Source organism: Brevundimonas sp., assembly GCF_051860745.1.
Classification (GTDB): Bacteria; Pseudomonadota; Alphaproteobacteria; order Caulobacterales; family Caulobacteraceae; genus Brevundimonas.
Genome location: NZ_JBHYDN010000014.1, coordinates 1 through 55,831 on the forward strand (window position 1 = coordinate 1; position 55,831 = coordinate 55,831).

Below are 55,831 nucleotides of genomic sequence, written 5' to 3' on the forward strand. Positions count from 1 at the left end.
CAACTACCTCGTCAACTCCGGATACGGTTCCGTGTGAACGAGTCCCGCTCTAGCCGCCTTTCGGGATCGATTTCGTCGCTTCCAAGAGGATAGGCCATGCCCGACAACAAGCTTTTCTGAGACGGCGATCAAGGAGCTCCTGCTTTACCAAATTGCCCCTTTCGGACAGCTTGCTTGTTGGAGGCGCCCATGCCCGAACCCGCTTCCAACAAGCAAGCTCAATTCGCAAGCGCCCCGAAACCATCGCCGCGGCCCTTGCCTTCACCTGCCTTATAATCGGCCTAGGCTATGCCGCCTTCGGCCTGTGGACCTCGCTGATCTTCTCATCCGGGTTTCTGGGCGGCTTCCTGCTCTGGCTCACGGTCGGCGGCACCGTGAACTACCGATCGATCCGCGCGCCCTACTGGCTGACGCTGGCGCTGTTCGCGGTGCACGGGTCGATGAAAAGGTCAGCGGCTTCTTCGCAGCGCTTTCCGGCATCACGGGCGTCCAAACGCCCGCCATCGCCTCATGGCCAGTTGTCGGTCTGATCCTGACATCGGTCGGCGCCTGGCTGCTGGTCCTGCCTCTAGTGAAGCGGGGCTACGCGTTGGGCGACTATCTCGCGTGGACCTTCTTCGCCGCCATGGGGATCACCGAACTGTTCCACTTCGTGTTCCCGTTCCTCGATGGCGGCGGCTTCAGCTACTTCCCGGGGATGGCGAGCGCCGCGGTGCTCGCCGCCGCGGCCTGGTGGGGGATGGCGCGGCTGGTTCGGCCGGGGCGCCGGCCCACCAGCGGTGGAGCCGCTTCACCCTGGCCTGCGCGAGGGCGGAGCCCTTAGTTCTCAAGCGGGGTTCAACATCGTCGCGGCGGTTGGGGCGCTGCGGCGTTCCCTCGTGCTACGCTTCGCTCATGCTTCATTTGCTTATCGACACCTGTGTCTGGCTCGACCTGGCCAAGGATCACCGGCAGCAGGCGACCTTGGCCTGCCTGGAGGCGCTCATGGAACAGGGCCAGGTCGCCCTCATCCTGCCGGAGACGGTTGTCGAGGAGTTCGGACGCAACAAGGAGCGGGTCATCCGCGAGAGCGGCCAGAGCCTTTCGAGCCTCTTCCGTCGGGTGAAGGACACCGTGGAACGGTTCGGCGAAGAAGGCACCAGGATGGACGTCGTGCGTCGGCTCGACGAGATCGATCACCGGGTCGCGACGCTGGGCGAGGCCGCCGTCGGCGCCGTCAATCGCATCGAAGCATTGTTTGCCGCCAGTACGCCGATCCCGGCCGGCGAGGGCGTCAAGGTGCGGGTCGCGGATCGAGCGATCCGGGGACAGGCGCCTTTTCATCGCCAGAAAAACTCGGCCAACGATGCCATTCTGATTGAGCACTATCGAGACGCGATCGACGAGCTTGTGCTTCCGGATCGGGCCGCGTTCGTGACGCACAATATCAAGGACTTCAGCGAGCCGTCGGGCGACAGCCGACGTCCCCATCCGGATCTCGCGGACCTGTTCGGCGAGGATTCCGTCTATTCGATCAGCCTCAGCGAAATGCTCGGCGCGTTCGCTCCGGAGCTGCTGGAAGAGGTGCGCTTCGAGACTGAGTGGTCGTTAGACTATCGCAGACTGTCGGAGATCATCGAGGCGATGGACGATCTCACCGACAAGGTCTGGTACAATCGGCACTGGGGCCTTCGTAACCAGGTCGCAAGCGGCGAGATCAGTGTCGTCGAAGACAGGGACTATCCGGTCGGTCGCTACCCGCAGGACCTCATGTCACGCCAGACTTGGGAGGGCGCCCTCGCCGCGGCCAAGAAGGTCGAAGCGCGCCGACCTAATGACCTAGGCCCCTGGACTGACTTCGAATGGGGCATGATCAACGGCAAGCTGAGCGCCTTGCGATGGATGTTGGGCGATGACTGGGACATGCTCGATACCTGATCTGTAGGCAGTGGCTCGCGTTTCACGCCCGTCGGGCGATTCCGCCATGCCGCGACACTCCGCCGGTCGCCAAAGCCTTCAGCGCCATTCATGGTGCCGACACGCTTCACTGACCGAGTCCCTGACGTGATCCAAACCCACCCCGCCTGTTCCCGCCGCGCCTTGCTGATCGCCCTTCCCGCCATCGCCATCGCCGGCCCGGTCCTCGCCGCACCCGACAAGCGCCTCACCGCCTACAAAACCCCCTGGTGCGGCTGCTGCGGCGGCTGGATCGCGCACATGCGCCAGGCCGGCTGGAGCGTCGAGGTCGTCGAGCGCGAGGACTTGGCGCCGATCCGGGCCCAGCATGGAATTCCGGACCGGCTGGCCTCCTGCCACACGGCGGTCGTCGGCGCCTACGCCATCGAGGGTCATGTGCCGGCCAGCGACGTCGATCGGCTGCTCCGGGAACGCCCGGCCGCCAAGGCGTTGAGCGCGCCCGGAATGCCGGCTGGCTCCCCGGGCATGGAGGCCGCGGGACGCGAACCCTATACGACCGTGCTGATCCTCAACGACGGCTCAACCCGGGTGTTCGGCCGGCACAACGGCGCCTGACGCCCTTGGCGTGGCCGGCGTCGCCGCCTGATCCCCGACCGTCCGCGTGGAGGGGAAGGATTGAGCCAGGTCTGGACGGGGCGGTCGAACCCGTAGCGGAACACGGCGGCGCCGACGAAGGCGCCGACGAAGCCGACGGTCCACAGCGCCCAGCGGGCGCTGGACGACAGGGCGTCATGACCCAGGGCGTCGAGCAGGCCGAACCAGACGATGCGGCTGACCTCGTTGGTCGGGAACATCGAGAACGACATCAGGGCCAGATGTTCGATCAGGCGCGACGGCCTGAGCACCGGAACGGAGCCGGGTCTCGGCCTGCAAGGTGATCGAGGTGCTGCACGATCATGATCTGTGCGCGGCGGAGGATCACCGGGCGTCCATCTGGCCGGCGAGGACCTCGACCAGGTCCCGGAAGTCCGGGGTATCGTGCAGGAAGACGGTCACGACCTCACGCGGCCTCCAGCGCCTGGCTGAGAAGCCGCTCGGCGCGCACGGATCCGAAATCCCGCGCCGCCTTGAACAGGCGCGCGGGATTCATGCGCCGGGCGCGATCCAGGGCGCGCGGTAGGACCTCGGCGCGGGTCTCCGCGAGCCGGTCGAGGTTCTGCAACAGATCGACGAGGAGGACCTCCTCGGTCAGCTTGGCCGGGACCGAAGACTTCTTGCGGAAGTCATAGACGCGACCACCCAGATCGAAGCGGCCGTGGCGTTTGAGATTATAGACCACCGGCTCGTTGTAGAGCTGGGTCGTGCCCACCCCGAGGCCATTGAAGGCGTTGGGCGAGACCATCAGGAAGCGGTCGTCCTTGAGAAAGCTCTCGACGAGTTTCTCCGGCTTGGCCGGGGCTTTTCCGAACCGCGTCTTTCGCGGCGCCAGATAGAGACCGCCCGAGACCTTCTCGAGACGTCCCTCCTCCACGAGCTGGCGCAGATGCCGATCCACGGCATTGGACCATTTCTCGAAATCCTGGCGACGGTAGACCTGACCGGGCCGCAGTCGCCTTTTCACGTCGTTGAGCGCGGACATCATCAAATTCCTTCGCGACCGACGTAGGAAGCGATCCGGCATCATGCAACGATTTTGATTTAAATTCCATGCAAATTGAACGGACCCGACTTCAACGGCGACATCGGCCGTCAAAGCCCTTCGGATACCAGAACCGACGCGGTAACGTCATGGAACTCGGCTAGGCGCATCCCTCCCGCAACAAGCGTCGAAGGAAATCCCATGGTCCGCATCATCGGTCGACTGATCGCCGTCCTCGTTACTGGCTCGCTTCTGATCCCGACCTCGGCCCTGGCCTGGGGGGCGCGGGACACCGGCTGATCGGCGGCCTCGCCTATGCGGAGCTAACGCCGCGGGGCCGGGCCTTCGTGGACCGGCTGATCGCCACGGCGGACCAACAGGAGGGCGCCGGCGTCTGCCCGGTCGCCTCCCTCGCCGACGCCTCGGTCTGGGCGGATTGCGTCCGCGGCGGCGGTCTCGCCAGCTTCGGCTATATGCGCGCGCTCCACTATGTGAACACGCCGATCCATGAGGCCGCGCCGACTGGACTGTTCTGTGCCGACGGGAACTGCGTGACCGGCGCCATCCGCAAGGCCGAGGCCGTTCTCGCCAACCCGGCCGCCTCGGACCTGACTCGCCTGCTGGCGCTCAAGCAGCTCGCCCATTTCGTCGAGGACGTGCACCAGCCGCTCCATGTCGGCGAGAACAGCGACAAGGGCGGCAACGACGTCCAGATCACGACCTTCCCGGGCGGACGTGCCCGCAATCTGCATTCACTGTGGGACGGCGACCTGGTCGCTGCAGCGGTCGGACCGAACCGGGAGCGGATCGCTGAGGTGCGGGACCTGATGCGCGCCCATGCCGCCGCCTGGCGGGGACAATCGATCGAACACTGGGCCCTGGAGAGCTTCCAGATCAGCAAGACCTACGCCTATCCGGACCTCGCCTCCCCGCCGACCGCCAACCAGGGCGCGGCGAACGGAGGCCAGATCAGTCCGGCCTATGTCGAGGGCGCCGAACCCATCGTCCGCGAACAACTCGCCAAAGCCGCCGTTCGGTTGGCCGAAGCCATCAACCGCGCGGCATCCCAGGCGTAGCGGCGGCGGACGGCGAGCGCTCAGGCGCCCGGCGCTCGCTCCACAGGTCGAGATCGGCTTCACGACCGATCAGGGCCAGGCCCGAGGCGATGGATTCGAACTCGCCGCCGGTCTCGATCTTCGCCGGGTCAAAGCGGCGATGGAAGATGTTCCGCACCGCCGGAACGAAGGAGGTGCCCCCGGTCAGGAAGATGCGGTCGATCTGCTCCGGCCGTAGCCCGGCCTGATCGATCGCCTGGTCGACCGCGCCCTCAATGGCGGCCAGTTCCGGCGCGATCCACGCCTCGAACTCCGACCGCGCGACCGGCCGTTCGATCCGGACCGAGCCGGCGACGAAGGAGAAGTCCGCGGTCTCGTCGCGCGACAGATCCAGCTTCAGCCGGGAGACCGCCTGATAGAGGGCGTAGCCGTGGTTGTCGTCGAGCACCTCGACGAGCCGGTTGATCTTGTCCGGCTCCAGGGCGCTCCTGGCCAGGGCGCGGATGTCGCGCATGTCCCGGGACGCCCGCAGTAGAGCCAGCTGATCCCAGCGCGCGAAGGCGGCGTAGTAGCGCTGGGGGATGGGCAGGACCTTGTCGAAGGTCCGATAGTCCCCGCCCTTGCCCAGTTCCGGAGACACCACCTGATCGATGATCCGGTAGTCGAAGGCGTCGCCCGCCACGCCGACGCCTGACCGGGCCAGCGGCGTGGAGCGAAGGCCTTGGGGCGTCGGCTCGAAGCGGACGATGGAGAAGTCGCTGGTGCCGCCGCCGAAATCGGCGACCAGGACGACAGCCGCACTGGTCAGTTTGCGGGCGAAGAAGAAGGCGGCGCCGACCGGCTCATAGGCATAGCGGATGTCGCTGAAGCCCAGCCGGGCGAAGGCGGTCTCGTATCGCTCGAGCGCGAGCGCGGCGTCGGGCGCGCCGCCGGCGAAGGTGACCGGCCGGCCGACGATGACCCGCGGGGGCATGGCCTGCATGCCGGGACCGGCGTGGTGGCGAAGCCCCAGCAGGAAGGCCGACAGCAGATCCTCGAACCGGTAGCGCCGGTTGTCGATCACCGTTTCCGTAAAGGCCGCGCTGGCGGCGAACGTCTTGAACGACTGGATGAACCGGGTGTCGAGCGGGTCCTCGACATAGGCGTCGATCGCCCACGGCCCCGCCGCGACCACGCGCTCCGGCGGCTGGCCGCCGACTCCGGGATGCAGCTGGAAGCTCAGCGTGGAGCGGAAGGCGGTGAGGTCGCCGCCGGGCGCGGCGAGACGCAGGACGGATACCTCGCCGTCCGGTCCCGTCACGGCGACCACGGTGTTGGTCGTGCCGAAGTCGATGCCGATCGTGGCGGCGGGATTGGAGGTCATGGGAGGAGTCCGCTTCGCGTGGGGCGGGGCTTCTAGCCGAGAATCCCGGTGAATGCCTCTTCATTGTGCGGCGGTTCTGGAAGCGCACCTAGAACCGAAGGCCGTTCTCGCCTGAGACTGAGCCGCCTCCCCCGACCGAACTGAGCACGCGCTTAGAGCCCAAAGGCCTGCGATGCGCCAAATGCGGAAGTTGGCGGCCCTGCATGAAACAGACCTCGAAAGGACCGAAGATCCGAAGGCTTTGGAAGTTGCATAACTTACTCATATTGCCTAATTTGCCCATGGAGAATCAACATGAGCGCCGCAAACCCGTCTCGGACTGACCGCACCGCGTTGGCAAAAGCGATCGAGAGTAAGGTCGAGAGGATGCCTATGGCCGATCTCTTGGCGCTCGCTTCGACCCTCAATGTGCGCGTTCCCGTCGCCAGGCAAACCAAGCGGCGGAGCGAGCCCGCCAAGGCTGAGCGCCGCGCGGTGCCAGAGGAACGTGTCCTACGCGGCGGCGGCGTCGGGCCCGTGGTGTCAGCGGCCGAGGGCGGCCGGCTTCTCGACGCAATCGCGGTTGATGTCGCGTCGAAGGATTGGATCGAAAGCGACGTCCTTGGTGCCGGCGCTCTGGTGGCTTGGCTGAGCATTTCACGCGGCACACTCGACAACTGGCGCAAGGCCCGAAAGGTTCTCGCGCTGCGGAAGGGGCTCCGGAACTTCGTCTATCCGACACGTCAGTTTTACCGGTCGCGGCCGCTGGAGGGACTCGATCTCGTCGCGGAGCATTTCGCCACCCCAGAGGACGCCTGGGAGTGGTTGGTGGCGCCAAATCGGATGACGGGTGGGAAGCCGCCGATCGAGGCCTTGCGCGATGGCGAAGCGCCAGCGATCGCGCGAGCGGCGGCCGGCGCCTATGACTACGCGTGAAGATCCCCGAGGCGAAACTTCGCGAGCGGCTCTACGCCGCCCGACTGGATGATTGGGTGCGTATCCTTCCCAGTCGGCATCGCGCGAGCCCGGTCGGCGCCGGCTTTGGCTCTAGCCGCTTCTCGAGCCCGTCGGACGCTTTCAAGGTGCTGTACGCGGGGGACAACTTCGCCACCGCCTTCGCCGAGGCGGTGGTCCGCGACCGCTTTGAGGGCAAGTCCCGGCGCTTCCTTTACAGGCCGCACCTCGACCAGCACTGTGTGGCCGCCATCGGTTCGAGCCGGGAACTCGTGATGCTCGACCTCAGAGGCCCGGCCGCATATGAGCTCGGCGTGGATACGGACGTCAGCCGCGCCCGCGACCACACCGCGGGACAGGCCCTGTCCGAAGCGGTGCATGCAGCCATGCCCGACGTGGACGCGATCCTGTTCGATTCCCGACTGACCAGCGGCACCTGCGTGGCAATCTATGAGCGCGCCTTGCCGACGCTGTCGGCCAACCCACCGATCGGTCTGTTGCAGGGCGCCCTGCTACCCGCGGAGCTCACCCGGCTTGAGATCACCGTCCGTCGCCAGCGCGGGTACGCGCCATGACGGTACCTTCGCCCGAGCCGGTGGCCGAGGTCGCCCCGCTGCAAATCCTGTCGCCGAAGCGCAACAAGCGCCTGCAGACCGGGTGGGAAGGTTTCTTCCCCTACTATGCGGGCTATCCAGAACTCTTCGCGCGCGAACTGCTGCAGAGCGCGAACCTGCCGCGCCACGCGGTCGTCCTCGACCCTTGGAATGGCAGCGGCACGACCACCTATACCGCCAGCACTTTGGGGCTGAGCTCGATCGGCATCGACCTCAACCCGGTGATGATCGTGGTGGCGCGGGCGCGCCTCTTGCCCCCGAGCGAGGCCGACCACCTACGGCCCCTGGCGGCGACGATCCTCTCCCACGCGCGCGCCCAGCCTCCCACTCTGGCGCCGGACGATCCGCTGCTGGGGTGGTTCGACCTCGCCACCGCCAGCTTCATCCGAGGCATCGAGCAGAACATCCGCCGTAGCCTGGTCGGCAGCATGACCAAGTCGCCGGACGGGGTTCACCTCGACCGCATCTCCGGCACCGCCGCGACCCTCTATGTCGCCCTCTTCGCGGCCTGTCGCCGGCTTGTCGCGCCGTTCAAGTCGTCGAACCCCACCTGGCTTAGGGTCCCGAAGGCAGCGGAAGCCCGCATCACCGCCTCGCCAGCGGCGGTCGCGCGCCTCTTCGGCGGCAATGTCCGCGGCATGGCCGACGCGCTGGGCGCGAAGCGGGACGCCGACCAGCTCGTCGACGACCTGCCGCGGCTCGGCGACTGCCGAATCAACCTGTCGAATACGACCACGATGGAGCTCGCGCCAGCGAGCGTGGATTTCGTGCTGACCTCCCCGCCTTACTGCACGCGGATCGACTACACCGCAGCGACCCGGATCGAACTCGCGGTGCTGGGCCCGTTGCTCAGCAGCAGCGCCCGGGCGCTCGGCCGCCAGATGATCGGCTCGACCTTGGCGCCCCAGGCGCCGATAGACGTCGATGAAGCTTGGGGCGCGACCTGCCTTCAGTTCCTCGGCGCACTGCAGGCGCATCCCTCGAAGGCGTCGCGCGGCTATTACTACCGGACCCACCTCGACTATTTCGACAAGATGTCTCGCTCGATGGCGCACCTCTCGCAGGCGTTGAAGCCGGGCGGGCGGGCGGTGCTGGTCGTCCAAGATTCCTACTACAAGGACATCCACAATGATTTGCCGAAGATGATCGAGGAAATCGGCGTCCACCATGGTCTGGAGCTGACGCAGACGAGCGCCTTCCACCTCAAATCCATGTCCGACATCAACCCCGGTCGCCGGTCCTACACGCGACCGTCGGGCGCCACCGAATCGGTGCTCTGCTTCTCGAAATAGCGGTCGCCGCGCCGCGCCTCGAACCGCCCGGCGCACCTGAAGGCGTGGCGCTGCATGCCGCTAGACCACGCGGACAAGCATGGTATTGCGTGGAAGAGCGTGGAAGCCTATATTGAAATCATGTCTCGCCCGCTTTCCATCTCCGACCAGCTTGCGCGCAACGCGAAGCGCCAGCAGGACGCCTACGCGGCCCTGACCAAGGCGCTGGCGACCAGCGACCCTGCCGGCCGGGAGCGGGCCCAGGCGAAAATCGCCGAACTCACGGCGGACTATCAGCGCCTATCCGACGCCCTGCGCTTCAGCGAGCTGGAGGCGCGCGAGATCGCCACGCCGCGCGCACGCAAGCCCGGGAAGCCCTTGCGCGAACTGGCGCTCGACGCCTTGGACGACCTGGGCGCGCCCGCGTCGCCGGCATTGATCGCCGACTTTACCGACGCCTTAACCGGCACGCGCCCTTCGCCATCTCGGTTCGCCAGCCTGCGCCGAGACGAGGAGAATGCGGCGCGCCGCAATCCCGCCGCTCGGCCCGCCTGGGTCGTGCCCGCCATCAGCGCTCAGCAGTTAACGGCCATTCCGCGCCTGCTGACGAGTTCGACCTGGGACTTGGAGCGGCGCATCATCGGCTCGCGCAGCATCCGCGCGGACAGCCTGCGGATCGCCATCAGCCTGACTGGACGCCTCGCCCACCTGCGCGAGGCCGGCGCCGGCGAGGCCAAGAACATCGAGCGGCTGCTGTTCCCGTTCGCCCGGTCGATCCCCGGGGCGATCGAGCACGCCCAGCCTATGGAGCCGGACCGCATCATCGAGGCCGCGCGCGGTGAGCTGAGCTTGATCGAAGATGCCGACCTCGAAGAACGGCGGGCGGCGGCGGCGAAGCTGTCATCCAGCGGCCTGCACGTGAAGCTCTGGGGCCGCCCGGTGCTCCTCGACACGACCGTCGCGGAGCGCGCGATCAGATGACGCCGGCCAATGCCCGCCTTTCCCGTCTCCGGGGCGGCCTCGACGCGGTCGAGGTCGGCGCGCGCGGCATTGAGAGCGTGGCCCGCAACGCCGGCTGCACGCGCCTGCGCGCGATCATCGTGGCCGGGCTGACGCCGAGCGCAGTGATCAAGATCGTCTTCCAGGGCGACGCCGACGCCATGTCGCCGTTCGCCATGGTCGTCAGCCAGAACTATGAGCGGCGCCTGCTGGGAAGCAGCGGCGCGTCCTTGCTCACCGCTTACCGCGAGAAGGGGATCTTGGCCCAGGGCGAGGTAAAAATCGCCGATGTCACCCAAGTCGCCGACGGCGATTCCCCGGCGGCCCGGGCGCGGCGAGTTCTTGAGACCCGGCGGTTGCTCGATCTGAAGCTGAGCGGCGACGCCCGGGCGCCGAACCTCATCTTGAACCCGCGCCTGCCTCTGGAGCTCGTCGGCGTCACCCACGCGGTCGAGCTCGCCTATCTAGTCGCCAGCGACGCCGACCCCTTCTACCGGGTGGGAGTGATCAAGTCGTACGCCGACCGGGGCGGCAAGACCGACACCACGGACATCCGCGCCGCCTGCCGGGAGGCGGCGGTTGGCACGCTCTGCCTGCAACAGCACATCGCCAGCCGCGGGGGCGACGCGGCCCTGGCCGGCGACCGGATCGATATGGTACTGCGCGCGCCCGGGTCGTTCCAGCCGCGCCTGTTCCCAGCGATGCGGGCGCAGTCCGAACTTGCGTCCCTAGTGCGGGCGCTTTCCACCGCGCCGGCCGACCTAGACGAGATCGAACGGATCCTGCCGGTGGGGGCGACCCTCGCCGACGCGGGGATGATCGAGCGGCTGCCCAACAACTATCGCTCGGCCTGCAAGGAACACTGCGCCTTGTGGGAGCGCTGCCGCGCCCAAGCGCTCGCCGCCGGCCAGCCGATCATCCTGGGCGATCTCGCCGCGGAGCAACTGGCGGCCGCAGGCTCCATCTCGCGCGCGATCGATCTGCTCGATGGGCGCGGCCGGCCGCCGGCCAACGAAGCCGAGGCCACGCTGTCCGCCGATCTGCGGGCTGCGGCGCAGCTGCTCGATCGGATCGCCAATGGCTGACCTCATCCACGTCGCGGCCCGGCTGCGGGCCCTGCAGAACGGTCGCGCCGTGCCGATCGTCTCGCAGCGGCAGGTGGTGATCCAGCCGCACGCCCGCATCCTGACCCTGCTGTCGATGGCCGGAGAGGACACCTCGGTCCACGCCGCCGCGTTCGGCGGCTTCGGCGAGCCGGCGCAGATCCATGTCATCGCCGACCCCCGGAGCCGCGACGACCAGTACGCCCTGCTGCGCTGGCTGCTGCCGTTCTTCGAGACCTACTACGCCCAATGCCGCGCGGACGGGACGTTCCCGCAGATTTGGGTGTCGTCGGCCGGCGCGCTCGGCCACCTCGATACCCTGGCAGACCGCCTGCGGTTCACCGACGAGCCCGACATCCAGCGCCTCGGCGAGCTCTGGACCTATGCCGGCGAGCGCTCCCCCATCGCCGGCCAGCAGGCCTTAATGAGCGCCAGCGGCGCGCTGCGGCTGCACTACGCCACCGGTCAACAGGAGGCCGAGGACGAACACCTCGCCGCCCTGTTGACGTGGATCGAGCCACCCTCGGGCCGGGACATCTTCGCCGCCGTCGCGGCGGCGGAGGGCCTGCCCATGAGCGTGAAGACCGATCCCCGCTTCGACCGCAACCAGCTGCAGCCGGCCGTCTCCGACTTCCACGGCGCGGCGACGCCGGAGGCGGCCGTGCGCCACCACGGCCGGATTCAGCAGATGCTTGAAGGCGTCATCCGGCCGATCTACACGGCCACACAGCGGGCCATCGCCCTGCTCAGCGCGCCGCGCTGGCAGGCAAACCCAATTCTCGATGAACTCGCCGACCAGGAGGCGCGTGAATTCGCGCGGTTCATGCTGGCGCGCGACGACGGCCATCGGTTGCCCTATCGGGACTCCGCCAAGGCCGGCGCCATCAAGATCGCTGCGCGGGAGCGGGCGGTGAACAACGTCGAGGCCGGCATGCTGCGCTATGATCACGCCGCGCGGGAGAAGGGGGTGAGCACGGGCACGGTGCTGCGCGCCCAGCTTGCCGACGTCATTGTGACCCATCCGAGATCGCGGGTGTACGAGTATGATCTCGTGCTTACCAGCCACCAGGACGGCCTGCACCTTCGCCTTGGCGATGTGCTCTGCACTCTGGATGGTGCCGCGCTATCCCTGCGGATCGACGAGATCGAGCGGCGCGGGCCCTTTACGTGGGTCACGGGTCGCGTCGCGCCGGGCAAAAGCCCCGGCAAAAACGCCGCCAAACGCCTGTCGCGGGGCGAGGTCTTGGATTTCGGACCCGGCGCGCCGAACTGGCACGATCTGGGCAATGTCTTGGCGCAGATGAGCACCCGGATGGCGAGCACGCCTTGGACGCACGGCGAGGCGCCGCCCCCGCCTGCGCGCGCGCCGCAAGCCGCGCCCGGCAACCTTCGCGCCGCGGTGGAGGGGTTGATATGAGTGAGGCCTTCGATCCCGCCCAGGCGGCGGACACGGCGCTTGATCGTGTGCTGCGCAGCCAGTGGGATGGCGAACTGGCGGTCGTCTTGCGCTCGCCGCCGGGTGCCGGCAAGACCGGCGTCGCCCAGCGGGTCGCCCTGCAGAGCGCGCTGCTGTTGAGCCAGCGCTGCATGGTGGTCACTCAGACCAATGAGCAGGCCTTCGACCTGACGCGCCGTCTGCTGAGCAACGCCCGGGGTCTGCCGATTCACATGTTCGCGAAGAACGACCTGAACCTGCCGGGCGACCTTGTCGGGGCCGGCAACTTGGTGATCGTCAACAAGCTGGAAGATCTGCCCTCCGAGGCCTCGATCACAATCGGCAACGCCGCCAAATGGTCGTGGATTCGCACGGGCGAGACCTGCTTCGACGTCCAGATCGTCGACGAGGCTTTCCAGCTTCCCGACTACAAGTTCCACCAGATATCCAACCTGGCCCCCCACCATGTGCTTATCGGCGACCCCGGTCAGATCGACCCGTTCGTCAATTGCGAGATCGAGCGGTGGCGTTGCGACCTGGCCGGACCCCAAGTGTCCTGCCCCGCTGCGCTCGTCCAGCGCCACCCCGGTGTGCTGCAGTTGAGCCTGCCGGTCTCGCGGCGGCTAAATGCCGACACCGTGCAGCTGATCCAGCCGGCCTTCTATCCGGACATGCCCTTCTCGGCGATGAGCCGCGATCGGTCGATCCAATTCCCGGTGGCGGGAGTGATGCCGTTCGATGCGGCGCTGGACGCCGTGGCCCAGGGGGCGTCCATCGTTCATGTCGAGCTGCCGCCACAGATCACCGGCGAAGCCGACGCGGAGCTGGCGCAGGAACTGGTCGCGTCGATCGAACGCCTGCTGCTGCGTCGTGCGCGGATGAGCGACGACGGCCACATCTCAGAGGTGCGGCCCGAGGACATCGGCGTGGTCTGCGCTCATGTCAGCCAGGTCAACGCCGTGCGCGAGCGCTTGGGCCCGTCCCTGTCCCGCGTATTCGTCGAGACGGCCAACCGGTTCCAAGGCATCGAGCGCCCCTTCATGTTCGTGCATCACCCCTTGTCGGGTCGGGCGGACGCCACGGCCTTCCACTTGGACGCCGGACGCCTGTGCGTCATGCTCTCGCGCCATCGCATCGGCTGCTGGATTTTTGGCCGCCAGGGCGTCACGGACCAGCTGACGCGCTTTGCGCCGGCCGGCAATCGCGCGCTTGGGATTGACGATGATCCGGAGTATCGCGGCTGGCGCGCCCACTTGACGCTGATGGCGTCCCTAGCGCGCGCCGGCCGTGTCTTCCCCGCCGTCCACGGCTTGGCTGCGTCTCACGCCGCGTGAGCCGCATGCCTTCCGGGCGGAATAGTTCGGACGCTAGATCAGCGTTTCCGAGAGACGCACCCGCCCGGCTTCGCTGCCCGCGGACCGGGCTTCTAGTACTTTTCGAGGCTGTCTGTCGCCTTGATCTCCTCGCCGTGCGGGAGTGGTGCCGCTCGCCTGAAAGCAGACTCCCCGATTGGCGCTTCGAGTCAGGAGCGGCTGTCAGCAAACCGCCGGCTGCGCCGCGAGGGCGCATCCAACAACACGCCCGGCAGGTCGTGCACCGCCATCCGGGTCGCCTGCACCTCCAGCTTGCGCAACGCTGATCGCGGCCCGACCCGCAGCCGCGCCGTGTCGGGGTGCTCATCAAGCAGTTCCTGCAGCATCATCCGGCTGGTGCTGTTGAGCCAGCGGCTCAGTTCCGGGCTCGGCCGCCTCCCCCGCCCGACCGCCGACCCGAGGATGAACTGCGACAACTTCTCCTGCTGCGCCCGCAGATGGCCGCGCATCAGCTTGGACCGGGTGATGTAGCCGGCGTTCACCCCGGGCAGCGAGTGGTTCATCAACAGGTGCATATCCACCTCCGAGACCTCGGCGGGCTGGCCGATCGTCCGGTAGGTCTGGCGCAGATCGTTGCCGTAGTGGCTGAGAGCCTCCCGCTTTTCCTTGTGCTCAGTCATGTGGCCGCAGGCCGCGTCGCTGGGGAACAGCCATTCCCGGCCGCTTTCCGGATAGATGACCGGCCCCAGGCGCCGCAGGCGGAAGATGGATTCCAGCATCGCGCGCGACAGCGGGACGTCGAAGGCCTTGTCGGCGCCGCCCTTGGGCAGGCGGATGTGCATGATGCGGTTGCGCAGATCGAGGTCCTCGACGCGCACGTTCTTCAGCGCCTCGGGCCGGGAGCCGGACAACAGGGTCAGCAACTGGAACTCCCGACGGACCGGATTGGGGATCAAGGCGGCCTGTTCGAACCAGGCCGGCAGGTCAGCGACCCCCATGGCGGTGTTCTTGCGCCGGTCCGGGTTCCAGTCGACCCCTACAGCGGGGTTCTCGGCGGGAAGCTGGCGGCAGGTCTTGCGGGCGTGGTTGTAGACGGCGCGGAAACTGCGCACGGCGCCGTTGGCGATGGCCGGTCCGTGGTTCTTGGTGAGGTAGTCGTGCCGGTCGGCCAGCAGCCGCGGTTTGTCCCCGATCTCTGACAGCGGCTGGTCGAGCCAGTCCGCGAACAGCCGTTCCATATGGTCGGTGTAGTTGCGGAAGGTGCCGCTCGCCCGACCTTTTCGCTCCAGATGGGAGGCGCGGAACCGGGTCCAGGCCTCACGCAGCGTCGGCACGCCGGCGTCCTCAAGCACCGGGATCGGCTTCTCGCGCGGCGGCCGGGGATCTTCGCCGCCGGCGATGCGGGCCAGCAGCCCCTTGGCCTTGATGCGGGCTTCCCGAGCGGTCCCGTCGCCGACATCGGCGACCTTCATGCGGATGGTCGTGCGCGCCTTTCCGACGCGCAGGTCGGCCTGGATCATGAAGCTCTTGGTGCGGCTTCCGATGAGCACGAAGAAGCCCGCCGTCTCCGTGTCGCGCACCCGGTACTGGCCCTCGCGGGCATAGGCGAGATTCAGGATGTTGCGGTCGGTGAGGTGGAGTTTTGGATCGCTCATTTGCTGACTTTTGGGTGGGTTAGAACGGCGCTTTTGGGGCTGTTTAGAACGGTATTAGAACGGTGAAATTCGCCCCTGGAGTCATCTCGGGGCGCCTTCGCCGGACTGCGAAACCGTGCGAGATAACCGAATATTTGTCAACATGATCAATTGCTTGCATCGCGCTCTTGGCGGCGATCGGCGGCAATCGGAAAGTGGGAAATCAGGAGCTGTTAATCAGCGGGTCGTAGGTTCGAATCCTACCCGCGGAGCCACTCTCGGGAGTTTATCCCCTATAATACAGCAACTTGCTTCTACTTTTGTAGGGCGGACCCCACCGTAGACCCCACCCGGGCACGCCAGCTTCTTTCACCTTAAAGCGAGATTGATCGCTGCTGAAAATTTGGTGGATCGTTCTAAGAACATAGCTAATCGGATAGCTTGGTGTCCGCTTCCCGGCGCGATCTCCCTGACCGCTTCCGACCCCGAACCGACCTCGGCGAAGTCTGCTTCCGGCGCGCTGCTCTAATGTGCGGTATCCGGCAGGATGCAAATGACGGGACCCGACCCGTTGCGGACCTTCCGGTTGCATGTAACCGTGCGGCGAACGGGGACGCTACCATGAGCGCATTTGAGTTTGCTTTTACCGTGTTCGGACTGGTGCTGGGCTTGGCAGACCGGTGACAAGGGGCAATCAGGTGCCGTATCTTCAGCGATGGTTGTTTGGCGTCCTAACGTTCTCACTCATGACTGCAGCAGCCGCTTCTGCGACTGCGGAACCGCATATTCCCGACCCTGTCGTTACCGAGATCGAGGAAGTCCTGGTTACCGCGCAAAGGCGGCCCGAACACATCCAGGATGTTCCGCTGTCGATCATTGCGGTCTCGGCACAGACAATCGAAGCGCGCGGTGCGCACGACATCACCGGGCTGGAGCGCCTGGTGCCCAGCCTCCGCCTGGATACGAATTCGCAATCCGCAGGCCTGTCCCTGCGAATCCGTGGTTTTGGAGCGTTTTCCAATGCGGCGATCGATCCGAGCGTCGCGCCTTACATGGACGGCGTCTTCGTGCCTCGCCCGGGTGCGCTGCTCGCAAGATTTCTCGACGTCCAGAGTGTGGAGGTGTTGCGCGGGCCGCAGGGCACCCTGTTCGGGCGCAATGCAACGGCCGGCGCTCTTTCTATTCGAACCCATGATCCATCGGTGGACAGGGCAACCGGCAGCCTGTCGGTCCGACGTAGTTCATTCGAGGGCCAGGAGGTCCAAGGCGTCTACAACCTGCCCCTGTCTGAGACCTTCGCCCTGCGCTTCGCGGCCATCGGGGCATCAGATGGCGGCTTCGTTCAAAACCGGCTCGACGGTCAGACCTATGGCGGGTCTTCGACCATAGCCGGGCGCGTTTCGGCGAAATGGCTCCTCTCCAACGACCTGACCTGGATCCTGCGCGCCGACCATGCCGAGTTGACCGGAGACGGTGTCGTAGCGAGCGTTGTGGACGTTTCGACAGCCTCGCCCGGCCAACTCGCCAGCTACACGGCTCGTCTTGGCGGCAACACGCCCGTCCTGACCTTTCCGCCGACAACGACGCTAAACCAGCTGATCAAAAAATCGCGCCTGTCTGACAGGCAGAACGGCATCACCAGCGACCTCACCTGGCAGCCTGGCGGCGGTTATACCTTCCGTCTGATCGCCTCAGCGCGTGATTGGGCCAATGCGCAAAGCGATGGCGACGTCGTGTTCACCCCAAAGGACCTGCTCACGCGAGACTCGACGTTCGATAGCAGCAGCCAGAGCGTAGAGCTGCAGGTTATCTCACCCGAAGGCGCCCTGCTTGACGGACGGCTCGATTTCGTGGCCGGCCTCTATTTCTTCAAGGAAGACTACCGGATCAGTGAAGACCTAAACCTAGGATCGGAGTTCTGTGGCTTTGTTGTCGCGGTCGCCGCGCCGCCTCTTGTCGGACCCTGCAACGCCCGGCCGCGGATCAACGCAGCCACCAACGTCTTCGAGCAGGCCACCACCAGCAGGGCAGCCTATCTCCAGGCCACGTTCGCCGTCTCTCCAACGCTCGATCTCACTATTGGCGCGAGGCAGACAGAGGATGAAAAGTCGGGCCGCTTTGACCAGGCAATCATCAACCCGGCCGCCGTCATTATGCGGGCCCCCGAAAACGCCAATCTCGCCTTCTCAGACAGCCAGCCATCCTGGCGCGCAAACCTCAGCTGGCGCGCCGGCGCGAGGGTCATGGCCTTCGTCGGCTACTCGACCGGCTACAAGTCTGGCGGGCTGAACTCCGCCGGCGGCGCTGCTGCGCTGGGCGCGCGCCGGGTCTTCAATTCGGAAATGGCTCAAGACTGGTCGACGGGGATCAAGTCGCTCCTGTTCAACCGCCGTCTCCTGATGAATGTCACAGCTTTCAGAACGGAGCTGGATGACTTTCAGGAACGATCATTTGACGGCGTCAGTTTCGTTATCCGAAACTCCGGGTCAATCCGCGCCCAGGGGGTTGAACTCGAGGGTCAGGCACGCCCAACGTCGAGTATCGGCCTCGATTTTGGGCTTGCCTATCTGGACTCGACTTTTACGGACAACCGCCTCGCGCCCGGATTGCCCGCTTGCACCGGTGCGCCGGGATCCTGCCCCCTGACACAGGACCTCACCGGGCGGACGCCAGCGTTTGCTCCGAAATGGCAAGTCAACTTTGGCATTCAATATACGTCAAATCCTTTCATGAACGGGTTTTCTGCGCAAATCCGGGCTGACGCAAACTACAGTTCACGTATTCACTCTACCAATGATCTCAATCCGCAAGGTTTTGTTGATGAGTTTGCGACGGTCGGCGGTCGAATGACGATCGTAAGTCCGGACGAACGTTGGAATATCTCGCTCTACGGCCACAACTTGACAGATGAGCGGTACTTCCGGGCGAAGTTTCCCCAAGTGCTGGACATGGTGTTTGGCGTGCGTGTTCCTGCCACGGGCCATACCCTCATGCGAGGTTATGTCGGCACGCCCCGAACGGTCGGCTTGAGGCTTGCAATGAATTTCTAGGGGCGCCGTCCTGTTCGACAAGGGGCGGCTGTCTCGCCGTCGAACAGGACTAAGGCATGGAAGCGTCCGGCTTCGCCTGTGGGGGCGTCGTCGGAATGGTCAAGCGGACGGCGGTGCCTTGCTCAGTGCGTTTCACCAACAGGCGACCACCGAGGCGGCTCGCCCGACTGGCCATGTTACGCAAGCCGTTTCCAGTGCGGCTGTCGGAGATGCCGACGCCATCGTCTGCGAGTGATATTTCAATCCCTTCGTCGCACTCGCGCGCAGTCACTTCAAGGCACCCCGCTTGCGCATGCTTTATGGCGTTCGTAACTGCTTCCTGGACGATCCTCAGAATATCGAGGACCTGCGAGGATCCCAGCCAGGGCATGTGGGGAAGGCGATCAACCTTCCAGCGAAGGGTGATGCCGGCAGCACGCAACTGAGGCCCGGCCCGTTCGCGCCACGCGGCAAGTGCGAGGGTGAGATTACCACCATAGTCTTCCAGTGATCCGATGATCAGTCGCATATCCACAAGCGCGGATCGGGCATGTTTGGCAATCTCGGCGCCGCGCGGCGGGACTTCGCCAGCCAGCGCCAGCATCGACGCCAGATCGCCTCCCACGCCATCGTGCAGGTCCCGCATCAGGCGCACCCGCTCTGCGGAAATGGCCTCTGCTTCTCGCCTCGCGCGCAACTCCTCGTAGGATTCCGTAAGCATTTTCTCGGCGTAGGCGACCTGCCCCCGAAGCGTCTTGGCCGTATCGTCGAGTTGAGCCATTGCGCGCAGGAAGCGCAGGGTCATCAATGCGCAGATCATGACAAGCAGTCCGCTCATTGCCGAGCGTGACAGGAAGATCATGTTCCCGCCCACGGCCATCGCAGACAACCCGTCGTGGATTAGGAACAGTGTCCAGAAGGCCATGCCGATCAGGATCAACAGTGCTTCCAGATTCCCGCGGCGGGCTACTCGCCACAGAAACCACTGGCCGAGCAACGAATAACTCAGGACCATCGCCACCCCCCCCTGGATGACCAAGTTCGGCATGAAGACCGACGGATTGGCCAGGAACAAAAACCAAAGCACCGCCGGCGGGGCGGCAAACCAGAGGTGGACGCGTTTGGTTGGCAGTCCAGCCACTGCCCGCATGAACATCAATCCGGCGGCGGCTTCCCAGAGCGCCAGCATACCCCATATCGAATAGGGCCCGCCTCCGAGCCCGAAGTCGGGTATCAGCACCGACCCCACCAGGGCGCCCAGCAGAAGAAACAACGACAGCCAGCCAAATTCAGCCTGATGGCGGCGCACCGCCCAGATGAGGCCGAAGACCATCGCCAGCGCTGTTGCGCCACCGACGACAAGGGTTGGCAGGACGCTGGATGTGAACCAGCGGGCCTGGTACCTGAGGTTGAGAGCGGCTCGAGGGCCGGAAAGTACCGGACTTATCGCGATTGGTCGGCCCGGCGGAGCAATAAGGGTGATTGTGAACCGGTTTGTGCCGGGTCGTAAAACGTCGGGCCCGAGCGGAACGAACGCAGGAACATTGGTAAAACGCAGATTTCGCATGATATATTGTTCAGCAACCAAAACTGGGTGGCCGTTCGCTTCAACCGACATCGATCCAGTCACTGCGGGTATTAAAAGCGCCGCGCCGAGCGCTTCTTCCGGGCTGAAAACGGCCTCGAACTGACATCGAATGCCGTCCGAGCCCCTCCGTTGACTCGGAGAATAGGCCAAGGGCAGCCGGACGGTGGCCACGATTCCGGCCTCAGGCCCATTTCGGTCTGCGCACATCATGCTTCCGACTTCCGACGCGAGGTGCGCATGCCGCTGGTGCATCAAATTCATGGCGAGGCTGATCACCAGCAGCCCTGCCACCAGGAAGGCAAGAACGCCGACCAAGCGCCCCCGCTCACCCAACAAGGATCTTTGTCCTAGAATGTGATCAAGCCTTGCTGGATCGCCTCGTACACAGCTTCGCCTCGCGTCCCGACTTGAAGCTTGCGGTAGATCGCCTTGATGTGAGTTGGCACCGTGTTCGGAGACATTTCAAGCAGAGAGGCGATCTCATTGTAGGACAGTCCCTTGGCGATCCCCCACAGGATTTCGAGTTCGCGAGGGGTCAGATGAGGAACCTCAACAGCCGGCTTCATCGGAGCAACCAGAACCGATCCGATCTCACCGGCCCGCCTCAGAATAAAACGGGCGATAGACGGAGAAATGGGGGAGCCGCCTTCCATGACCTCAATGGCGGCCTTGTGAATATCCTCGGGCAGCGCGTCCTTGAGCAAATAGCCGGAAGCGCCCGCTGCGATGGCGGCGACTATCGTGGCCTCGTCGCCCAATATCGTAATGACCAATATCTCCACCTGAGGAGATTTTTCCCGAACCTCTGCCAAGAGACCGATCGCGATTCCGTCAGGCAGTTTGAGGTCGGAAACGATCAGGTCGGGTGTCTGGCTGGCGATAGCCGCGCGCGCCGTGGCGAGATCAGGAGCCTGAACGACCTTGAAGATTCCATGTTCAGACAAGGCAGCGGCCAGGCGGGCCCGGATGGGCGCGTCGTCTTCGATCAACAAAACCGTTTGCGGTGCCGTGGTCACCTCAGCGCCATTCTGCAACTTCATTCGGCAATATTAGCTCCGCTTGTTGAAAGGTTAATATCCCATGAACGGGGCATCCGGCGCTGATGCAGCAGACATCTGTGGACAGCCCCCGATCTGTAAGGGGTGCGTCCATTCCCGACGCAGGCCGCCTGCGTCGCGGGTGGCGGCGATCAGCGCCCAAACGTAACGCCCGGCAGCAAACTGGTGGCCTTGTACCATGTGCCTGCCGGTACCGCGCCCGGGATCCGCTTTCCGGCGAGTAGATCAGGTCACCCGCCTCCCTTGAATTGGGTACCCGATACCTAGGATTACTAACTTTTTATTAACATTTACAAATACTGCCCTCAGGGGAGGGAGCGTTTAGAGCGTTCCATCCCCACGGTTTCGCCCACGGCGAGATCCCATGGAGGGGAGGCGGCATGTCAGGTTCGGGAAGCTATTTGCGCCGCCATACGAGTGCACCGGGCGCTGCCGTACTGGGCATTCTGGCCGGCGCCTCCGTCTGGGTTGCGAGCCCTGCCGACGCCCAGGTCATTATCGAGGCGACGGGCCATGTGCCCGAGTCGTGCACCCTGACGGCACCGGGACCATTTACCCTTGGCGACCTGTCGGACACCGCGTCCCGGGCACTGGTCGTCAATGTGAACTGCAATACGCCCTGGACCTACTCCCTGGTTTCCGCAAACGGGGCCCTGGTCGCCGAAACCCCGCCGGCGCAAGTCTCAGGCGTATTCACTACCAGCCTGCCTTATGTGGTTCAGACCAGTTTCGCGACCGACGGAGCGCCATTCGGTGATTCAGGCCTGAACAGCGCCGCGCTGACGGCCTCAAATGCTGCGACCTGCGTCGCCTATGCCTCCGCCAGCTGTCCATTCGCCGATTCTGGTGCCGCCGTCTCGATCGACAAGAGCGGCAGCCTGAGCGTTTCGTGGACGACACCGATCAATCCGCTGGTGGCGGGGACCTATACCGACACCCTGACGCTCACCGTTCTGGTGATCTGAGGGGTGGAGGTTGCAAATCCCCGGATGTCCGGGGTTCGGCGGGCGTATCTCCGTTGGAGTAACAACAAAGGCGGAAGGCCATTGGCCCCTCGCCCGAGATAGGATGACAAGGATGAAAAAACTTCTCCTCGGCGCGGCCGCGGCCGCGCTATTGGCCGGTCCGGCTTTAGCGCAGACAGCCAACCAAACCGTCGCGGTAGGTGGAACCCAACCAAGCGTCTGCACGATGACGCTTGATTCAGCAACTGGTACCGGCTCCATGGCAGCCAGCGGCCTGACCTCCACGGTAACCTTCAACTCGGCCAATGCCGTCATAGCTGCCGGTCAGCTAACTGCGAGTTGGACCGGAATGTGCAACTATAACCACGCCTTTGGCCTGCGTTCTGCGAACGGCGGCATGGTCAATGCATCCGCCGTCAGCAATGCTCCAAGAAGCGGAAGCGGCACATTCGTGACCCGGCTCGGTTATACCGCCAACGCATCGTGGTCCACTCTCGACCTGAGTCTTGGTAACGAGCTGACGTTTCCCGATTCCAACCTTGCGGCCCCGGTTCCTGTCGTCGACACGGCCCGTACCTTCCAGTCGGCCCCTGTTGGCGGTGCCTCTCGGGGCCCCTTGGAGGTCATCCTTAATATTCCGGCCGGTACCCTGCCGGTAGTGGCCGGCGTCTATTCAGACTCCATGATCGTTCAACTTGGTGCGGCTATCTAGACACTTGGCCGGCGCTCCACCGGAGCGCCGGCCTTCTGGCCTGTTGTGGGGCAGGCTGGAGGCGGCCGATCCGGTCTCGGGAAGCTGTAGCTTCGTGAAGAAGATCGGTTTTGCCGCCCCGCCCATCTGGGCGGATGTGGGTCCGACGAGGCTGTCTCCCGGCCCGACTCACTGGTCTCCGGCGACAATCTGGACAGCCTCCTGATCGAGTTTCTACCGGGTGCGTGATGGCCCGTTCCGGGTCCGTATCCTTCAAAGAGAGTTGGTGGCGACAATGCATGTGTTCGGTCAAGAATTTGGGATGAGGGCGGGTTGGGCCGCTGCGGCTGCGGTCGCAATGACGGTCATGGCGGGCGCTGCCTGGGCTATGAGCGTGACGCCCGTGCTGATCGACCTCAAGCCCTCCGGCCGCATGGCCTCGGGCCAGATCCGCGTGGTCAACACTGGCCAAGCCCCGATGCCGACTGAGTTGAAAGCTCGTGCTGCCATCGTCGGCCCCGAGGGGACGGTGACCACCAGCGACGAGGGTATCGACGATCTGCTGATGTTCCCGCCTCAGGCATTGATCGCCCCGGGGGCGACCCAGGTGTTTCGGGTTCAGTGGGTCGGCGATCCGGATATCGCCAAAAGCAAGACGTTCATGGTCTCCGTCGCCCAGCAACCGGTCGCGTTGCCGGCCGGAACCTCTGGCATCCAGTTGCTCTACGAATTTCAGGTTGTGGTCAATGTTGCGCCCTTGACCGGTGAACCCAACCTGCAGGTGCTTGGAGCCGAGCTGATCACCGACGACCACGGCGTTCGACGTGCGGCCGTGACGGTATCAAATGACTCCAACGTTCACGGATATCTGTCGGGGACCAGTCTGCGGCTGGAACTGCGCGACGACCGGGGTGGGAGAGTCTGGAGCCAATCCTATTCCCCCGACGACCTGCGGGGGCGCGTAGGCATCGGACTGCTACAGCCCGGAGCGACCCGCCGCTTCGTGCTGCCTTTCGATCTGCCAACGGAGGGAACCAGCATCACGGCTGAGGTAAGTCGTGCAGGTCGTCGCTAGCACCTCTGTGTATTCGGGACTCAGTGCCAATACCGGGTCAACGGTCGAACCCGGACCGTGGACCCGGCCCGTGCCGCTAACGTTCCAGGAAAAGCGGGACCGGTTTCTTAGCCGCCATTTGGGCGGGCCGATGCTCCCCATCGAGGAGGCAATCGCCGCGACGCTGGCGGAGGCCGGAGCGGGTCCGTGGTTTGGGGCCGCAGAGGTGGTTGCGGTCCCCGGCCAACAGAGCGCCGCGTTTAATGCCCAACTGGCCTCGACGGTCGCGGTTTCGGCGCTGCTGCTCGCCATGACTCCAGCCGGGCTGGTGCTGGCCGATCCGAATTTTCGTGGAGCGATCGGCGATGCGCTGCGGATTCCTGCAGCGTTCCTTTCCGACCTGGCCGAGCCCATTTCCCAAGCCGTCCAGGCCATCGCCATCCCGCCCAGCCGGCCGACGGTCACAACCCCGCCCCCGAGCATTCTGGCGCCGCCTGATACCGGGCGCACCGATGTCGTCGAACGCCCGGGGCGGATTGAGATCACCATGCCGCTCAGGATCGGGACTGCTTATGTTGGAGAACTGACGGCGGGGATCGGTCCCGAGAATATGGTCGATCTCTCTCGCGACCGGCTGCTCGTCCTGTTGGAACCCCTGGCCAGTCGCGCCACTTTGGACAAGCTTCGGGCGATGGGGGAAACCCTGACGCTTGCGGATCTCCAGGCGCTGGGCCTCGGCGGCGTTTACGATCCGGCCCTGCTTGAAATCACGATCGACCTCCCTGTCAATGACCAGCAGCTTCGCACGATTGAGCTGTCATCCGAGCTCGAGGCACCGACTGGCCGGGTCGAGCGACCCGCAAGGTTTTCCGCCTGGCTGACCTGGCGAACGGCCCTGGATTATGTCCATGCGGGCGGTTCGACCGGTCTTGCCCGTCCTGTCTTCGATCTCACTGGTGCTGCCCGCGTTATGGGTGGGGTGGTCGTGGAGGTAGAGGCCTTCGTCGACACGTCGCTGGCGGCAGCCGACATGTTTCGTCGCCGAGCCACCCGGTTCGTTTATGATCAGCCCGAACGCGCGCGGCGGTGGGTGCTGGGCGATATCCGACCGGACGTTCGTGGCTTTCAGTCCTCGCCCGACATGGCCGGCCTGTCGGTGACGCGTTCCTTTGGGATGCTGGAGCCGGGCCGCAACATCCGTCCGCGTGGACAGGGCACCTTTTCCCTGAGCCAGCCCGGGTCAGTTCAGTTTTTCGTCAACGGCCGTCCGGTTCGTCAGATGGACCTCCAGCCCGGACGCTATGACGTCCGGAACTTTCCCTTCGCCGCGGGTCAGAACAATGTTCAGGTCGTGGTCGAAGACCCCACCGGCCGGCGCGAACTATTTTCGTACAACCGTTTCTTCGACCAGCAACTGCTCGAGCCGGGCCTTGCGGAATACAACCTCGCCGTGGGTATCGCAGCGCCGTTCGGGAACGGGCAGCAGGACTACCGGACCGACCAGTTCATCGCCACAGGTTATTACCGACGCGGCGTGACTGACAGCCTGACGTTGGGGATCAACGGCCAGGCCAATATGAACGGCGGAATGGTTGGCGCCGAGGCCCTGTGGTCGCCGGCTTTGGGCGTGGTCAGCGCCCAGGCGGCCGTTTCCAACTTTGACGGCAGGACCGGCTGGGCGGCGCAATTGAACTATCAGTGGCAGAGCCCGACCGAGGAAGGTCCGCGCCAGACCTTCGCCGCTTCGGTTGAGGCCGTGAGCCCCTATTTCGACTCGATCGGAAACGCGAATGAGTTTCCTACAATCGGTCCCGGGTCTGTGAACCCAAGGGCGGTCGATGTATCCCTTGCCTACAGCCGTCAGTTCGGCGACCGGACGGTCCTGAACGCGGACGCAGGTTATGTGGTCGGTCGTGAAGGCGGACAAAGCGGAGCCCGAGCGAGACTGGGCTTTTCACGCCGACTGGACCGGGTGTCAAACCTTTCAGTCGAAGCGCAGTATGACCAACTCGACCGCCGCGGCAACAACTATGGGGTCTTTCTCACCTATAGCCGGCGCCTGGGTGCCGGCCAGTTCTTCCGCGCTTCTCATGACGCGAATCAGGAGCGCTCCAGACTGTCGTACCAACGCAACCCATCACGGGGGTACGGAGGCTATTCCGTCGCCGCGGACGTTGAGCGAGCTCCTGGAGAAACTTCGCTCAATGGCTCGGTGTTCCGGACTTTCAATCGTCTCGAAACCAATCTTTCTCACAGAGCCACATTCGACGAGACAACCGGCGAGGTCAGCAATCAACGCACGTCGCTGAGACTGGCGGGTGCGGTGGCCTATGCCGACGGAGCCGTTGCTGTTGGGCGCCCGATCTATGACAGCTTCGCCATCGTCACCCGGCATTCGACCCTGCGCGGGGCCCAGGTGCTGGTCGATCCGACCCCCGACGGGGGCTCCCAGTCTCGCACAGATCGTCTTGGCCCGGCCCTCGTCTCGGAGGTGTCATCCTATTCGCGCCGTAACCTGCCGATCGAGGTCGAAGGTGCGGATCCCGGCTATGACCTCGGCTCGGGCTCATTTGATCTGCGGGCCCCCTACAGGGCCGGGTACCGCCTCGTGGTGGGTTCGGACTATTCAGTCTCGCTGATTGGTACCCTTCTCGACCGCGACTTGCAGCCCGTGGCTTTGCTGGCGGGGCGCGCCATCGACCTCAGCGATCCTGATCACGCGCCGATTGAGTTGTTCACCAACCGGGCGGGTCGTTTCTCCGCCCAGGGCCTGAGGCCCGGGCGCTGGCGCATCGAGTTGGGCGACGGACCGCTCGTCTACGAATTTGACGTGCCGGAAGGCGAGACCTTCATCCGCCTGGCGCAACCTCTCGCGCCGATAGGGTCAGGTCGATGAAACGTCCTTGCGAATATGTCCGCTGGCTGGCCGCGCTGATGTTTGTGGCATTGGTGTCGAGTCAGGCAACCAACGCCCGTGCGGAGGCGTGCTTTACTGTCTCTACAACTCCTGTATTCGTTATGTACAATCCTCTGTCGGCCACTGACAGCCTGACACAGTTTACCGTTACCGCAACGAACAACTGCCCTTCTGACACTCAAATAAGATTTGGTTTTGCCAAAGGTATGGTTGAGCTATCAGGCGCCAGTTCGGTACTTCCGGGTTACCCGCTAGGATTTGTTTCGACTGTTCATCGAAATTCTAGACCGGAAGTTGTAATAGATCTGAATACATCCGCGTCGGGGAGAACTGGGACTACTTTAACTCTAGCGAATGGCCAGAGTGCATCTCGAACTCACACGTTAACTATCGCAGCGCGTCAATCAATTGCTCCGGGAAGTGATATACCTTTCATCGTTTATGCCGCTAGCCCGGATGAGGTGATCAACCTGGAGCAAGTGGGGACGCTCAACGTCGTGAGCGGATTCATGATGACCGTCGCTGGTGCCGGGAGTAGCGGCCTGCTGGATTTCGGCGTGCTGGATGTGGATGAACCGGTTCAGAGCGTCAACATTCACGCCCAGGCGACCGGTGCCTATCGCGTCACCCTGGCATCCGAACAGAGCGGCGTGCTTCGCAACACTGCGGCCGGCGCCGGCAGCTATACCTTACCTTATGCCGTGACATTGGGAGGGGCGCTGATCAGCGAAACGACGCCCTATCAAGCCTCCACCACGAGCGGAACCATCCTCCTTGACCAGGGGACGGCGATCCTGCCGCTGATCATTGATCCCGACACGAGCGGCGTAGCCGGGCTCCGTGCTGGAATTTACAGGGATATTCTGACCCTGACGATCTCCGCCGAACCCTGAGGGCGCGGGCGTCAATGGGCGGGAAGTTGGTGCCCGGGTCCGCTCGTCGTCTTCAGACCGTGTCCGCCTCCAACCTGAACCGGATGGAGGTGATCGGCTGGGAACCGGGCCGGTAAGCGATGTTCCGAGTCAGGATTGCCGGTCCCTCCACCTCGGCCACCACCGTGCTGCCGTTCGGATCGAGAGCGATTTCGTCGCCGTTCAGGATCAATGCGCCGGGCGCGCCGGTCGGTGTATATTCTACAACTACCTGATAGCCGGTCCCCGAGTTACAGAACTCCCGCACCGAGCCGAGATTAATGATTCCGTCCGGCCGAAACGAGATCGCCGCCGTGTAGTCGGCTCGGCAAACCAGAGGAACATAACCGCCGAGCGTCAGTGACTGACTACCGTTGGCGGGGTCCGCTCCCGCGCTTGCGGGAATGCTGGCGACTACTAGCGCCAAGATCAGTCTTTTCATCAGGTGACCCTTTAGTATTCAGTAGGGAAACCTATCGTGGTGCGATTGAAACGGCGTGAATGAACCTGGGTAATAAAGAATAAATAGCCCGGCCATCTCCAGGAAGCCGATTGCATCCTTTACCCGGCAACCGGAGCAAAAGGTGTTGGATCACTGAGCTTGCGAGCCTGGAGCCTATGACCGGGTTCGACCCTTCTCGGAACCTCGGAAGGTCTGCTCACGGGTAGAAAGCCCGAGCGGCGACTTCGAGAGTAGGGCCGCAAGGTGGGCGCCAAGCGTGAGAATCAATCCACTAGGGCTCGGCCCAAAACAGGTCTCGCACCTGTTCCATGTAGGAGCCCCTCGGGAGGTGGACGTGGGGCCACAGCCCGATGCTCTCCCACAGGATAACCGTATGCCAAGTCTTCTCTCGGGAAGCGGTGACCTCACAGAGGCCGCTTCCCGAGAGGAACGCTCGACACGTCTCCCACATAGGGCGCTCCGATTGGAGCGCCCCTACGACGTAGAATGACTTGTTACCCTTGAACGTCCCCGGCCTGAAAACTGTCCAACCGCCGCCCTCCATCCGGGCTTTAGCTAGATGTGAGCTCTCAATAGGTTGTCCATCCGGTCCGGGCCGGGGAAGCTGGAGTTGCAGACTTCAGAGACTCCCCTGGAGGACCGAATGAACGTGCATGAGAATGCCCGGCTGACGGCGCATAGTCGAGCCGAGCTGGTGCGGCGGGTGCTGGATCAGGGCCAACCCCGCAGGGTCGTGGCGGCGGCCTTCGGCGTCGATCCCAAGACCGTCGGCAAGTGGGTGAACCGGTTCAGAGCCGAGGGCGCGGCGGGTCTGGCGGATCGTTCGTCGCGTCCGCACCGACTGCGAGCCCCGACCCCGCCCGAGGTCCAGGAGCGGATTATCGCCCTGCGCCGACAGCGGTTCACCGGCCAGCAGATCGCCCGCGACGCCAAGGTGTCGCCGGCCACCGTCAGCCGGATCCTGCGCCGCGTCCGTCTCAGCCGCATCCGCGACCTGGAACCGCCCGAGCCGGTCCGCCGCTACGAGCGCGACCATCCCGGGGACATGATCCACATCGACATCAAAAGGCTCGGCCGCTTCGACCAGCCCGGCCATCGCGTCACCGGCGATCGAACCGGACAGTCCAACGGGCGCGGCGTCGGCTGGGAGTTCGTTCACGTCTCGATCGACGACGCCTCGCGCATCGCCTTCAGCCAGATACTGCCCGACGAAAAGGCCGCCAGCGCCGTTCCCTTCCTGAGGGCGGCAATCGACTATTACGCCGGCCTCGGCGTGACCGTAACCCGGGTCATGACCGACAACGGCTCCTGCTACAAAGCCTTCGCCTTCCGCGACGCCTGCAAGGCTCTCGGCCTGCGGCACATCCGGACAAGGCCCTACACCAAGACCAACGGCAAGGCCGAGCGCTTCATCCAGACCGCCCTGCGGGAATGGGCTTACGCCCAGAAATACCAGAGCTCCGACCGACGCGCCGCCGAACTGCCGTTCTGGCTGCACCGATACAACTGGCATCGACCCCACGGCGGCATCAAACTACAAACGCCCATCAGCAGACTCGCCCTCAACGAGGACAACCTGTTGAGGCTCCACACCTAGCCTTCGCAGCTGCGTTTCGTTCGTTGGGCGGATCTCCACCTTGGGCGAGGATGACACGCGCCCCGAGGGCCGCGCGCCTAGCATCAACAAGCTTTACTGTTGGATAGCTACCAAGGCCCATTTCGCGACGCCTTCCCGAGCGCCTGAACCAGAATTGCCACGACCTTGTGCCAGTTGACTTCACGACAAGATACAGGTTCTCGCCGTCGCTGTGCTTCCCCGGTCTGGCGTGTTTGACCGCTAGGTCAGTCAGCTTTCCCATATCCAGACCCCACCGCAGACCCCACCCTCGAGGCCGCCTTTCATATAGATCAAGCTAGACGGTGGTGGACCCATAGAATGGGAAATGCCTTAGGCATCTGCTAGTTAGGAGAGGTCAAAAGACTACCGTGGACTCCTATGGACAGTAGGAAATCTACTACCCGCGGAGCCACTCTCTTCCCCACCACAGCGTCAGACCGAAAAAAAGCCCGACGCGAGCGCCGGGCTGAAGAAGTTCGGTGATGGTGGGTGTCCTCGAAGATGGAAGACATTCTTCCGTTGCCCTGAATTGGTTAATCGATCGTAAACCAGTCATCCCGCGTCCGGCAGCCAGGTCGTCTGCCGCCCGCCGGCCGGGCCGCTCCAGACCACGCGCCAGCCGGCGCCCGCGCGTTCGACCTGCGTCCCTGAGTCCACCCTCCCTGCCCCCTCGCCGGGCCAGATGAAGGCCCGTCCGCCGACGCGGATCTCATCCGGTCCCACGGATGGAGTCAGCACCAGGCTCCAGCGGCCTGAAGCGTCCGGCGTCACCCGACCGCTTTCGCCCCCGGCCTGAAGATCGATCGGCGCGCCCGCCGGCGCACTGCGGCCTGACACCAGCCGCATTCGGCCGTCGCTGTCGACTGCGCCCAGCGGCGGCGCGCGGTCCAGCCGCCGTGTCGCCCCGCCCGCACGCAGGATTGCTACGGGACCCCGGCCTCCCGCCACGATCAGCAACCATTCCGGAGCCGGGGCGGCGTCCTGACCCACCTGGGTCTCGGGACGCAGCAACAGGTCGCCGGCCGGAGCGGTCACGCGAATCTCGAACCGTCCCTGATCATCGGCCGCAGCGGCATGGGCCGGGCCGGAATCACTGCGCAGCACAACACGGGCGCCCGGCTCCGCCAGCCCCGAGAAGACCAGACCGCCCGGAATGCGCTGCACCGAACCAATCATCGGCGGGCGGGTCCATCCCCCCACCGCAGCCGGGACCCGGGCCTTCTCCGCCGTCGCAGGAGCCGGCGGAGAACAGGCGGCGTTCGCGACGCATATCAGGACCGCTATCGCCGCCTCGCCAAATATGGCCCGTTTCATCGCGTGCATCCGACCGCTAGGAGTATCGGTCCAGATAGCGCGCCGAGGCGGCCGCTGTCTCCCATCCGTTCCCGAGGCCCCATGTCTTCGCCTGTCGCCATCCAGCCCTTCGACGGACAGTCCGTCTGCCTGTTCTGCGGTTCGTCCGACCTGTCCGACCCGGCCTACACCGCCGCGGCCCGCGCCTTTGGCGAGCAGACGGCCAGGGCCGGTTGGCGACTGGTCTATGGCGGCGGCGGCGTCGGCCTGATGGGCGCGTCAGCCCGGGCCGCACATGAGGCCGGCGGCCGGGTGCTGGGCGTCATGCCCGGCTTCCTGCGCAGTCGTGAACGGCTGTTCGACGAGGTCGAGACCCTGATCGTGCCGTCGATGCACGATCGCAAGACGATCATGTACGACCAGTCCGACGCATTCGTGGTCGCCCCGGGTGGCGTCGGCACGCTGGAAGAGGTCATCGAGGTTCTGTCCTGGAAGCGGCTCGACCTCCACTCAAAGCCCGTCATCTTCCTGAATCTGAACGGCTTCTGGGAGCCGCTTCTGGCCGTCATGGAGCACAGCATCGCTGAGGGCATGACTCCCGCCAGCTTCCGCGAGGCCTGGGTTGTCTGTGACACAGTGGAGGCTGCGATCGCGGCCATGCAGGGGGCGGCGGACATGCCGCACTTGCAACATGATCGCCGATAAGTAATCAATGGTCAGTCAGTCGGCGTTCGTAGGTTTCTTTTAGATACGCACCTTGACGGTTGCGTAAGAAAACGGACATTGGCGGCGCGGGACGGATGACCGTCCCGCCAATCCGGAGACCTCCCCATGCGTGCTCTGCTCATTGCCGCGGCCCTGTTCGCCGCCGCCCCCGCCTTCGCCCAGGAGCCGGCCCCAGCCACCAGCGCCGTCCTCGCCGACGCCGCCCGCGCCCCGGCCGTCGCCACCATCATCGACGGCGCTTCCTGGCGCTGCGAAGGCGCCTCCTGCACCGCCAGCGGCGGCTCCAACCAGCCGGCCACCCGCGCCTGCCGCCGCGTCGTCGCCCGCTTCGGCCCGGTGTCGTCGTTCAGCTACAAGGGCGTCGTCCTGTCGGCCGAACAGATCGCGGCCTGCAACGCATAGGCCTTGTCGGATCGAGAAGGCGGAGCCTTCTGACCACGGCCCAACATCAAGCCGCGTCGGGTCGAGGAGGCGGAGCCTCCTGACCGCGGCCCGAATGAAACGAGCCTGAGGGCGGCCTGGGCCGACCTCAGGCCGTCTCGCCGCTCAGCCGTTTGACGATGCGCTCGCGACCGATCATCGGCGCGAGCGTCGCCATGTCGGGGCCGTGCGCCTGACCGGTGATCATCATCCGCAGCGGCATGAACAGGGCCTTGCCCTTGGCCCCGGTAGCCTCCTTCACGGCCGCCGTCCACACGGGCCACAGCGTCTCATCAATGACCTCGGGCAAGGCCGCCAGGGCCGCTGCCGCAAAGGCCGTGTCCTCGATCACGGGCGTGACCGGCCCGCGCACGATCGCCGCCATTTCAACGATATCTCCGAACTTCTGAAGGTTGCCTCGCACCCCGTTCCAGAAGGCTTCACCCAGATCGGCGTCCAGTTTCGCCAGCCGCGGCCGGGCCGTCGTATAGTCCATCCCGTGCAGCGACTGGGCGTTCAGCCGGTCCAGATCGGCCGTGTCGTAGCGCGCCGGCGACCGGCCCATCTTCGAAAAAGCGAAGCCGGCGCCGAGGGCGTCGATCGAGGTCCCGACTTCCAGCGGGTCTGAAGTCCCGATCCGGCCCAGATGGCTGGTGATGGCGATCGGCTCATAGCCCTGCTCGCGCATCTCGGCGATCGACAGCGAGCCCAGCCGCTTGGACAGGGCCTGGCCGTCGGCGCCGATCAGCAGCGGCATATGGGCGAACCCGGGCACGGTCGCGCCCAGGGCTTCGAAAATCTCGATTTGCGCCCCGGTGTTGGTGACGTGGTCCTCGCCGCGGATGACGTGGGTGATCGCCATGTCGATATCGTCCACGACCGATGGCAGGGTGTACAGGAACAGGCCGTCCTCGCGGATCAGCACCGGGTCTGACATTGAGGTCGTGTCCACCTCGGCCTGCCCCCGCGACAGGTCCTCCCAGGCCACGCGGCGGCCATCCAGCTTGAAACGCCAGTGCGGCCGACGGCCCTCGGCCTCATAGGCCGCCTTCTCCGCCTCCGTCAGTTCCAGCGCGGCCCGGTCATAGATCGGCGGCAGACCGCGCGACAGTTGCACCTTGCGGCGGCGGTCCAGCTCTTCCGAGGTGTCGTAGCAGGCGTACAGCCGGCCCGCGGCCTTCAGCCGGGCGGCGGCCTCCTCATAGCGGTCGAACCGCTTCGACTGGTTGTAGCGCTCGTCCCAGACCAGACCCAGCCAGGTCAGGTCGTCTTCGATCCCCTGTTCGAACTCGGGTGTGGACCGCGCCAGATCGGTGTCGTCGATGCGCAGCACGAACCTGCCGCCCTGTCCTTTGGCGAACATCCAGTTGACCAGGGCGGTGCGGACATTGCCGACGTGCAGCTTACCCGTCGGCGACGGGGCGAAACGGACCTTGACGGACATGAGGAGACCTTGAAACGCGAGGCGCGTAGGTCGCGCTCCGCACCCCTCAAGTCAAGGCGTCGCCGCCGGATCAGTCGTCGCGGTGGACCCGTTCACGGCGCTCGTGCCGTTCCTGGGCCTCGACCGACAGCGTCGCCGTGGGTCGGGCCTCCAGCCGTCCGAGGCTGATCGGCTCGCCGGTCTCCTCGCAATAGCCGTAGGAGCCGTCCTCGATGCGGCGCAGCGCTTCGTCGATCTTGGAGATCAGCTTGCGCTGCCGGTCGCGGGTGCGCAGCTCAAGCGCACGGTCGGATTCCGAAGACGCCCGGTCGACCAGATCCGGATGATTTTCCGTCTCGGCCTTCAGGTTGACGACAGTCCCCTTGGACTCGCGAAGGATGTCATCCTTCCAGTCCGTCAGCTTGCCCTTGAAATAGGCCAGCTGCCGCTCATTCATGAACGGCTCGTCGTCGGACGGCCTGTACGCGGCCGGCTCGACGATCACAGACGCCAATGCGGTCATAATCGCACTCACGGTCTTTATCAGCGCCCCCCTGTGGCGCAGCCCTGCCTATAGGGATGGCGAAGAGTCGCGGCAACAACACTCGCGCGAGCGTGACCCGTGAAGCTGAGAGTCCGTTCGCGACCGTGACATTTCTTCATCACCCGGCGCTCGCCGATCCCGCTTTTTCAAGGGATTTCGGAGACTTATGCTGCACTGCGGCGTAAATCCGCCTTGGCCAGCTCCACCGCGGCGCGCAGATCGATCTGGTCGAGCAGGTTGTTCAGTCCCGCGTCAGCGTCAACCGGACGTTCTTCGCGCAGTGTCCGCGTCAGCCGGTCCAGTGCGCCGTCGCCCGCCTCGCCCATCAGCAGGGCCAGTTTCAGCTCCTCCAGCCGGTCCAGCAGGCCGCCGCCGCGCCGGATCGCCCGCCGCCGCCGTTCGGTGACGTCGTCGACCCCCTGCAACGCCATCAGGGCCGAGACATCGGTCAACGCGGACGGCGCGGAGGCCGGAGTAGTGACGCCCGCGCTGGCGGCCGAGCCGGCGAACGACACCGAAAAGCCGCCGCTGGCGCGTGCGGCGCGGGACCCCTGGGCCGAGGACGGTCCGGACGGGCCTGTAACCTTCATGGCATGCGACTCCAGCACATGCCGGACCATTATCGCCGCCGCGTCACCGCTTGGTTAACGGCCCGGCAGTTTCTGCCGTGATCGCCCGACCTGGAACCCACCCAATCACTGTTTTTGCTACACTTTTCCCTTGGCACGTCGCTGGCATGACACGGGACGCAACAGTTCGTGGACGCCCCGCCTATGCAGAAACTGCTCGCTTCCCTCCTGACCGCCGCCGCCCTGGCCGGATTCGCGTCTCCGGCCCTGGCCCAGTCACGGATCAAGGACATCGCCGCGGTCGAGGGCGTCCGTTCCAACCAGCTGGTCGGCTACGGCCTCGTAGTCGGGCTGAACGGCACCGGCGACAGCCTGCGCAACTGCCCCTTCACCCGCCAGTCGCTGGAAGGCATGACCGAACGGCTGGGCGTCAACATCCGCGGCGCCAACGCCAACTCCAAGAATATGGCCGCCATCATGGTGACGGCCGAACTGCCGCCGTTCGCCACGCCCGGCGCTCGAATCGACGTCAGCGTGGCTTCAATGTGCGACGCCAAGAGCCTGCTCGGAGGCACCCTGCTGGTGACCAGCCTCCAGGGCGCCGACGGTCAGGTCTATGCGGTCGCCCAGGGCTCGATCCAGACCGGCGCGGTCTCGGGCGGCGGCTCCTCCGGCTCCTCCGTCACCCGCGGCGTCCCCACCGCCGGCCGCATCGCCTCGGGCGCCACGGTCGAGCGTGAGACCGGCTTCCACCTCGCCAATATGACCGAGGTGCGGCTGACCCTGCGCAATCCCGACTTCACCACGGCCCAGCGCATGGCCGCCGTGATCAACCAGATCTATCCGAACTCCGCCCTGGCGGAGAACGGCACGGTCGTCGCCCTGCGCGCGCCCGGCCAGATGGGCATGGCCGGCTTCATCAGCCGGGTCGAGAACCTCGAGGTCATGGTCGACTCCCCGGCCCGCGTCATCATCGACGAGGTCAATGGCGTGATCGTCATGGGCGACGCGGTCCGCGTCTCCACCGTCGCCATCGCCCAGGGCAATCTGACCATCTCGGTGCAGGAGACGCCCCTGGTCAGCCAGCCCGAACCCTTCAGCCGCGGCGGCGAGACTGTCGTGGTGCCCCAGTCTGATGTGTCAGTCGAGGAGGAGCTGGGCCGCCAGATGCGGATCGTCGGCGGCGGCGCCTCCCTGTCCACCCTGGTCAACGGCCTCAACGCCCTCGGCGTCAGCCCGCGCGACATGATCAGCATCCTGCAGGCCATCAAGGCCGCCGGCGCCCTCCAGGCCGAAATCGAGGTGATGTGATGAGCGACCCGATCGTCTCCCCCGCCACCCTGCCCCCGGCCACGGCGCCGGCCGTCGTCACCGCCCGCATGCGCGAGACGGCCGAGGCGTTCGAGGCATCTTTCCTGTCGCAGATGCTCAAGCCGATGTTCGAAGGCCTTTCGACCGAGGCCCCCTTCGGCGGCGGCGAGGCCGAGGGCACGTGGCGCGGCTTTCTGGTTGACGCCATGGCCAAACAGGCCGTCCGCGGCGGCGGCATCGGCCTGGCCGACCAGGTCGTCGCCCAGATGCTGAAGATGCAGGAGCAGGGTCAATGACCGACGCCGCCACGCTGAACGCCACCGCCCGGGTCCGCCAACTGATCGACCTGACCACCCGCCTGACCTCCCGGCTGAGCGAGGAGTCAAAGGTCTTTGAATCACACCGTCCCCAGGACGCCGCCGCCGCCCTTGCCGGGACCCAGGATCTCGCCAACACCTACCGCCGCGAGTCAGCCCAGTTGAAGGCCAATCCCGCCTCGGTCGCCGCGGCTTCCGTCGCCGACAAGACCGCCCTGATCCGCGCCACCGAGGCCTTTGAGGCCGTGCTGTCGCGCCACTCCCGCGCCGTCGAGGCCGCGCGCATCGTATCGGAGGGTCTGGTCAGAACCATCGCCGCCGAGGTCGCCGGCCAGCGCGGCAGCCCCACGGCCTACGGCGCCTCGGGCAAGGCCAACGCCGGCGACGGCCGCGCCGTGGCCTTCAACCGCCAGGCCTGAGCCGGACACAGCTTCGCCGTCGGACGAGTTCGGCGTTTGATTGGGTGGAGGAGCGGCCTAGCCGCGCGGCGTGGTGTCGCGACGGGCGCGAACGCGGACCCGTTTGGGCCGCGGAAGGCTGAGGGCGAAGACGAGCGCCATCAGCGTGGCGGAAAGGCCGAAGCCGATTTCCAGTGCGCTGATCATCATCGTCGAACTCCAGTGATACTCACTCGAAGACCTCAAGATGCAGAGGAAGCGCCCACGGTGCAAGCCCTTTCAGGCCAACCTCCGTGGCGGGCGAGCGCCTTCGCGGGGTATCCCGGAATGGCGAAGAGCCTCCCGAGCCCCTAGATTCCAGGCATGCAGCCCGCCTCCGAAACCGAGTCCCCCGCCAGTCGTCGTGAGGCGATCGTCGAACAGATCCGCGCCGAAACCGGCATCGACGAACCCATGATCGCCCGTCTCGTCGACGCCTTTTACGACCGCGTCCGCGCCGATCCACTGCTCGGCCCCGTCTTCGCCGACCGGATCAAGGACTGGGGTCCGCATCTCGAGCAGATGCGCCTGTTCTGGTCATCCGTGGCCCTGATGAGCGGCGCCTATCACGGACGGCCGATGCCGAAACACCTGCCCCTGCCCGTCGACGCCCGCCATTTCGACCGCTGGCTGGAGCTGTTCGAGGCCACGGCCGCCGAAATCTGCCCGTCCGCCGCCGCCGCTCACTTCATTGAGCGCGCGCGCCGCATCGCGGAGAGCCTCGAACTGGGCATCGCCGGCGCCAACGGCGTGCTGCTGCGCAAGGGCGAGCGGTACCTGCGGCCGACAGAGCCGGCAACGCCGCCGATCTGACGCCGGACCCTGCTGACATTTGCTGTCAGCAGGCTTGATCCCCGCCGCCATGTTCTCACATTGTTCTTGCTGAATTCCGCGAATTGATCCCCATATAGCGGCGTCGCGCCGGACCCTCCCCGGCCCTGTCGCGTTCCCGGACTCCCCAGCCTTCAGGCCTCATGATCGAAAAGCACAACTTCATCCGCGTGCGCGGCGCCCGCGAGCACAATCTCAAGGGCGTCGATCTCGACATCCCGCGCGAGAAGCTCGTCGTCATGACCGGCCTTTCGGGTTCGGGCAAAAGCTCGCTCGCCTTCGACACCATCTACGCCGAGGGCCAGCGCCGCTATGTCGAGAGCCTCAGCGCCTACGCCCGCCAGTTCCTTGAACTGATGGGCAAGCCCGACGTGGACCTGATCGAGGGCCTGTCGCCGGCCATCTCGATCGAACAGAAGACCACCTCGAAGAACCCGCGCTCGACCGTCGGCACGGTGACCGAGATCCACGACTATATGCGTCTGCTGTGGGCGCGCGTGGGCGTGCCCTATTCGCCGGCCACCGGCCTGCCGATCGAGAGCCAGACCATCTCGATGATGGTCGACAAGCTGAACGCCCTGCCCGAGGGCGAGCGCATCCTGTTGCTGGCCCCCGTCGTGCGCGGCCGCAAGGGCGAATACCGCAAGGAGATGGCCGAGTGGCAGCGCTCGGGCTTCCAGCGGCTGAAGATCGACGGCGAATTCTACGCCATCGAGGACGCCCCGACGCTCGACAAGAAATTCAAGCACGACATCGACATCGTCGTGGACCGCATCGTCACCAAGGCAGGTCTCGAAAGCCGCTACGCCGACAGTCTGCAGACCGCGCTCGGCCTCGCCGACGGCATCGCCGTGGCCGAGTGGGCCAATGTCGCGGACGGCGAGACCGCGCCGCGCCGCCTGACCTTCTCCGAGAAATTCGCCTGCCCGGTCTCCGGCTTCACCATCTCCGAGATCGAGCCGCGGCTGTTCTCGTTCAACAATCCGTTCGGCGCCTGCCCGACCTGCGACGGCCTCGGGAACAAGCTGGCCTTCGACGCCGATCTGGTCATCCCCGACCGCGACAAACATCTGCACAAAGGGGCCGTGGCCCCGTGGTCGCGCGGCCCCTCGCCCCTCTATACCCAGACCCTGCAGTCGCTTAGCCGCCACTACGGCTTCTCGATGGATGTGCCGTGGCGCGACCTGCCGGAACAGGCCCAGACCGTGATCCTGCGCGGCACCGGGTCCGAGAAGATCAAATTCACCTATGACGACAACGCCCGTAAGTACGAGGTCTCCAAGGCCTTCGAGGGCGTGCTGCCGAACCTCGAACGCCGCTGGCGCGAGACCGACTCGTCCTGGGTGCGTGAGGAGCTGGGCCGGTTCCAGTCCGAGACCCCGTGCGAAGTCTGCCTGGGCAAACGCCTCAAGCCTGAGGCCCTCGCGGTCAAGGTCGCGGCCACCGACATCGCCGAGGTGTCCTGGCTGTCTATCAAACACGCCCACGAGTGGTTCACCGCCCTGAACGCCCAGCTGACCGACAAACAGCTGGAGATCGGCCGCCGCATCCTGAAGGAGATCACCGACCGGCTGCGCTTCCTCAACAATGTCGGCCTCGACTATCTCAGCCTGTCGCGCGCCTCGGGCACCCTGTCCGGCGGCGAGAGCCAGCGCATCCGTCTGGCCTCCCAGATCGGCTCGGGCCTGACCGGCGTGCTCTATGTGCTGGATGAGCCGTCCATCGGCCTGCACCAGCGCGACAACTCCCGCTTGCTGGAAAGCCTGCGCGGCCTGCGCGACCTCGGCAACTCCGTCCTTGTCGTCGAGCATGACGAGGAGGCGATCCTGACCGCCGACCATGTCATCGACATGGGCCCGGCCGCCGGCATCCACGGCGGCGAGGTCTGCGCCCAGGGCACGCCGGCCGAGGTCATGGCCAATCCCAACTCCCTGACCGCCAAATACCTGACCGGCGAACGCGAGATCGAACTGCCCGCCGAGGGCCGCCGCCCCATTGATCGCAAGAAGATGCTGAGGATCAGCGGCGCCACCGGCAACAATCTGAAGAACGTCACCGGCGAGATTCCCGGCGGCGTCTTCACCTGCATCACCGGCGTGTCCGGCGGCGGCAAGTCGACCTTCACCATTGAGACCCTCTACAAGGCCGCCGCGCGCCGGCTGCACAACGCCTCGGATGCCCCGGCCCCCTTCGACCGCATCGAGGGGCTGGAGCTGTTCGACAAGGTCATCGACATTGACCAGTCGCCCATCGGCCGCACCCCGCGCTCCAACCCGGCCACCTACACCGGCGCCTTCGGCCCGATCCGCGACTGGTATGCGGGTCTGCCTGAGTCCAAGGCCCGCGGCTACGGCCCCGGCCGCTTCAGCTTCAACGTCAAGGGCGGCCGCTGCGAAGCCTGCCAGGGCGACGGCCTGATCAAGATCGAGATGCATTTCCTGCCCGACGTCTACGTCACCTGCGACGTCTGCAAGGGCAAACGCTACAACCGCGAGACCATGGAGATCGTCTTCAAAGGCAAGTCGATCAGCGACGTGCTCGACATGACGGTCGAGGAGGCGGGCGGGTTCTTCAAGGCCGTGCCCTCGATCCGCGACAAGATGCTGACCCTGAACCGCGTCGGCCTCGGCTACGTCAAGGTCGGCCAGTCGGCGACCACCCTGTCAGGCGGCGAGGCACAGCGGGTCAAACTGTCCAAGGAGCTGTCGAAACGCGCCACGGGCAAGACCCTCTACATCCTCGACGAGCCGACCACAGGGCTGCATTTCGAGGACATCCGCAAACTGCTCGAGGTGCTGCAGGAGCTGGTCGACAACGGCAACACCATCGTCGTCATCGAGCACAATCTCGATGTCATCAAGGTCGCCGACTGGCTGCTTGATTTCGGTCCCGAGGGCGGCGACGGCGGCGGCGAGATCGTCGCGGTCGGCACCCCCGAACAGGTCGCCGCCAATCCGAAGAGCTGGACCGGCAAATACCTCAGGGACATCCTCGACCGCCACGAGACCCGCCGCAAGGCGCGGGTCGCGGCGCTCCGAAAGAGCGCCTGACCCCTCAGGCCGTGACCGGCGCCGCTTCCACGCCGTGGTCCCGGGTCCGGCCGCGCAGGATCAGCACGACCGTGCCCGTCAGCAGCACCGCGGTGGTGGCCAGACTGGCCTCCGGTCCGAAGGCTCCGCCCGTCAGCCACCATGCCGCGCCCGGAGCCGCCGTCAGGTCGGTGATCAGGGGCAGGCTGTCGATCTTCATCCCGGACACCTCCAGCCCGAAACCGAGGCCCAGCAGCCAGTTCCACGCCGCATGCCAGCCGCACACGCCCCACAGCGAGCCTTCGCGCACGGCGTAGAGACTGATGAACAGGCCGAACAGAACGATGTTGGCCAGGCCGACGTACAGCTCGTTCGACGGCTCGATATTCCCCGCATGCGCCAGGGCGAACAGGGCCGAGTTGGCGACGACGGCGATCCAGATCCCGTGGCGCGACGCGATCAACTGCATCAACCAGCCACGGAACAGCAGTTCCTCCGACGAGCCCTGGATGATGAAACCCAGCATCAGCGCGCCGATGGGCAGCAGGGCCGCGCCGACGGCGGCCGAGCCGAACGCCCCGGCGCCCTCGACCACATAGCCGCCCGCGGCCCAGATCACGCCGACCACGACCGTCAGGAAGGCCAGACCCAGCAGATACCCGCGGACGAACCGCAGCGGCCCCTTCGCATTGAGGCCCAGCGTCTCCGGCCCGCGCCGCTCGAACAGCCATACCCAGAGCAGGAGCAGAACCGAGCCCAGACCGAAGGCCGCGCCGAGCTCATAGACCAGCTGCGGCCAGCCGTCCGACCCCCCGCCAGGGGTGATGAAGCCTGCCGCAATGGCCGGAAAATACGCCCCCAACTGGCCGCCGAGCATGAAGACCAGTCCGAGAACGATCGCCGCGATCGTCCAGGTCCGCCGATGCCGTCGCTTGCGCTCGGCGTACAGTTCAATGCCGGTCATGCGGCGCTCCTTGTGAGGGTTCTGCGGACAGGAGTCCGTCCGGGCATGAGGCGACGACGGCGACGAATGGATGCGCCCGGCACAGGATTTGGTTCGGGACGGCTCACGGGCGGAGGCCGGCTTGGCCCCCTGCCCGCCATACTGACTAGTCGGACGCGCCGCCCTTCATGTCGCGGTAGGCCGCGGAGAACGGCGCATAGAGAACCGCGACCTGCAACGCCGACATGACCGCGTTGATCAGGATCCAGCCGGCGATCGCCGGCCAGGCCGACTGGAGGATGACCTGAAGGCTTTCGTCTTCCAGGCCCTTCAGCGCCGCTATGCCTCCCCCGGTCGCCAGTTGCAGCGGCATGGCCACCAGCGAGCCCAGCAGGCCGACGACGATGCTCATCACCCAGGCCAGCAACGCCATGCCCAGCAGGGGCCAGAAGCGACCCCTGGTGAAGCCGAAGGAGTCGAAAATGGCGATCCGCCGTTCGGCCATGGTGATCGGAATCGCGAGGCTCAGCCGCACGGACAGCCAGATGAACGCGCAGATCGCGGCCAGGATCAGCAGCACTACCAGCAACCACAGGGCCGGCATTTCCGCCGCCACGGTCATCCCGATCACCGCGCCGATGATCCCGCTTGTTACGACCATCAGCACCATGAAGACGATGAACAGAACCACCGACACGGCCAGCACCCGGACCTCGTCCATTCCGAGCCGCAGATAGCCGAAGGCGCTCTCGCCGGGTCGCAACACCGAGCGTGAGACGGCGGCGTAGATCATGGCGCTGGCGATCAGGCTGAGCGGCAACAGGACAGCGAACAGGAGGCCCATCATCTGGAATATGGGCGCGAAGTCTTCCAGCGACGGGGTCGAACCGGACTGTTCAAGCTGTTCGGTCGCCGTGACGAAACCGATCAGGTTCGGGCCCAGCAAGGCGAAGGCCCCGACCATGATCAGCCCATAGAACAGGGCCCAGAAGATCAGCGTCATGGGGCGCCGGCGCACAACCCTGAACCCCTCGAACGCCGCGTCTGTCGCTGAAAATGCCATCGAATCCTCCCGCCCGACTATCGGGCCAGTCTAGTTGATCCCGTCCGCTGTGCGAACGGCTCGTGTCAGTGAGCGTCTTCCGCCGCCGGCGCAGCCTGGGCGGACAACTGCCGGCAGGCCGAGGCGAAGGGCGCAATGCCCAAGGTGAGCAGAAATCCATAGAGTGCCGAAATGATCAGGGCGGCGACAGTGATCCACGGCCAGTTGGCGAGGAACAGCGCCTGCAACCCTGCAATCGGATTGTCCTCGATCGACGCATGGATCTGGGACCAGTCCATCCCCCCGGCCGTAATCGCCATGACCGCCATCCCGATGCCGAAAACGATCACTTCCGCGACCACGATGATCAGCAGGATCAGCAGCATCATGCCGAACAGCGCGCCGGTCCGGCCCCGGCCCAACTTCCAGCCCTCCTCGAAGGCGAAGGTCTTGTTGAGGACGCTGGCCGGCGCCATCAGGCTCACCCGCGCAGCACCCAGCCAGATCGCCAGAAACAGGCCGATACACATGGCCACAATGATCATCCAGTTGAACGGCTCGCCCAGCCCCCAGACCGCGAAACCGATGCCCACGCCCAGCAGGATCAGGATCAACGCCAGCAGGTAGAAGCCGACGACGATGGCGACGCCGACGACCGCGACCCTCAACTCGTCCATCCCCAGCCGCAGGGAGAAGAAGGACGTCTCGCGGGGCCGCACGACCGCCCGCATGACCGCCGTATAGACGATCACGGTCAGCACCAGCTGCAACAGGTTTAGCAGGGACGAAACCCCCTGCATCTGCATCATGTCGCCCATCATCGCGTCATGGATTTGCTCGTGGTCGGCGCCGGCCGCCGCGATGGAGGTGAACACCTCGCCCATCATCGGCAGGATCAGCGCCACGCTGGCCACCGAGGGCGCCACCATCAGCAGCCCCCAGACAAACACCGCAAGCGGTCGCCGCCGCATGAGGCTGAACGCCTCGCCGATCGCCGTCCCGATTGAAAATCCCGCCATTTCAGCCTCCCCAAGCCCAAGGCCAAGCTAGCCCCTTTCCTTCGCCCCCGCTAGAAGCCGCCTATGACGGACATCCTGAAGCCCATCCACGTCGTCGGCGGCGGCCTCGCCGGCTCGGAAGCCACCTGGCAAATCGCTTCGGCCGGCGTGCCCGTGGTCCTGCACGAGATGCGCGGCGTACCCGGCGTCACGACCGACGCCCACCACACGGACGGGCTGGCCGAGCTGGTCTGCTCCAACTCCTTCCGCTCCGACGACTGGGAGCACAACGCCGTCGGCCTGCTGCACGCCGAGATGCGGGCGCTCGACTCCATCATCATGAGTTGCGGCGACGCCCATCAGGTGCCCGCCGGCGGCGCCCTGGCCGTCGACCGCGACGGCTTTTCGCAGGCGGTCACGGCGAAGCTGGAAGCCCACCCCCTCGTCACCATCGTGCGCGAAGAGATCGCCGGCCTGCCGCCGGAGGAGTGGGACAATGTCATCGTCGCCACCGGCCCCCTGACCTCGCCCGCCCTCGCCGCCGCCATCCTCGACCTGACCGGCGAGGACGCGCTCAGCTTCTTCGACGCCATCGCCCCCATCGTCCACGCCGAGACGATCGATTTCGACATCGCCTGGCGTCAGTCGCGCTACGACAAGGAGGGCCCGGGCGGAGACGCCGCCGCCTACGTCAACTGTCCCATGAACAAGGAACAGTACGAGGCCTTCATCGACGCCCTGCTGAACGGCCCCAAGGCGGAATTCAAGGCGTGGGAGAATGTCCCCTATTTCGACGGCTGCCTGCCCATCGAGGTTATGGCCGAGCGCGGTCGCGAAACCCTGCGCCACGGCCCCATGAAGCCCGTCGGCCTGACCAACCCCCGCGACCCCCAGGTCAAGGCCCATGCCATCGTCCAGCTGCGTCAGGACAACGCGCTGGGCACATTGTTCAACATGGTCGGCTTCCAGACCAAGCTGAAGCACGGGGCCCAGGCCGAGGTCTTCCGCATGATCCCCGGCCTGCACGAAGCCCGGTTCGCCCGCCTCGGCGGCCTGCACCGCAACACCTTCCTCAACAGCCCCAAACTGCTGGACCGTCAGCTGCGCCTGAAGGCCATGCCGCGGCTGCGCTTCGCCGGTCAGGTCACCGGCGTCGAGGGCTATGTCGAGAGCGCCGCCATGGGCCTGCTGACCGGCCGCCTCGCCGCCGCCGAACGGCTGGGGCGCCCGCTGGAAGCCCCGCCCGTTCACACCGCCATGGGGGCGCTGGTCGAACACATCACCGGCGGCCACCTCGACGGCCCCGGCGGCATCTCCAAATTCCAGCCCATGAACATCAACTACGGCCTGCTTCCGCCGCTTGAGGCGCCCAAGGTCGACGAAGCCGGCGTCAAAATCCCGCTCAAGGAACGCGGCCGGGCGAAGAAGCGGCTGATGAGCGTGCGGGCGATCGAGGCGCTGAAGGCGTGGCGGGACGCGACGTGATCCTGGAGCCCGCCAAGGTTCTCATCCGCCGCCGGATCACCGCGCTGTTCAACGACGCCGCAAAGGGCGAGCGGCCGATCCTGCGCCGGGCCGACGCCCTGTTCGCGACCGACTCCGTGGCCTGGCGGGTCAATGGCGACATCGTCACCATGATGATCGGCGGCGTCTCGGGCCTGCTGCTGCAGATGCTGCATCCGGCGGTGCTGGCCGGGGTCTGGGACCATTCAGACTTCCGCTCCGACATGCACGGACGGCTGCGTCGCACGGCCAAATTCATCGCCGTCACCACCTATGACCACGCCGAATACGGGATCGCCGCCATCGACCGGGTTCGGGGTATTCACGACCGGATCGGCGGGTTCCTGCCCGACGGAACGCCCTATCAGGCCGGCGACCCGACCCTGCTGGCCTGGGTCCATGTCACCGAGGCGATCAGCTTCCTCAACGCCTGGATTCGCTACGCCGAGCCCGGCATGTCGGCCACCGATCAGGATAATTATTTCGCCGGGATGGCGCTGGTCGCCGAGCGGCTCGGGGCCGACCCGGTTCCCCGCGACAGGGCCTCAGCGGAAGCCCTGATCCAGTCGATGCGCTCGACCCTGCGCGCCGACGCCCGCACCCGCGAGGTGGCCCAACTGGTGCTGAACCAGTCGGTCGGCGCTGCGCTGACTGACGCCGCCTCGGCTGTGATCATGCAGGCAGGTGTCGACCTCCTGCCCGACTGGGCCGGGACGATGCACGGCCTGAAGACGCCGCCGGCGCACGTGGTCCGCGCCGGCGCTCATGCCCTGGCCCGCACCCTCGGCTGGGCCTATGCCGGCTCGCCGAACCATGAGGTCTGGCCCGCCGAAGTAACGGTCTGGCCGCGCGACTGAAGGTCAGTCTGGCGTCGTGACGTCCATCCACTGGGCCGTGTCGGTGTACTGCTGGAACCGGGTGACCTTGCCGTCCGAGACTGTGAAAACATGGGCGAACTGGGCGTCCAGCGCCTCGCCCGTCGCCCGGTTGGCCCCGGTATAGCGGCCCATGGTCACCACCCGGTCACCGCTGACCAGATAGGTGACCGGCGTCACCACAAACCCCTCGTACTCGGCCCCGATCCGGGCGAACAGGCCCTCGAACACCGCGCCGGGACCATTGTAGGGATTGCGGTCGGCATAGGGGCCGCTCTCGGCCTCGATCCAGACCAGATCGGCGGCGAGCAGGCCGGCGATGGTGGCCCCGTCCCCGGCCCCGAAGGCCCGGTAGAGGCTCTCAACCACAGCCCGGTTGGCGGCGTCGCTCGCCGCATCGGCCACCATGACCGCCCGCGGCGGCTCCGCTGCTGACACAGGCGCGGCCATGGCGCCGATCGCCGCCAGGGCGATGATGGAGACAAGACGATTGTTCATGGGACTCCCCAGACGAGCTGTTCACGGATCACAGTTCGCTAGACCGCATCCGGTCTCCCGGCAATGCCTGCTTGCGCCCATCCGGTCGAGCCTCAGCCCGTGACGTCGCAGGATTCCCGGTCCGCACTGCTCAGTTGCAGGGCGCGCTCGGCCAGGAGGTAGTCCGTGAAATACTCGGGTGTGGGTCCTGTCAGCTCATAGACAACGCTGCATACCTGTCCGCTGACCCCGATGAATTGGGTTTGGATCAGCACCCGATCACCCACCCGGGCCAGCTCACGCTTGATCACCATCTCCCCGTCCCCCGTCTTCCCGGGAACAGATACGCGGCACGAAGCGAAGAGTTGCAGCGGACAGGTTGCGCCGTCCGTCTGTCAGGCTTGGATTCGCCCGCGGAGGATCGCCCAGACCAGACGCAAACGCTTCATCGGCTCGGGCGCGTCGGGCCGGACCAGGGCGGCATGGGCGACGGCGGGAAACGCCTCCGACGGCAACGCCCGCAGGCCGGCATCGGCGGACCGTCGCGCATCCCTCGCCGCCCCGGCCTGCCCGGTCTGCGCCAGTCCGCGCACCCGACCGGCCGCAATGACAGCCTCGTCAAAACCCGGCCCGGCCAGCACCCGGACCGCCGCCTGCATCGGCCCGACATAGAAGGCATCCAGATCGTGCGGTTCGCCATGCACCCGGCCGATATGGGCCTCGATCAGGGCGTCGAACGGCGCGCGGTCCAGCGCGTGGCGGGCCGCGACATCGGTCAGGGCCTCCAGCACCGGATGACCCATGCGCGCCACACCGGCGAACACCCCGTCCATCTGCTCGCGCCACCAGACGTAGCGCATCTCGGCCAGCAGCGGCTGGGTCACCCGCGCCGGAATGGCCATCAACTCGGCCTCGAAGGCGTAGAGCGCGATCAGGTCCGCCCGCAGCCGCTCGTCGACCACGAACCGGCTGGACAGCCACCTGTCGATATCGGCGGCGCGAACCTGGGCGTCGAGGGTTTCGCCAAACGGAACGGAGAAGGAATCAGCCAAACAGCGTCTGGTACATCGCCATCGAGGTCAGCATGGGCAGCGACAGCAGCAGGTTGGTGCGGCTGCCCAGCATGGCGATCCGGGCTGACTTCGCCTTCACATCATCCTCGGCCGGGACGATGCCCAGGGCCCGCTTCTGGTTCGGCCAGATGATGCCCCAGACGTTGAGGAACATGATGATGGCCAGCCAGATGCCGATCCCCATCAGGGTGTAGCCCTTCTGGTCCTCGGTCAGTCCCTGGACCAGGCCGAAGCTCAGGACTTCGGCGGAATAGGCATGGCCGCGCGCCAGCATGACGCCCAACCCCGCCAGCACCGTCACCAGCGCCGACCAGCGGAACCAGAACAGGGCCTCGGGCGCAATGTGCTTGCCGACTGCCGGTTTCAGCTCGGCGGGGATGTTGGGCATGACCCGGATCTGGACGAAGTTGAAATAGTACAGCAGGCCGATCCACAGGATGCCGGCCACGACGTGCACCCAGCGCAACGTCGCCTGCCAGAAGGCCTCACCAAAACCGCCCGACACCTGGCCGAAAGCGAGGATCATCACCCCCGCCAGCGCGATGCTCAGCAGGATGGTGGTGCGAAAGTTCGACAGCAGCTTGCCCATGGTCCGCCCCTCCCCGGGCGATTCGATAAGGGTGGACTGTAGACCCGGCGGCGAAGACAGCCAACGCCCCCGGTGGGTCGGGGTGATTAGTGGTTAGTGGTTAGTGATTGCAGCACATCTGTCGGCGGAAGGGCGGCGCGGACCGCGCCATCGCACCGGCGTCGGCCAACCACTAGCCACTAACCACTAACCACTAGCCACTCGCCACTCGCGGCCTACGGACGGCTGGCCATGCCCAGCTTGATCGGCCTGGCGTCCTCGTCCTTGGCCCCCCGCTTGATGCCCCAGAGCAGCAGAACCGGCGCGGCGACATAGACCGAGGAATAGGTGCCGACCACGATCCCGAAGATCAGGGCGATGGCGAAGGGCTGCAGCGGCCCGCCGCCCAGCACCGCCAGCACGCCCAAGGCGAACAGGGCCGTGACCCCGGTCATGATGGTGCGCGACAGGGTCTCGTTGATCGACAGGTCGATCAGCTCGCCCAGAGGCATCTTCTTGTACTTACGCAGATTCTCGCGGATGCGGTCATAGACGACGACGGTGTCGTTCATCGAGTAGCCGATCACGGTCAGGATCGAGGCCACGGCCGTCAGGCTGAACTCCATGCCCGTTATCGCGAACAGGCCGAAGGTCAGGATCACGTCGTGGAACAGTCCGATCACCGCCCCGAGACCGAACTGCCATTCGAAGCGGAACCAGATGTAGACCATCATCAGGATGATCGCGACGACCAGGGCCATGACCCCGTTGGTCAGCAGCTCGCCTGAAACGGCCGCCCCGACCGCCTCGGTGCGGGTGAACTGCACCTGGGATCCGAGGTCCGCGGTCAGCGCCGCCTTGGCCCGGTTGATCGTGTCGGTGGCGCTGACGCCCTCGATATTCCCGAACTTGGCCATCGCGTGATAGCGCCCGGTCGGGTCCGATCCAGGCACGGAATAGCTCTGCACCTGGGCGTCCGGCACGCCCAGCCCGTTCAGGCTGGCGCGAATTTCCGCGAGATCGACGGGCTCGGGCCGGGTCGACATCTCGATCAGATTGCCGCCCAGGAAATCGACGCCGCAGGTCAGGCCGCCGCATTTGTTGTCGGCCGGCCAGACGGTGAAGAAGATGGAGCCGATCACCAGCAGGATCGACAGACCACCGAACAGCCGGGCGTATTTGACGAACTGGAGGTTCGTCTTGATCGGCAGCAGTTTGATGAGGGGCCAGAATTTCGACATGGGCGACCTCACGACGCGATCGGCAGGGATTTGGGCCGCCGCAGGCGCAGCCAGAAGACGAGCAGCACCTGGGTGACCAGAACCGCGGTGAAGACCGAGGTCACCACGCCGATCGACAGGGTCCAGGCGAAGCCCCGGACGGGCCCGGCGCCGAACCAGAACATGATCAGCGCCGCCAGAATGGTGGTCAGGTTGGCGTCGACGATGGTCACCATGGCGCGGTTGAAGCCCGCATCCATGGCCGCGATCGGCGAGCGTCCGGCATTGGCCTCGTCCCGCATTCGCTCATAGATCAGCACGTTGGCGTCCACCGCCATGGCCAGGGTCAGGATCAGACCGGCGATGCCGGGCAGGGTCAGGGTGGCTCCGGTCATCGACATCGCCCCGATGATCAGCAGGCCGTTCAGCAGCAGGGCGATCACCGAAATGCCGCCGAACAGGCCGCCGTAGGACAGGACCATGAAGACCAGCACGCCGGCGAAGGCGATCATGGTCGCCAACTGCCCGGCCCGCACGGCGTCGGCGCCCAGCGAAGCCGTCACACTGCGGCGTTCCTCGACGGACAACGGCGCCGGCAGCGAACCGCCGTTCAGCAGGTTCACCAGCTCCGAGGCCGAGGCGATCGTGAAGCTGCCCTCGATGATGCCGCTGCCGCCGGTGATGGCGCTGTTGATCCGCGGGGCCGAAATCACCTTGCCGTCCAGGATAATGGCGAAGGGCCGGCCGATATTGTTCGCCGTGGTCTCGCCGAAACGACGCGCGCCCTGGCCGTCGAAGCGGAAGCCGATGGCCGGCTGGTTGCTCTGGTCTGTCGTGACATTGGCGGAGACCAGGTTTTCGCCGGAGACGATGACCCGGCGCTTGACCAGATAGGGCGTCACGCCGTCCTCGCCCATCAGCAGTTCGGCGTCGGGCGGCACGGCGCCGGCCAGGGCTTCCTGAATCGAATGCTCGACATCGACCATCTGGAAGGTCAGCTGCGCCGTCTGGCCGATCACCCGCTCCAGCTGGGTCGGATCGCTCTCGCCGGGCGCCTGCACCACGATCCGTTCCGCGCCCTGGCGGGTGATTGACGGCTCGCGGGTGCCGAGGCTGTCGATCCGGCGGCGCACCACCTCGATCGACTGGTCCACGGCGGTCGGGCCCATGGCCGTCATGGCCGCGTCGGTGAAGGCGTAGCGGATGCGGTTGTCGCCCTGGCGGGTCACGGTCCGGTCCGAGGCCACGGCCATGCCGCCGCCCAGCAGGTTACGCATGGCGGTGACGGCGGGTTCCATCTGCACGGGGTTGCTCAGGGTGATCACCACCCCATTGCCGTCGCGGACGATGCCGGCGACGGCGATCCGGGCTTCCGACAGGGTCTGGCGTGCATCCTCGCTGAGGTTGGAGATCCGCTTCTGGCGCATCGCCTCAACATCGACCTGCAGCAGCAGATACGATCCGCCCTGCAGGTCCAGACCCAGGTTCAGGGTGGGCTTGGGCAGCCATCCCGGCAGGGCTTCACGCTGCGCTGGCGACAGGGCGTTGGCGTAGGAAAACAGCAGCCCGAACACGAGCGACAGGGCGAGAAGGATAACCTTCCAGCGTGACATCTGAACCATGTGGGCGTTCCCGGACCTTTCAGAACGGCGTCAGGATTTGGCGATGGTCTTGGTGTCGTTGGCGGCCACCGCGGTGCGGTCGCGCACCTGGGTGATCATCTGCTTGACCACCGCGACGTTCACGCCCTGGGCGATCTCGACCATGGCCTGGTCGTTCTCGACGCGGGTGACCTTGCCGATCATGCCGCTGGACAGGACGACCGTGTCACCGCGCTTCAGGCCGGCGACCAGCGCCTGATGCGCCTTCATCGCCTTCTGTTGCGGACGGATCAGCATGAAGTAGAACAGGATGATCACGGGGACAAAGAAGATCAGGGTGCCGAACGGCCCCGCCATAAGTTCCGTCACGATAGTCTCCGCAAACGTCTGGAACCGCGTCAGGCGGCCCTTGAAAATGAGGCGCGGAAACTAGGGTGCGCCGCGTCACATTGCAACGCGAGTGTGTTCGCCGCGTCGCTTTGCGTTATCGGGGCAACACGGTCAGCGGATCGACGGCCACCGGTTGGTCGCCGCGCATCCGCCAGGTCTCGAAATGGATCGAGGGCCGACCGTCGCCGGCGGTGTTTCCCACCGTGCCGATCTGCTGGCCCGCGCGGATGTCGTCGCCGTCCCGCACCACCGCCGTGCCCAGGTGGCCATAGACCGAGCGCCAGCCGTCGCGGTGGACGATCAGCACCGTCAGCCCCTGCCCCGCCAGATCATCGCCGACATAGCCGACCCGCCCGGCCGCCGCCGCGCGGACTTCCGACCCCGCCGGCGCGCCGATGTTGACGCCGTTGTTCCGCTCGCCCAGCCCGACCGGACCGAACCGCCGCAGGATGTCGCCGCGCACCGGCCAGTCCAGCCCGGCCGTGGAGGCGGCAGGCGCGGGCTCCGCCGACTCACGCGGCGGAGGCGGAGGCGGAGGTGGCGTCCCCTCTTCGGGCACGTACACCCCGCTGGGCGACGGCCCGGTGGCGTAGGGATCGCCGCCGATGTCGACCGCGCTGGAGGGCAGAAGAATTCTCTGGCCCGGACTGATCGCCGCGCGCGGCCCCAGGCTGTTCAGGTCCATCAACGTCTGCACCGGCGTCTGGAAGCGCCGGCCGATGCCCGAGATCGTATCGCCGGGCTGAATCTCATAGGCCGCCCCGGCCGCAGCGGCTCCACCCGGGCGCGCGGGCGGCGGCGGGGCCTCGAACCCGTCAGAGGCCGGACCGGCCGCCGGTGTTTCGGCGGGCGCATAGCGGGGGCCGGTGTTGATCGGCGAACCGAGCGCCCCGCCCTCGATCTCGGCCACGGGGGCCGTAATGGGCGGCGGCGCCTCACGGGCGGGGTCGGTCGGACCGCGCACGCCTTCGCCGCTGGGGATCGGCGCGGCCGGATAGGCCGGCGCCCGCGACGGCGGCGGCGCGTCGCCGGCGTAAATCCCATAGCGCGGCTCGGTCGGATAGCTGGCGCAGGCCGTCAGGGTCGCCGCTCCGGCCAGCACCATCAGAGCCCTGATCGCGAATCGAATCGTCATGCCGTCTCCCGCCGCTCGGTCGCCGTCCCGGTGTGCCCCGACCGTCGCTCCAAGCCAACCCGTCAAAGGGCGCCAAAGTTGGGCGCGAAGGTTAACGGGACCGCCTAGCCTTCCTTTGCGGTGCCTTCAACCAGAGGCACGAACCGCACTTCAGCCAGGCTCTCGCGCTGGAAGCTGCCGTCCGGCTGGCCGACATAGCGGTGCAGCCGCTGCACCGAGGACCGCCCCACCGGACACACCAGAATGCCGCCCGGCTTCAGCTGGTGCAGCAGTTCAGTCGGCTCTCCGGGCGAGGCCGCCGTGACCATGATCCGGTCGAACGGCGCCTGCTCGGGCCAGCCCAGACCGCCGTCGCCGTGCCGCGTGATCACATTGTCGATCTTCAGCGCCTTCAGCCGCGCCTCGGCCTCGTTCAGCAGGCTGCGGTAGCGTTCGATCGAATAGACATAACGCGCCAGCCGGCTCAGCACCGCCGCCTGGTAGCCGCTGCCGGTGCCGATCTCCAGCACCCGGTGGCGCGGCTGCACGTCCAGCGCCTGGGTCATCAGGCCGACGATATAGGGCTGGGAAATCGTCTGGGCGCAGTCGATCGGCAGGGCCTGATCCTCCCACGCCTGATCGAGGAATTTCTCGTGCACGAACACCGCGCGGTCGATCGACTCCATCGCCCCCAGCACACGCGGGTCCGTGACCCCCTGCTGGCGAAGGCCGAGGATCAAGCGTCCGGCGCGGTCGTCTTTCAAGCTCATCGAAAGCCCTCCCCTCGAGGGGGAGGGTTGGGAGGGGTGGATGCAGGCTGTCTGGAGTCGCGCGCCAACGGGCTCAGACCTGCCAGGGTCGAAGCCTCCCGCGCCACAGCGGGATTCAGCCTGCCTCCACCCCATCCCCCGACCCCTTCCCCCTCGAGGGGAAGGGGAGATGAGATGCCCCCGCTCACGCCACCACCGTCTTCGGCGGCGCCCCGCCCAGCACGCCCTTCAGGTCGTGGATGCTCGGCGCATGCGTCAGGTCGATGTGCAGCGGCGTCACCGAGATCTTTCCCTCGTCCATGGCCCGCAGATCGGTCCCCGGCGGATGGTCGTGCTTCGTCCCGCGAAAGCTCATCCAGTAATAGTCGCGGCCCCTCAGGTCGGTGCGTTTGACCGCGTGCATCTCGCCGATGTCGCGAAAGCCCTGCCGCGTCACCTCGACCTCGGTCACCGCCTCGGGCGGGCTGGCGGGGAAATTCAGGTTCATCACCACCCCGTCCTGCCACGGCTGGGCCAGCAGGCGCGAAATGATCGCCGGGGCGAAGGCCTCCGCCGTCTCCCAGTGCGCCGTCACCTCATCGTGGAATCGTTCCAGCGACTGGCTCAGGGCGATGGAGCGGATGCCGAAGGCCATACCCTGCAACGCCCCCGCCACCGTCCCGGAATAGGAGCAGTCCTCGCCGACATTGTGCCCGCGATTGACCCCCGACAGCACCAGATCAGGCCGCTCAGGCATCAGGTCATTGACCGCCAGCACGATGCAGTCGGTCGGCGTTCCGGTCACCGCAAACCGCTTCTCCGACAGCTGGTTGACCCGCAGCGGCTCGGTCAGGGTGATTCCCCGCCCCTTGCCTGACTGCTCCGTCTGCGGCGCGCAGACCCAGACGTCGTCCGACAGGGTCCGCGCGATCCGCTCAAGGCATTCCAGGCCTTCCGCCTCGATGCCGTCGTCGTTGGTGAGGAGGATGCGCATAGAGCTCTGATCAGCCCTTAGTTCGCCGGCCGGATGCTGTCGGCCAGCAGCACCGTCTCACCGCCGCAGGCGTTACGCACGTTCGAGCCGCGGAATTCAATCCGGTGGTGCTCGGCCTGGTCCCAGCCGACGGTCGCGCCCGTGATCGTCACCTTCTGACCGTCCAGATCCTGAACCGCCTGGCGCATCAGGTCGCGCGAGGCGACGCCGGACAGGCAGGGCCGGGCGAACGGGCGCAGCACCTCAACCTCGCGGTCGTACAGCTGGAACTCGCCGTCCGTGAACCGCACCCAGCCCACTGCCGTCGTAGTCGCGGGGCTATCGACATCGGCGGCCGGCGCCGGGGCGAAGCCGGCCAGAAAGGCGCCGGCGGTCAGGGTCAGTATGGCTTTCATCTCGGCTACTCCTTGACTCCGCTCATCCCGGCGAATGCCGGGACCCGGATGGAATGACTCCATCGGTCGAAACAGCAAACCCATCCACTGATCCCATCCACCATCCTGTGATCTGGGTCCCGGCATTCGCCGGGATGAGCGGATAATCTATGGACCAATGTGCGTCATGCCCTTCGGCATATAGGGAACCAACGCGTCCGGAACCCGGATCCGCCCGTCCGCCTCCTGATAATTCTCCATCACCGCCACCAGCGTCCGCCCGACCGCCAGACCCGAACCGTTCAGCGTGTGCACGAACTCGGTTTTCTTCTCTCCGGCCCGCTTGAAGCGCGCATCCATCCGCCGCGACTGGAAGTCCCCGCAGTTGGAGCAGGAGCTGATCTCCCGATAGGTCCCTTGCGACGGCAGCCAGACCTCCAGATCGAAGGTCTTCTTCGCCGCAAACCCCATGTCGCCCTTGCACAGCAGCATCCGCCGATAGGGCAGTTCCAGCTTCTCCAGCACCGCCTCGGCGCAACGCACCATCCGCTCATGCTCTTCTTCCGAGTCTTCCGGCTTCGTGATCGAGACCATCTCCACCTTGTGGAACTGGTGCTGCCGGATCAGCCCCCGCGTATCCCGCCCCGCCGACCCCGCCTCGGCCCGGAAACACGGCGTCAGGGCGGTGTAGCGGATCGGCGTGGCCAACTCGTCCTCGGACAGAATCTGCTCACGGACGAGATTGGTCAGGGAGACTTCGGCGGTGGGGATGAGAAAGTGGCGGTCACGGAACATGCCCTCGGAAATCGCCGCGACTGCCGCGTCGGTGTCTCGCTGACCAAGCTCTTGGACGATTCCGGCCCAAGCCGCCTGTCGCTCCCCAGCAGGCAAAGCATCAAGGCGCGCATTTACCTCATCCGCCATCGCTCGGTTGCCGGTCTGGGCTTCCTTTGCGAACGCCTGCGGATCAAAGGCTCCGGCAGAGAAAATGTCCAAGTGAAACTTCGGCAACTGCCCCGTCCCGAACATCGCCTCGTCGCGCACCAGATACGGCGGATTAACCTCCAGATAGCCGTGCTCGCCCGTCTGCACATCGAGCATGAACTGGCCGATGGCCCGTTCCAGCCGCGCCAGCCCGCCCTTGATCACCGCGAACCGCGAGCCCGACATCTTCGCCGCCGCCTCGAAGTCCAGCAGGCCCAAAGCCTCGCCCAGATCGGCGTGATCCTTCGCCGGCCCGCCCTCGCGGGGCCGCCCCCACGGCTGGCCGACCAGCACATTTCCGGCCTCGTCCTCGCCGTCCGGCACATCGTCCGCCGCCAAGCTCTTCTGCGCCGCCAGCAGCCCCTGCGGTCCCAGCAGCTTCGCGTACAGCTCGCGCTCCTCGGCCTCCGCCGCCGCGATCTCGCCCTTCAGGCTCTCGACCTCGCCCTTGAGCCGCTCGGCCTCGACGAGGTCCTT

The 55,831-nt window shown here is 65.9% G+C and carries 56 protein-coding genes (1 of these 56 cut by a window edge); 28 read left to right on the plus strand and 28 right to left on the minus strand.

Features of this window, described 5'->3' with window-relative positions:
* Positions 1 to 152 precede the first annotated feature (152 nt).
* The 4 genes from ACTIEW_RS13200 to ACTIEW_RS13215 all read left to right on the plus strand — a co-directional run bounded on the left by ACTIEW_RS13200 (position 153) and on the right by ACTIEW_RS13215 (position 2,511).
* The gene (locus ACTIEW_RS13200) at positions 153 to 530 is read left to right on the plus strand and encodes a hypothetical protein (RefSeq protein WP_439478364.1); all 378 of its coding nucleotides are present in this window, start codon (positions 153 to 155) and stop codon (positions 528 to 530) included.
* A 59-nt stretch (positions 531 to 589) separates the two neighbouring features.
* Entirely contained in the window at positions 590 to 823 is a 234-nt protein-coding gene (locus ACTIEW_RS13205) for a hypothetical protein (RefSeq protein ID WP_439478365.1), read from the plus strand.
* 80 nt (positions 824 to 903) lie between these two features.
* Entirely contained in the window at positions 904 to 1,917 is a 1,014-nt protein-coding gene (locus tag ACTIEW_RS13210; protein WP_439478366.1) for a PIN domain-containing protein, read from the plus strand.
* 126 nt (positions 1,918 to 2,043) lie between these two features.
* Positions 2,044 to 2,511: a DUF411 domain-containing protein gene (locus ACTIEW_RS13215; protein ID WP_439478367.1), complete on the plus strand. Its 468-nt coding sequence runs from the start codon at positions 2,044 to 2,046 to the stop codon at positions 2,509 to 2,511.
* Here ACTIEW_RS13215 and ACTIEW_RS13220 read toward each other — a convergent pair.
* Both ACTIEW_RS13220 and ACTIEW_RS13225 read right to left on the minus strand, forming a co-directional pair.
* Positions 2,445 to 2,801 carry a hypothetical protein gene (locus ACTIEW_RS13220; RefSeq protein ID WP_439478368.1) on the minus strand — a complete coding sequence of 119 codons (357 nt, stop codon included), beginning with the start codon at positions 2,799 to 2,801 and terminating at the stop codon, positions 2,445 to 2,447. The two genes, ACTIEW_RS13215 and ACTIEW_RS13220, sit on opposite strands and share 67 nt — an antisense overlap.
* Positions 2,802 to 2,956: 155 nt before the next feature.
* Positions 2,957 to 3,535, minus strand: a complete 579-nt coding sequence (locus ACTIEW_RS13225; RefSeq protein WP_439478369.1) for a hypothetical protein — start codon at positions 3,533 to 3,535, stop codon at positions 2,957 to 2,959.
* Between the two features lie 299 nt (positions 3,536 to 3,834).
* Between ACTIEW_RS13225 and ACTIEW_RS13230 the strand changes: the two genes are divergently transcribed.
* Positions 3,835 to 4,611 carry a S1/P1 nuclease gene (locus ACTIEW_RS13230; protein WP_439478431.1) on the plus strand — a complete coding sequence of 259 codons (777 nt, stop codon included), beginning with the start codon at positions 3,835 to 3,837 and terminating at the stop codon, positions 4,609 to 4,611.
* Here the strand turns inward: ACTIEW_RS13230 and ACTIEW_RS13235 are convergent.
* On the minus strand, positions 4,586 to 5,953 hold the full coding sequence (locus ACTIEW_RS13235; protein WP_439478370.1) for an Hsp70 family protein: 1,368 nt from the start codon (positions 5,951 to 5,953) through the stop codon (positions 4,586 to 4,588). The two genes, ACTIEW_RS13230 and ACTIEW_RS13235, sit on opposite strands and share 26 nt — an antisense overlap.
* A gap of 372 nt (positions 5,954 to 6,325) precedes the next feature.
* On the opposite strand from ACTIEW_RS13235, the gene ACTIEW_RS13240 reads away from it, so the two are divergent.
* From ACTIEW_RS13240 to ACTIEW_RS13270, 7 genes are all read left to right on the plus strand, one after another.
* On the plus strand, positions 6,326 to 6,868 hold the full coding sequence (locus ACTIEW_RS13240) for an antitoxin Xre/MbcA/ParS-like domain-containing protein (protein WP_439478371.1): 543 nt from the start codon (positions 6,326 to 6,328) through the stop codon (positions 6,866 to 6,868).
* The gene (locus tag ACTIEW_RS13245; RefSeq protein ID WP_439478372.1) at positions 6,865 to 7,461 is read left to right on the plus strand and encodes an RES family NAD+ phosphorylase; all 597 of its coding nucleotides are present in this window, start codon (positions 6,865 to 6,867) and stop codon (positions 7,459 to 7,461) included. Before ACTIEW_RS13240 ends, ACTIEW_RS13245 begins: the two co-directional genes overlap by 4 nt.
* Positions 7,458 to 8,792 carry a DNA methyltransferase gene (locus tag ACTIEW_RS13250; protein WP_439478373.1) on the plus strand — a complete coding sequence of 445 codons (1,335 nt, stop codon included), beginning with the start codon at positions 7,458 to 7,460 and terminating at the stop codon, positions 8,790 to 8,792. Before ACTIEW_RS13245 ends, ACTIEW_RS13250 begins: the two co-directional genes overlap by 4 nt.
* 99 nt (positions 8,793 to 8,891) lie before the next feature.
* A complete protein-coding gene (locus ACTIEW_RS13255; protein WP_439478374.1) occupies positions 8,892 to 9,752 on the plus strand; it encodes a hypothetical protein in 861 nt (286 codons plus the stop codon).
* A complete protein-coding gene (locus tag ACTIEW_RS13260; RefSeq protein WP_439478375.1) occupies positions 9,749 to 10,855 on the plus strand; it encodes a hypothetical protein in 1,107 nt (368 codons plus the stop codon). The genes ACTIEW_RS13255 and ACTIEW_RS13260 overlap by 4 nt, the downstream gene beginning before the upstream one ends.
* Complete coding sequence (locus ACTIEW_RS13265) at positions 10,848 to 12,290, plus strand: hypothetical protein (protein WP_439478376.1); 1,443 nt, start codon at positions 10,848 to 10,850, stop codon at positions 12,288 to 12,290. Before ACTIEW_RS13260 ends, ACTIEW_RS13265 begins: the two co-directional genes overlap by 8 nt.
* Positions 12,287 to 13,642 carry an AAA domain-containing protein gene (locus tag ACTIEW_RS13270; protein ID WP_439478377.1) on the plus strand — a complete coding sequence of 452 codons (1,356 nt, stop codon included), beginning with the start codon at positions 12,287 to 12,289 and terminating at the stop codon, positions 13,640 to 13,642. Before ACTIEW_RS13265 ends, ACTIEW_RS13270 begins: the two co-directional genes overlap by 4 nt.
* Positions 13,643 to 13,830: 188 nt before the next feature.
* Here the strand turns inward: ACTIEW_RS13270 and ACTIEW_RS13275 are convergent, their stop codons facing one another.
* Complete coding sequence (locus ACTIEW_RS13275; RefSeq protein WP_439478378.1) at positions 13,831 to 15,276, minus strand: integrase arm-type DNA-binding domain-containing protein; 1,446 nt, start codon at positions 15,274 to 15,276, stop codon at positions 13,831 to 13,833.
* A 725-nt stretch (positions 15,277 to 16,001) separates the two neighbouring features.
* Here ACTIEW_RS13275 and ACTIEW_RS13280 point away from each other — a divergent pair.
* Positions 16,002 to 18,305: a TonB-dependent receptor gene (locus tag ACTIEW_RS13280; protein ID WP_439478379.1), complete on the plus strand. Its 2,304-nt coding sequence runs from the start codon at positions 16,002 to 16,004 to the stop codon at positions 18,303 to 18,305.
* Positions 18,306 to 18,354: 49 nt separating this feature from the next.
* On the opposite strand, the gene ACTIEW_RS13285 is transcribed toward ACTIEW_RS13280, so the two are convergent.
* Both ACTIEW_RS13285 and ACTIEW_RS13290 read right to left on the minus strand, forming a co-directional pair.
* Entirely contained in the window at positions 18,355 to 20,187 is a 1,833-nt protein-coding gene (locus ACTIEW_RS13285; RefSeq protein WP_439478380.1) for an ATP-binding protein, read from the minus strand.
* Positions 20,188 to 20,219: 32 nt separating this feature from the next.
* Positions 20,220 to 20,912 carry a response regulator gene (locus ACTIEW_RS13290; protein ID WP_439478381.1) on the minus strand — a complete coding sequence of 231 codons (693 nt, stop codon included), beginning with the start codon at positions 20,910 to 20,912 and terminating at the stop codon, positions 20,220 to 20,222.
* A 398-nt stretch (positions 20,913 to 21,310) separates the two neighbouring features.
* On the opposite strand from ACTIEW_RS13290, the gene ACTIEW_RS13295 reads away from it, so the two are divergent.
* From ACTIEW_RS13295 to ACTIEW_RS13315, 5 genes are all read left to right on the plus strand, one after another.
* A complete protein-coding gene (locus tag ACTIEW_RS13295) occupies positions 21,311 to 21,895 on the plus strand; it encodes a hypothetical protein (protein WP_439478382.1) in 585 nt (194 codons plus the stop codon).
* Positions 21,896 to 22,007: 112 nt separating this feature from the next.
* Positions 22,008 to 22,607, plus strand: coding sequence for a hypothetical protein (locus tag ACTIEW_RS13300; protein WP_439478383.1), 600 nt, complete (start codon positions 22,008 to 22,010; stop codon positions 22,605 to 22,607).
* 382 nt (positions 22,608 to 22,989) lie between these two features.
* Positions 22,990 to 23,661, plus strand: coding sequence for a molecular chaperone (locus ACTIEW_RS13305; protein ID WP_439478384.1), 672 nt, complete (start codon positions 22,990 to 22,992; stop codon positions 23,659 to 23,661).
* Between the two features lie 130 nt (positions 23,662 to 23,791).
* A complete protein-coding gene (locus ACTIEW_RS13310) occupies positions 23,792 to 26,536 on the plus strand; it encodes a fimbria/pilus outer membrane usher protein (protein WP_439478385.1) in 2,745 nt (914 codons plus the stop codon).
* 482 nt (positions 26,537 to 27,018) lie between these two features.
* The gene (locus ACTIEW_RS13315; protein WP_439478386.1) at positions 27,019 to 27,450 is read left to right on the plus strand and encodes a hypothetical protein; all 432 of its coding nucleotides are present in this window, start codon (positions 27,019 to 27,021) and stop codon (positions 27,448 to 27,450) included.
* Positions 27,451 to 27,502: 52 nt separating this feature from the next.
* On the opposite strand, the gene ACTIEW_RS13320 is transcribed toward ACTIEW_RS13315, so the two are convergent.
* Positions 27,503 to 27,910 (minus strand): hypothetical protein, encoded by a 408-nt coding sequence (locus tag ACTIEW_RS13320; RefSeq protein ID WP_439478387.1) that lies wholly within the window; start codon positions 27,908 to 27,910, stop codon positions 27,503 to 27,505.
* 664 nt (positions 27,911 to 28,574) lie between these two features.
* Here ACTIEW_RS13320 and ACTIEW_RS13325 point away from each other — a divergent pair.
* The gene (locus tag ACTIEW_RS13325) at positions 28,575 to 29,528 is read left to right on the plus strand and encodes an IS481 family transposase (protein WP_439478388.1); all 954 of its coding nucleotides are present in this window, start codon (positions 28,575 to 28,577) and stop codon (positions 29,526 to 29,528) included.
* On the opposite strand, the gene ACTIEW_RS13330 is transcribed toward ACTIEW_RS13325, so the two are convergent.
* Both ACTIEW_RS13330 and ACTIEW_RS13335 read right to left on the minus strand, forming a co-directional pair.
* On the minus strand, positions 29,494 to 29,790 hold the full coding sequence (locus ACTIEW_RS13330) for an Arm DNA-binding domain-containing protein (protein WP_439478389.1): 297 nt from the start codon (positions 29,788 to 29,790) through the stop codon (positions 29,494 to 29,496). The genes ACTIEW_RS13325 and ACTIEW_RS13330 overlap by 35 nt on opposite strands.
* Before the next feature lie 311 nt (positions 29,791 to 30,101).
* On the minus strand, positions 30,102 to 30,713 hold the full coding sequence (locus tag ACTIEW_RS13335; RefSeq protein ID WP_439478390.1) for a hypothetical protein: 612 nt from the start codon (positions 30,711 to 30,713) through the stop codon (positions 30,102 to 30,104).
* A 231-nt stretch (positions 30,714 to 30,944) separates the two neighbouring features.
* On the opposite strand from ACTIEW_RS13335, the gene ACTIEW_RS13340 reads away from it, so the two are divergent.
* Together ACTIEW_RS13340 and ACTIEW_RS13345 are read left to right on the plus strand one after the other, a co-directional pair.
* Positions 30,945 to 31,547, plus strand: a complete 603-nt coding sequence (locus ACTIEW_RS13340; protein ID WP_439478391.1) for a TIGR00730 family Rossman fold protein — start codon at positions 30,945 to 30,947, stop codon at positions 31,545 to 31,547.
* Positions 31,548 to 31,673: 126 nt separating this feature from the next.
* Positions 31,674 to 31,970, plus strand: coding sequence for a CC_3452 family protein (locus ACTIEW_RS13345; protein ID WP_439478392.1), 297 nt, complete (start codon positions 31,674 to 31,676; stop codon positions 31,968 to 31,970).
* Between the two features lie 127 nt (positions 31,971 to 32,097).
* Here the strand turns inward: ACTIEW_RS13345 and gltX are convergent, their stop codons facing one another.
* From gltX to ACTIEW_RS13360, 3 genes are all read right to left on the minus strand, one after another.
* Complete coding sequence (gene gltX / locus ACTIEW_RS13350) at positions 32,098 to 33,432, minus strand: glutamate--tRNA ligase (RefSeq protein ID WP_439478393.1); 1,335 nt, start codon at positions 33,430 to 33,432, stop codon at positions 32,098 to 32,100.
* A gap of 70 nt (positions 33,433 to 33,502) precedes the next feature.
* Complete coding sequence (gene dksA / locus ACTIEW_RS13355) at positions 33,503 to 33,934, minus strand: RNA polymerase-binding protein DksA (protein ID WP_439478394.1); 432 nt, start codon at positions 33,932 to 33,934, stop codon at positions 33,503 to 33,505.
* A gap of 185 nt (positions 33,935 to 34,119) precedes the next feature.
* On the minus strand, positions 34,120 to 34,545 hold the full coding sequence (locus ACTIEW_RS13360; RefSeq protein WP_439478395.1) for a flagellar assembly protein FliX: 426 nt from the start codon (positions 34,543 to 34,545) through the stop codon (positions 34,120 to 34,122).
* Between the two features lie 183 nt (positions 34,546 to 34,728).
* Here ACTIEW_RS13360 and ACTIEW_RS13365 point away from each other — a divergent pair, with 183 nt between their 5' ends.
* The 3 genes from ACTIEW_RS13365 to ACTIEW_RS13375 are packed head-to-tail and all read left to right on the plus strand — an operon-like array spanning position 34,729 to position 36,571.
* Positions 34,729 to 35,835, plus strand: coding sequence for a flagellar basal body P-ring protein FlgI (locus tag ACTIEW_RS13365; protein WP_439478396.1), 1,107 nt, complete (start codon positions 34,729 to 34,731; stop codon positions 35,833 to 35,835).
* A complete protein-coding gene (locus ACTIEW_RS13370; protein ID WP_439478397.1) occupies positions 35,835 to 36,131 on the plus strand; it encodes a rod-binding protein in 297 nt (98 codons plus the stop codon). Before ACTIEW_RS13365 ends, ACTIEW_RS13370 begins: the two co-directional genes overlap by 1 nt.
* Entirely contained in the window at positions 36,128 to 36,571 is a 444-nt protein-coding gene (locus ACTIEW_RS13375) for a flagellar basal-body protein FlbY (protein WP_439478398.1), read from the plus strand. Before ACTIEW_RS13370 ends, ACTIEW_RS13375 begins: the two co-directional genes overlap by 4 nt.
* Positions 36,572 to 36,628: 57 nt before the next feature.
* Here the strand turns inward: ACTIEW_RS13375 and ACTIEW_RS13380 are convergent, their stop codons facing one another.
* Entirely contained in the window at positions 36,629 to 36,760 is a 132-nt protein-coding gene (locus tag ACTIEW_RS13380; RefSeq protein WP_439478399.1) for a hypothetical protein, read from the minus strand.
* Positions 36,761 to 36,913: 153 nt separating this feature from the next.
* Here ACTIEW_RS13380 and ACTIEW_RS13385 point away from each other — a divergent pair, with 153 nt between their 5' ends.
* Both ACTIEW_RS13385 and uvrA read left to right on the plus strand, forming a co-directional pair.
* Positions 36,914 to 37,402 (plus strand): group III truncated hemoglobin, encoded by a 489-nt coding sequence (locus ACTIEW_RS13385; RefSeq protein ID WP_439478400.1) that lies wholly within the window; start codon positions 36,914 to 36,916, stop codon positions 37,400 to 37,402.
* 161 nt (positions 37,403 to 37,563) lie between these two features.
* Entirely contained in the window at positions 37,564 to 40,470 is a 2,907-nt protein-coding gene (gene uvrA, locus ACTIEW_RS13390) for an excinuclease ABC subunit UvrA (RefSeq protein WP_439478401.1), read from the plus strand.
* 4 nt (positions 40,471 to 40,474) lie between these two features.
* Here uvrA and ACTIEW_RS13395 read toward each other — a convergent pair whose 3' ends face one another.
* From ACTIEW_RS13395 to ACTIEW_RS13405, 3 genes are all read right to left on the minus strand, one after another.
* Complete coding sequence (locus ACTIEW_RS13395) at positions 40,475 to 41,413, minus strand: lysostaphin resistance A-like protein (RefSeq protein ID WP_439478402.1); 939 nt, start codon at positions 41,411 to 41,413, stop codon at positions 40,475 to 40,477.
* 145 nt (positions 41,414 to 41,558) lie between these two features.
* Positions 41,559 to 42,455 carry a hypothetical protein gene (locus ACTIEW_RS13400; protein WP_439478403.1) on the minus strand — a complete coding sequence of 299 codons (897 nt, stop codon included), beginning with the start codon at positions 42,453 to 42,455 and terminating at the stop codon, positions 41,559 to 41,561.
* 65 nt (positions 42,456 to 42,520) lie between these two features.
* Entirely contained in the window at positions 42,521 to 43,453 is a 933-nt protein-coding gene (locus ACTIEW_RS13405) for a hypothetical protein (RefSeq protein WP_439478404.1), read from the minus strand.
* Between the two features lie 63 nt (positions 43,454 to 43,516).
* Here ACTIEW_RS13405 and trmFO point away from each other — a divergent pair, with 63 nt between their 5' ends.
* Together trmFO and ACTIEW_RS13415 are read left to right on the plus strand one after the other, a co-directional pair.
* Positions 43,517 to 44,917, plus strand: coding sequence for a methylenetetrahydrofolate--tRNA-(uracil(54)-C(5))-methyltransferase (FADH(2)-oxidizing) TrmFO (gene trmFO / locus ACTIEW_RS13410; protein WP_439478405.1), 1,401 nt, complete (start codon positions 43,517 to 43,519; stop codon positions 44,915 to 44,917).
* Positions 44,899 to 45,792 carry an oxygenase MpaB family protein gene (locus ACTIEW_RS13415; RefSeq protein WP_439478406.1) on the plus strand — a complete coding sequence of 298 codons (894 nt, stop codon included), beginning with the start codon at positions 44,899 to 44,901 and terminating at the stop codon, positions 45,790 to 45,792. The genes trmFO and ACTIEW_RS13415 overlap by 19 nt, the downstream gene beginning before the upstream one ends.
* Before the next feature lie 3 nt (positions 45,793 to 45,795).
* Here ACTIEW_RS13415 and ACTIEW_RS13420 read toward each other — a convergent pair whose 3' ends face one another.
* From ACTIEW_RS13420 to serS, 12 genes are all read right to left on the minus strand, one after another.
* Positions 45,796 to 46,308, minus strand: coding sequence for a nuclear transport factor 2 family protein (locus ACTIEW_RS13420; RefSeq protein WP_439478407.1), 513 nt, complete (start codon positions 46,306 to 46,308; stop codon positions 45,796 to 45,798).
* Between the two features lie 92 nt (positions 46,309 to 46,400).
* Entirely contained in the window at positions 46,401 to 46,601 is a 201-nt protein-coding gene (locus ACTIEW_RS13425; RefSeq protein ID WP_439478408.1) for a hypothetical protein, read from the minus strand.
* Between the two features lie 81 nt (positions 46,602 to 46,682).
* Positions 46,683 to 47,339, minus strand: a complete 657-nt coding sequence (locus ACTIEW_RS13430; protein ID WP_439478409.1) for a squalene/phytoene synthase family protein — start codon at positions 47,337 to 47,339, stop codon at positions 46,683 to 46,685.
* Positions 47,332 to 47,949 carry a hypothetical protein gene (locus tag ACTIEW_RS13435; protein WP_439478410.1) on the minus strand — a complete coding sequence of 206 codons (618 nt, stop codon included), beginning with the start codon at positions 47,947 to 47,949 and terminating at the stop codon, positions 47,332 to 47,334. Before ACTIEW_RS13435 ends, ACTIEW_RS13430 begins: the two co-directional genes overlap by 8 nt.
* Positions 47,950 to 48,164: 215 nt before the next feature.
* On the minus strand, positions 48,165 to 49,169 hold the full coding sequence (gene secF, locus ACTIEW_RS13440; protein WP_439478411.1) for a protein translocase subunit SecF: 1,005 nt from the start codon (positions 49,167 to 49,169) through the stop codon (positions 48,165 to 48,167).
* Between the two features lie 8 nt (positions 49,170 to 49,177).
* Complete coding sequence (gene secD / locus ACTIEW_RS13445; protein WP_439478412.1) at positions 49,178 to 50,770, minus strand: protein translocase subunit SecD; 1,593 nt, start codon at positions 50,768 to 50,770, stop codon at positions 49,178 to 49,180.
* 30 nt (positions 50,771 to 50,800) lie between these two features.
* Positions 50,801 to 51,106: a preprotein translocase subunit YajC gene (yajC, locus tag ACTIEW_RS13450; protein WP_439478432.1), complete on the minus strand. Its 306-nt coding sequence runs from the start codon at positions 51,104 to 51,106 to the stop codon at positions 50,801 to 50,803.
* Between the two features lie 127 nt (positions 51,107 to 51,233).
* A complete protein-coding gene (locus ACTIEW_RS13455; RefSeq protein ID WP_439478413.1) occupies positions 51,234 to 52,274 on the minus strand; it encodes a peptidoglycan DD-metalloendopeptidase family protein in 1,041 nt (346 codons plus the stop codon).
* A gap of 104 nt (positions 52,275 to 52,378) precedes the next feature.
* Positions 52,379 to 53,023: a protein-L-isoaspartate(D-aspartate) O-methyltransferase gene (locus ACTIEW_RS13460; protein WP_439478414.1), complete on the minus strand. Its 645-nt coding sequence runs from the start codon at positions 53,021 to 53,023 to the stop codon at positions 52,379 to 52,381.
* 184 nt (positions 53,024 to 53,207) lie between these two features.
* On the minus strand, positions 53,208 to 53,996 hold the full coding sequence (gene surE / locus ACTIEW_RS13465) for a 5'/3'-nucleotidase SurE (RefSeq protein WP_439478415.1): 789 nt from the start codon (positions 53,994 to 53,996) through the stop codon (positions 53,208 to 53,210).
* Between the two features lie 17 nt (positions 53,997 to 54,013).
* Positions 54,014 to 54,391 (minus strand): hypothetical protein, encoded by a 378-nt coding sequence (locus tag ACTIEW_RS13470; RefSeq protein ID WP_439478416.1) that lies wholly within the window; start codon positions 54,389 to 54,391, stop codon positions 54,014 to 54,016.
* Between the two features lie 147 nt (positions 54,392 to 54,538).
* Positions 54,539 to 55,831, minus strand: partial view of a serine--tRNA ligase gene (gene serS, locus ACTIEW_RS13475; RefSeq protein WP_439478417.1) — the 3' portion only. It continues 201 nt past the right edge of the window; only the last 1,293 of its 1,494 coding nucleotides appear in the window; its start codon lies off the right edge, out of view — the gene reads right to left on this strand; the stop codon is at positions 54,539 to 54,541.

Coding starts and splice junctions, on each gene's coding strand:
- ACTIEW_RS13225 (WP_439478369.1), bottom strand. CDS start 3,535: ATGTCCGCGCTCAACGACGTGAAAAGGCGACTGCGGCCCGGTCAGGTC.
- ACTIEW_RS13235 (WP_439478370.1), bottom strand. CDS start 5,953: ATGACCTCCAATCCCGCCGCCACGATCGGCATCGACTTCGGCACGACC.
- ACTIEW_RS13240 (WP_439478371.1), top strand. CDS start 6,326: ATGGCCGATCTCTTGGCGCTCGCTTCGACCCTCAATGTGCGCGTTCCC.
- ACTIEW_RS13250 (WP_439478373.1), top strand. CDS start 7,458: ATGACGGTACCTTCGCCCGAGCCGGTGGCCGAGGTCGCCCCGCTGCAA.
- ACTIEW_RS13260 (WP_439478375.1), top strand. CDS start 9,749: ATGACGCCGGCCAATGCCCGCCTTTCCCGTCTCCGGGGCGGCCTCGAC.
- ACTIEW_RS13265 (WP_439478376.1), top strand. CDS start 10,848: ATGGCTGACCTCATCCACGTCGCGGCCCGGCTGCGGGCCCTGCAGAAC.
- ACTIEW_RS13270 (WP_439478377.1), top strand. CDS start 12,287: ATGAGTGAGGCCTTCGATCCCGCCCAGGCGGCGGACACGGCGCTTGAT.
- ACTIEW_RS13275 (WP_439478378.1), bottom strand. CDS start 15,276: ATGAGCGATCCAAAACTCCACCTCACCGACCGCAACATCCTGAATCTC.
- ACTIEW_RS13280 (WP_439478379.1), top strand. CDS start 16,002: ATGACTGCAGCAGCCGCTTCTGCGACTGCGGAACCGCATATTCCCGAC.
- ACTIEW_RS13290 (WP_439478381.1), bottom strand. CDS start 20,912: ATGAAGTTGCAGAATGGCGCTGAGGTGACCACGGCACCGCAAACGGTT.
- ACTIEW_RS13295 (WP_439478382.1), top strand. CDS start 21,311: ATGTCAGGTTCGGGAAGCTATTTGCGCCGCCATACGAGTGCACCGGGC.
- ACTIEW_RS13300 (WP_439478383.1), top strand. CDS start 22,008: ATGAAAAAACTTCTCCTCGGCGCGGCCGCGGCCGCGCTATTGGCCGGT.
- ACTIEW_RS13310 (WP_439478385.1), top strand. CDS start 23,792: ATGCTCCCCATCGAGGAGGCAATCGCCGCGACGCTGGCGGAGGCCGGA.
- ACTIEW_RS13320 (WP_439478387.1), bottom strand. CDS start 27,910: ATGAAAAGACTGATCTTGGCGCTAGTAGTCGCCAGCATTCCCGCAAGC.
- ACTIEW_RS13325 (WP_439478388.1), top strand. CDS start 28,575: ATGAACGTGCATGAGAATGCCCGGCTGACGGCGCATAGTCGAGCCGAG.
- ACTIEW_RS13330 (WP_439478389.1), bottom strand. CDS start 29,790: ATGGGAAAGCTGACTGACCTAGCGGTCAAACACGCCAGACCGGGGAAG.
- ACTIEW_RS13340 (WP_439478391.1), top strand. CDS start 30,945: ATGTCTTCGCCTGTCGCCATCCAGCCCTTCGACGGACAGTCCGTCTGC.
- ACTIEW_RS13345 (WP_439478392.1), top strand. CDS start 31,674: ATGCGTGCTCTGCTCATTGCCGCGGCCCTGTTCGCCGCCGCCCCCGCC.
- gltX (WP_439478393.1), bottom strand. CDS start 33,432: ATGTCCGTCAAGGTCCGTTTCGCCCCGTCGCCGACGGGTAAGCTGCAC.
- dksA (WP_439478394.1), bottom strand. CDS start 33,934: ATGACCGCATTGGCGTCTGTGATCGTCGAGCCGGCCGCGTACAGGCCG.
- ACTIEW_RS13360 (WP_439478395.1), bottom strand. CDS start 34,545: ATGAAGGTTACAGGCCCGTCCGGACCGTCCTCGGCCCAGGGGTCCCGC.
- ACTIEW_RS13365 (WP_439478396.1), top strand. CDS start 34,729: ATGCAGAAACTGCTCGCTTCCCTCCTGACCGCCGCCGCCCTGGCCGGA.
- ACTIEW_RS13370 (WP_439478397.1), top strand. CDS start 35,835: ATGAGCGACCCGATCGTCTCCCCCGCCACCCTGCCCCCGGCCACGGCG.
- ACTIEW_RS13375 (WP_439478398.1), top strand. CDS start 36,128: ATGACCGACGCCGCCACGCTGAACGCCACCGCCCGGGTCCGCCAACTG.
- ACTIEW_RS13380 (WP_439478399.1), bottom strand. CDS start 36,760: ATGATGATCAGCGCACTGGAAATCGGCTTCGGCCTTTCCGCCACGCTG.
- ACTIEW_RS13385 (WP_439478400.1), top strand. CDS start 36,914: ATGCAGCCCGCCTCCGAAACCGAGTCCCCCGCCAGTCGTCGTGAGGCG.
- uvrA (WP_439478401.1), top strand. CDS start 37,564: ATGATCGAAAAGCACAACTTCATCCGCGTGCGCGGCGCCCGCGAGCAC.
- ACTIEW_RS13395 (WP_439478402.1), bottom strand. CDS start 41,413: ATGACCGGCATTGAACTGTACGCCGAGCGCAAGCGACGGCATCGGCGG.
- ACTIEW_RS13400 (WP_439478403.1), bottom strand. CDS start 42,455: ATGGCATTTTCAGCGACAGACGCGGCGTTCGAGGGGTTCAGGGTTGTG.
- ACTIEW_RS13405 (WP_439478404.1), bottom strand. CDS start 43,453: ATGGCGGGATTTTCAATCGGGACGGCGATCGGCGAGGCGTTCAGCCTC.
- trmFO (WP_439478405.1), top strand. CDS start 43,517: ATGACGGACATCCTGAAGCCCATCCACGTCGTCGGCGGCGGCCTCGCC.
- ACTIEW_RS13420 (WP_439478407.1), bottom strand. CDS start 46,308: ATGAACAATCGTCTTGTCTCCATCATCGCCCTGGCGGCGATCGGCGCC.
- ACTIEW_RS13425 (WP_439478408.1), bottom strand. CDS start 46,601: ATGGTGATCAAGCGTGAGCTGGCCCGGGTGGGTGATCGGGTGCTGATC.
- ACTIEW_RS13435 (WP_439478410.1), bottom strand. CDS start 47,949: ATGGGCAAGCTGCTGTCGAACTTTCGCACCACCATCCTGCTGAGCATC.
- secF (WP_439478411.1), bottom strand. CDS start 49,169: ATGTCGAAATTCTGGCCCCTCATCAAACTGCTGCCGATCAAGACGAAC.
- secD (WP_439478412.1), bottom strand. CDS start 50,770: ATGGTTCAGATGTCACGCTGGAAGGTTATCCTTCTCGCCCTGTCGCTC.
- yajC (WP_439478432.1), bottom strand. CDS start 51,106: ATGGCGGGGCCGTTCGGCACCCTGATCTTCTTTGTCCCCGTGATCATC.
- ACTIEW_RS13455 (WP_439478413.1), bottom strand. CDS start 52,274: ATGACGATTCGATTCGCGATCAGGGCTCTGATGGTGCTGGCCGGAGCG.
- ACTIEW_RS13460 (WP_439478414.1), bottom strand. CDS start 53,023: ATGAGCTTGAAAGACGACCGCGCCGGACGCTTGATCCTCGGCCTTCGC.
- surE (WP_439478415.1), bottom strand. CDS start 53,996: ATGCGCATCCTCCTCACCAACGACGACGGCATCGAGGCGGAAGGCCTG.
- ACTIEW_RS13470 (WP_439478416.1), bottom strand. CDS start 54,391: ATGAAAGCCATACTGACCCTGACCGCCGGCGCCTTTCTGGCCGGCTTC.